The 53,722-nt window shown below is 64.9% G+C and carries 46 protein-coding genes, 1 other RNA gene and 1 riboswitch; of the genes, 38 read left to right on the top strand and 9 right to left on the bottom strand.

Annotation, left to right across the window (positions count from 1 at the left end; all coding sequences use genetic code 11):
- Nucleotides 1–2,024: MurT ligase domain-containing protein (locus U5709_RS01520; RefSeq protein WP_321972608.1), on the bottom strand; the 2,024-nt coding region annotated here is incomplete at its 3' end.
- A 207-nt stretch (nucleotides 2,025–2,231) separates the two neighbouring features.
- On the opposite strand from U5709_RS01520, the gene U5709_RS01515 reads away from it, so the two are divergent.
- From U5709_RS01515 to U5709_RS01500, 4 genes are read left to right on the top strand one after another with little or no spacing between them, the layout of a single operon-like run.
- A complete protein-coding gene (locus U5709_RS01515; protein WP_321972607.1) occupies nucleotides 2,232–3,653 on the top strand; it encodes a hypothetical protein in 1,422 nt (473 codons plus the stop codon).
- Nucleotides 3,653–5,023, top strand: a complete 1,371-nt coding sequence (locus tag U5709_RS01510) for a histidine kinase (RefSeq protein WP_321972378.1) — start codon at nucleotides 3,653–3,655, stop codon at nucleotides 5,021–5,023. The genes U5709_RS01515 and U5709_RS01510 overlap by 1 nt, the downstream gene beginning before the upstream one ends.
- A gap of 59 nt (nucleotides 5,024–5,082) precedes the next feature.
- Nucleotides 5,083–5,811, top strand: a complete 729-nt coding sequence (locus tag U5709_RS01505; protein WP_321972377.1) for a LytTR family DNA-binding domain-containing protein — start codon at nucleotides 5,083–5,085, stop codon at nucleotides 5,809–5,811.
- Between the two features lie 24 nt (nucleotides 5,812–5,835).
- Nucleotides 5,836–6,297 carry a metallophosphoesterase family protein gene (locus tag U5709_RS01500; RefSeq protein WP_321972407.1) on the top strand — a complete coding sequence of 154 codons (462 nt, stop codon included), beginning with the start codon at nucleotides 5,836–5,838 and terminating at the stop codon, nucleotides 6,295–6,297.
- A 204-nt stretch (nucleotides 6,298–6,501) separates the two neighbouring features.
- On the opposite strand, the gene U5709_RS01495 is transcribed toward U5709_RS01500, so the two are convergent.
- Together U5709_RS01495 and trxA are read right to left on the bottom strand one after the other, a co-directional pair.
- Nucleotides 6,502–7,290: a phosphatase PAP2 family protein gene (locus tag U5709_RS01495; protein ID WP_321972376.1), complete on the bottom strand. Its 789-nt coding sequence runs from the start codon at nucleotides 7,288–7,290 to the stop codon at nucleotides 6,502–6,504.
- A 403-nt stretch (nucleotides 7,291–7,693) separates the two neighbouring features.
- Entirely contained in the window at nucleotides 7,694–8,014 is a 321-nt protein-coding gene (gene trxA, locus U5709_RS01490; RefSeq protein WP_321972375.1) for a thioredoxin, read from the bottom strand.
- Nucleotides 8,015–8,126: 112 nt separating this feature from the next.
- On the opposite strand from trxA, the gene U5709_RS01485 reads away from it, so the two are divergent.
- From U5709_RS01485 to U5709_RS01430, 12 genes are all read left to right on the top strand, one after another.
- Complete coding sequence (locus U5709_RS01485) at nucleotides 8,127–8,681, top strand: hypothetical protein (RefSeq protein ID WP_321972374.1); 555 nt, start codon at nucleotides 8,127–8,129, stop codon at nucleotides 8,679–8,681.
- Between the two features lie 142 nt (nucleotides 8,682–8,823).
- Nucleotides 8,824–10,515: a glucose-6-phosphate isomerase gene (gene pgi, locus U5709_RS01480; protein ID WP_321971365.1), complete on the top strand. Its 1,692-nt coding sequence runs from the start codon at nucleotides 8,824–8,826 to the stop codon at nucleotides 10,513–10,515.
- Nucleotides 10,516–10,745: 230 nt separating this feature from the next.
- Complete coding sequence (locus U5709_RS01475) at nucleotides 10,746–11,369, top strand: hypothetical protein (protein ID WP_321971366.1); 624 nt, start codon at nucleotides 10,746–10,748, stop codon at nucleotides 11,367–11,369.
- A 93-nt stretch (nucleotides 11,370–11,462) separates the two neighbouring features.
- Nucleotides 11,463–12,455, top strand: coding sequence for a class B sortase (locus tag U5709_RS01470; RefSeq protein ID WP_321971367.1), 993 nt, complete (start codon nucleotides 11,463–11,465; stop codon nucleotides 12,453–12,455).
- Between the two features lie 307 nt (nucleotides 12,456–12,762).
- On the top strand, nucleotides 12,763–13,860 hold the full coding sequence (locus tag U5709_RS01465; RefSeq protein WP_321972606.1) for an LCP family protein: 1,098 nt from the start codon (nucleotides 12,763–12,765) through the stop codon (nucleotides 13,858–13,860).
- A gap of 142 nt (nucleotides 13,861–14,002) precedes the next feature.
- Nucleotides 14,003–14,665, top strand: a complete 663-nt coding sequence (locus U5709_RS01460; RefSeq protein WP_321972605.1) for a YveK family protein — start codon at nucleotides 14,003–14,005, stop codon at nucleotides 14,663–14,665.
- Nucleotide 14,666: 1 nt separating this feature from the next.
- A complete protein-coding gene (locus U5709_RS01455) occupies nucleotides 14,667–15,656 on the top strand; it encodes a CpsD/CapB family tyrosine-protein kinase (protein WP_321972604.1) in 990 nt (329 codons plus the stop codon).
- A gap of 29 nt (nucleotides 15,657–15,685) precedes the next feature.
- Entirely contained in the window at nucleotides 15,686–16,351 is a 666-nt protein-coding gene (locus tag U5709_RS01450; RefSeq protein WP_321972603.1) for a tyrosine-protein phosphatase, read from the top strand.
- Nucleotides 16,352–16,896: 545 nt separating this feature from the next.
- Complete coding sequence (locus tag U5709_RS01445; protein WP_321972602.1) at nucleotides 16,897–18,747, top strand: magnesium transporter; 1,851 nt, start codon at nucleotides 16,897–16,899, stop codon at nucleotides 18,745–18,747.
- Nucleotides 18,748–18,820: 73 nt separating this feature from the next.
- Nucleotides 18,821–19,999 (top strand): Nramp family divalent metal transporter, encoded by a 1,179-nt coding sequence (locus U5709_RS01440; RefSeq protein WP_321972609.1) that lies wholly within the window; start codon nucleotides 18,821–18,823, stop codon nucleotides 19,997–19,999.
- 58 nt (nucleotides 20,000–20,057) lie between these two features.
- Nucleotides 20,058–20,151: signal recognition particle sRNA small type (gene ffs, locus U5709_RS01435), an RNA gene on the top strand.
- Nucleotides 20,152–20,248: 97 nt separating this feature from the next.
- Nucleotides 20,249–20,896, top strand: a complete 648-nt coding sequence (locus U5709_RS01430) for a VTT domain-containing protein (RefSeq protein WP_321971373.1) — start codon at nucleotides 20,249–20,251, stop codon at nucleotides 20,894–20,896.
- A gap of 245 nt (nucleotides 20,897–21,141) precedes the next feature.
- Here U5709_RS01430 and U5709_RS01425 read toward each other — a convergent pair whose 3' ends face one another.
- Nucleotides 21,142–22,293, bottom strand: a complete 1,152-nt coding sequence (locus U5709_RS01425; protein WP_321972601.1) for a hypothetical protein — start codon at nucleotides 22,291–22,293, stop codon at nucleotides 21,142–21,144.
- Between the two features lie 224 nt (nucleotides 22,294–22,517).
- On the opposite strand from U5709_RS01425, the gene yfcE reads away from it, so the two are divergent.
- The 7 genes from yfcE to U5709_RS01390 all read left to right on the top strand — a co-directional run bounded on the left by yfcE (nucleotide 22,518) and on the right by U5709_RS01390 (nucleotide 32,402).
- Complete coding sequence (gene yfcE / locus U5709_RS01420) at nucleotides 22,518–23,057, top strand: phosphodiesterase (protein WP_321971375.1); 540 nt, start codon at nucleotides 22,518–22,520, stop codon at nucleotides 23,055–23,057.
- Between the two features lie 227 nt (nucleotides 23,058–23,284).
- Nucleotides 23,285–25,180, top strand: coding sequence for a molecular chaperone DnaK (gene dnaK / locus U5709_RS01415; protein ID WP_321971376.1), 1,896 nt, complete (start codon nucleotides 23,285–23,287; stop codon nucleotides 25,178–25,180).
- Between the two features lie 126 nt (nucleotides 25,181–25,306).
- Nucleotides 25,307–26,092: a nucleotide exchange factor GrpE gene (grpE, locus tag U5709_RS01410; RefSeq protein ID WP_321971377.1), complete on the top strand. Its 786-nt coding sequence runs from the start codon at nucleotides 25,307–25,309 to the stop codon at nucleotides 26,090–26,092.
- Between the two features lie 63 nt (nucleotides 26,093–26,155).
- Nucleotides 26,156–27,088, top strand: coding sequence for a J domain-containing protein (locus U5709_RS01405; RefSeq protein ID WP_321971378.1), 933 nt, complete (start codon nucleotides 26,156–26,158; stop codon nucleotides 27,086–27,088).
- Nucleotides 27,078–27,503, top strand: coding sequence for a heat shock protein transcriptional repressor HspR (locus U5709_RS01400; protein ID WP_321971379.1), 426 nt, complete (start codon nucleotides 27,078–27,080; stop codon nucleotides 27,501–27,503). Before U5709_RS01405 ends, U5709_RS01400 begins: the two co-directional genes overlap by 11 nt.
- A 411-nt stretch (nucleotides 27,504–27,914) precedes the next feature.
- A complete protein-coding gene (gene clpB, locus U5709_RS01395) occupies nucleotides 27,915–30,542 on the top strand; it encodes an ATP-dependent chaperone ClpB (RefSeq protein WP_321972600.1) in 2,628 nt (875 codons plus the stop codon).
- Nucleotides 30,543–30,701: 159 nt separating this feature from the next.
- Complete coding sequence (locus tag U5709_RS01390) at nucleotides 30,702–32,402, top strand: PASTA domain-containing protein (protein WP_321972599.1); 1,701 nt, start codon at nucleotides 30,702–30,704, stop codon at nucleotides 32,400–32,402.
- Between the two features lie 269 nt (nucleotides 32,403–32,671).
- Here the strand turns inward: U5709_RS01390 and U5709_RS01385 are convergent, their stop codons facing one another.
- Complete coding sequence (locus tag U5709_RS01385; RefSeq protein WP_321972598.1) at nucleotides 32,672–33,115, bottom strand: hypothetical protein; 444 nt, start codon at nucleotides 33,113–33,115, stop codon at nucleotides 32,672–32,674.
- Between the two features lie 348 nt (nucleotides 33,116–33,463).
- Between U5709_RS01385 and U5709_RS01380 the strand changes: the two genes are divergently transcribed.
- Complete coding sequence (locus U5709_RS01380; RefSeq protein WP_321971383.1) at nucleotides 33,464–33,895, top strand: Hsp20/alpha crystallin family protein; 432 nt, start codon at nucleotides 33,464–33,466, stop codon at nucleotides 33,893–33,895.
- Between the two features lie 321 nt (nucleotides 33,896–34,216).
- Here the strand turns inward: U5709_RS01380 and U5709_RS01375 are convergent, their stop codons facing one another.
- The gene (locus U5709_RS01375) at nucleotides 34,217–35,023 is read right to left on the bottom strand and encodes an MBL fold metallo-hydrolase (RefSeq protein ID WP_321972597.1); all 807 of its coding nucleotides are present in this window, start codon (nucleotides 35,021–35,023) and stop codon (nucleotides 34,217–34,219) included.
- Between the two features lie 129 nt (nucleotides 35,024–35,152).
- On the opposite strand from U5709_RS01375, the gene tilS reads away from it, so the two are divergent.
- The 10 genes from tilS (at nucleotide 35,153) to U5709_RS01325 (ending at nucleotide 47,695) form a co-directional block, all read left to right on the top strand.
- Nucleotides 35,153–36,658 carry a tRNA lysidine(34) synthetase TilS gene (gene tilS / locus U5709_RS01370; protein WP_321972596.1) on the top strand — a complete coding sequence of 502 codons (1,506 nt, stop codon included), beginning with the start codon at nucleotides 35,153–35,155 and terminating at the stop codon, nucleotides 36,656–36,658.
- Between the two features lie 168 nt (nucleotides 36,659–36,826).
- Complete coding sequence (hpt, locus tag U5709_RS01365; RefSeq protein ID WP_321971386.1) at nucleotides 36,827–37,375, top strand: hypoxanthine phosphoribosyltransferase; 549 nt, start codon at nucleotides 36,827–36,829, stop codon at nucleotides 37,373–37,375.
- Nucleotides 37,376–37,530: 155 nt separating this feature from the next.
- The gene (ftsH, locus tag U5709_RS01360; protein ID WP_415860340.1) at nucleotides 37,531–39,471 is read left to right on the top strand and encodes an ATP-dependent zinc metalloprotease FtsH; all 1,941 of its coding nucleotides are present in this window, start codon (nucleotides 37,531–37,533) and stop codon (nucleotides 39,469–39,471) included.
- An 8-nt stretch (nucleotides 39,472–39,479) separates the two neighbouring features.
- Complete coding sequence (locus tag U5709_RS01355; protein WP_321972595.1) at nucleotides 39,480–40,661, top strand: pyridoxal phosphate-dependent aminotransferase; 1,182 nt, start codon at nucleotides 39,480–39,482, stop codon at nucleotides 40,659–40,661.
- Between the two features lie 353 nt (nucleotides 40,662–41,014).
- Nucleotides 41,015–41,130: riboswitch (TPP riboswitch) on the top strand.
- Complete coding sequence (gene thiC, locus U5709_RS01350) at nucleotides 41,120–42,421, top strand: phosphomethylpyrimidine synthase ThiC (RefSeq protein ID WP_321972594.1); 1,302 nt, start codon at nucleotides 41,120–41,122, stop codon at nucleotides 42,419–42,421. (Overlaps the previous riboswitch by 11 nt.)
- On the top strand, nucleotides 42,421–43,257 hold the full coding sequence (gene thiM / locus U5709_RS01345) for a hydroxyethylthiazole kinase (RefSeq protein WP_321972593.1): 837 nt from the start codon (nucleotides 42,421–42,423) through the stop codon (nucleotides 43,255–43,257). The genes thiC and thiM overlap by 1 nt, the downstream gene beginning before the upstream one ends.
- A complete protein-coding gene (gene thiD / locus U5709_RS01340; protein ID WP_321971391.1) occupies nucleotides 43,258–44,772 on the top strand; it encodes a bifunctional hydroxymethylpyrimidine kinase/phosphomethylpyrimidine kinase in 1,515 nt (504 codons plus the stop codon).
- A gap of 777 nt (nucleotides 44,773–45,549) precedes the next feature.
- Complete coding sequence (locus tag U5709_RS01335) at nucleotides 45,550–46,194, top strand: amino acid ABC transporter permease (protein ID WP_321972592.1); 645 nt, start codon at nucleotides 45,550–45,552, stop codon at nucleotides 46,192–46,194.
- Nucleotides 46,175–46,849, top strand: coding sequence for an amino acid ABC transporter permease (locus tag U5709_RS01330; RefSeq protein WP_321971393.1), 675 nt, complete (start codon nucleotides 46,175–46,177; stop codon nucleotides 46,847–46,849). The genes U5709_RS01335 and U5709_RS01330 overlap by 20 nt, the downstream gene beginning before the upstream one ends.
- 3 nt (nucleotides 46,850–46,852) lie before the next feature.
- Nucleotides 46,853–47,695 (top strand): amino acid ABC transporter ATP-binding protein, encoded by an 843-nt coding sequence (locus U5709_RS01325; protein ID WP_321972591.1) that lies wholly within the window; start codon nucleotides 46,853–46,855, stop codon nucleotides 47,693–47,695.
- Between the two features lie 230 nt (nucleotides 47,696–47,925).
- Here the strand turns inward: U5709_RS01325 and U5709_RS01320 are convergent, their stop codons facing one another.
- The 3 genes from U5709_RS01320 to U5709_RS01310 form a co-directional block, all read right to left on the bottom strand.
- Nucleotides 47,926–48,222 (bottom strand): hypothetical protein, encoded by a 297-nt coding sequence (locus U5709_RS01320; RefSeq protein WP_321972590.1) that lies wholly within the window; start codon nucleotides 48,220–48,222, stop codon nucleotides 47,926–47,928.
- Between the two features lie 305 nt (nucleotides 48,223–48,527).
- Nucleotides 48,528–48,971: an SPASM domain-containing protein gene (locus tag U5709_RS01315; protein WP_321971396.1), complete on the bottom strand. Its 444-nt coding sequence runs from the start codon at nucleotides 48,969–48,971 to the stop codon at nucleotides 48,528–48,530.
- Between the two features lie 155 nt (nucleotides 48,972–49,126).
- Nucleotides 49,127–49,558 carry a hypothetical protein gene (locus U5709_RS01310; protein WP_321972589.1) on the bottom strand — a complete coding sequence of 144 codons (432 nt, stop codon included), beginning with the start codon at nucleotides 49,556–49,558 and terminating at the stop codon, nucleotides 49,127–49,129.
- 111 nt (nucleotides 49,559–49,669) lie between these two features.
- Between U5709_RS01310 and U5709_RS01305 the strand changes: the two genes are divergently transcribed.
- The 4 genes from U5709_RS01305 (at nucleotide 49,670) to U5709_RS01290 (ending at nucleotide 53,681) form a co-directional block, all read left to right on the top strand.
- A complete protein-coding gene (locus U5709_RS01305) occupies nucleotides 49,670–50,563 on the top strand; it encodes an ATP-binding cassette domain-containing protein (protein WP_321972588.1) in 894 nt (297 codons plus the stop codon).
- Nucleotides 50,564–51,162: 599 nt separating this feature from the next.
- Nucleotides 51,163–51,414 (top strand): hypothetical protein, encoded by a 252-nt coding sequence (locus U5709_RS01300; protein WP_321972587.1) that lies wholly within the window; start codon nucleotides 51,163–51,165, stop codon nucleotides 51,412–51,414.
- Nucleotides 51,396–52,313: a HAMP domain-containing sensor histidine kinase gene (locus U5709_RS01295; RefSeq protein ID WP_321971400.1), complete on the top strand. Its 918-nt coding sequence runs from the start codon at nucleotides 51,396–51,398 to the stop codon at nucleotides 52,311–52,313. The genes U5709_RS01300 and U5709_RS01295 overlap by 19 nt, the downstream gene beginning before the upstream one ends.
- 468 nt (nucleotides 52,314–52,781) lie before the next feature.
- Entirely contained in the window at nucleotides 52,782–53,681 is a 900-nt protein-coding gene (locus tag U5709_RS01290; RefSeq protein WP_321972586.1) for a substrate-binding domain-containing protein, read from the top strand.
- Nucleotides 53,682–53,722: the final 41 nt, after the last annotated feature.

Here is a 53,722-nt window from a genome sequence, read left to right as displayed (position 1 = left end):
AGCACGCCCTCGCCGACGGCGAACTCGTTGTTGCCGGTGCCGGCCACGAGCGGCGTGCCTAGCGGCGTCTCGCCGTCGTCCAGGTACGTGCGCCCGCCGTGGTTCTCGAAGCCAACGATAGGCGTGCATGCCACGGGCGAGTTGATGGCCACGTTGTGGATCAGGCGCCCCTCGCCGCTGCGGGTCTCGGCGCCGATGACGCCCAGGCCCTCCACCTGCGTATTACCCATCATGTAGAAGCGTCCGAGCAGCTGGTATCCGCCGCAGATGGCAAGAAGCGCGCCGTCGGACTCCACGTATGCCGCGAGCTTTTCTTTTTGCGCCAGCAGCTCTTTGCACACGGCGAGCTGGTCGCGGTCCGCGCCGCCGCCCAAAAGCACCACGTCGGCGTCGCTCAGGTCGAGCTCCTCGCCCATGCGCACCTGGTCCACGACCACGGGAATCCCGCGCCACTCGCAGCGCTGGCGCAGCGACGCGATGTTGCCGCCGTCGCCGTAAAGGTTCAGCGCGTCGGGGTAGAGATGCACGATGCGCAGCGGCCGCGCGATCGCGCCCGCCAGCCCGGCGTCGGCAACGCAGCCCAGCTCAACGCGGGCGCAGCCCGCCGCGACGTCCGCCGACCCAGCCGGCCGCTCGGTCCCGTCGAGACGCTTCAGGTCCGCCGTCACGGTGGGAAAGACGGTGTAGTTGGCAACGGAGTGCAGCTCAAGGGCATCGTCGGCGCCAAAGCACCCGCGCACCGCGTCCTCGATGCCGTCGATGAGCCGCGCGTCGATGCCCGCGTACTTGAGGCGCACCTGCAGGTCATTCTTGCGCGTGCCGCCCACAAAGACCCGCTCGAGGTCCAGCTCACAGAGCTTCTCGAAGTCCACGTCCCAGATCCACGAGATGTCGTGCCCGTCGGCGTCGTTGTCGTTGAGGAAGAAGGCCATGAGGCAGCTATCCGCAGCCTTGACCTCAGAGATCATGCGGTCGAAGCCCGCGGGGTTCTTTGCCAGGTTGCTCACCACGTCGCGGCCGAGCACGTGGTAGGTGTGCATGCGCCCGCCCGCCGGCTCGTAGTCGGCGATGACCTGGTCGAGTTTCTCGGTGTCGGCGCCCGCAAACTGCAGCGCCGCCGCCACGGCCGTCACGTTGAACACCATGTAGAGGCCGTTGTAGCGCGTCTTCACGTGCTGAGAGAAGCCGTCCGCGCCGCAGATGTCCCACGAGTAGCCGCCGTCACGGCCGCACTCCAGCGCCACATTGCGCGCGGCGTACGCGAGCTCCGGGCGCTCCCAGCCGCACTTAGGGCAGCGATACTTGCCGAGCTGCCCGTAGTGGACGTAGTCGTAATCCAGCGGCGCGTTGCACTTGGCGCAGAAGCGAGAGTCGCTGATGCGGTCGGCCTCCAGGCCCGTCGGCTCATCAATACCGAAACCGATGCTTGAGTTGGGCACCCGGTCGGCGATGGCCGCGCATAGGGGGTCGTCGGCGTTGTAGATCAGTGTGGTCGTCGGCGACTTCTCCAGCGCCTGCGCGATGACGTCCTGGGTGTGGTCAATCTCGCCGTAGCGGTCAAGCTGGTCGCGGAACAGGTTCAGAAGCACGAGCGCACGGGGCTTGAGCTGCGGCAATACGCGCACGGTGTAGAGCTCGTCGCACTCGAAGGCGCCGAAGCGCTTCTTGCCGGCGGCGGCCCCGGCACCGGCGGCCCCGGCCCCCGTTCCCCGCGACCCACGCCGCCCGGCCACGATGGCCGCCGCGATGCCCGTCTGCATGTTGTTGCCCGCGCGGTTGCACACCACGTCGTAGCCAGCCGCGGCCAGCCCGTCGGCGATCAATCCGTTCGTGGTCGTCTTGCCGTTCGTGCCGGTGACCACGATGGAGCCTTCGAGCGCCGGCGCCAGGTCGGCGATGATCTGCGGGTCGAGCTTCAGCGCAAGGGTACCCGGCACGTTGCCGCCGCCGCGCTTGAGCACGCTCGTGAGCCCCCAGTGAGCCACGTCCGCGGCCGCGCAAGCCAGCCCTGTCTTTACGCCCATGTGTGCCTCCCGTCCGCCAAACCTGCAAAGGGGACAGTCCCTTTTGCAGGTTGCCACGCCATCCGCGAATGTTGCAATCTGCTAACTATGAATAAATCCGAGGTAGGGCGCGCGCTTCGTCCGCCAAACATGGGGGTAATATTATCACTGAGGCGCCCATTGCCCACGACGCCCGCAACCACCGCTTCAGATTGGCCCGGATCTCGCGTGAACCCGCTTATCGTCATACCTTCCTACTGGACCGACGGCGGCCAGCCCGGGCAAGCCGACGAGCTCGGCGAGCGCGGCGCCTACGACTACGCCACCCCCATCAGTAAGCCCCTGCCCGAGCTGGAGAGCTGTCTCTCGTCGCTCGAGCAGGTGCGCGGCGTGCTGCGCGTGGCCGTGCTCGTGGTGGCGGACCAGTCCTGCTACGAGGCCGCCCGCGCCCGCGTCAACTCCATTTGCCGCTCGCACCCCAACCTAAACCCGCTGGTCGTGGGCCGCGAGGAGGCCAAGCGCATTGTCGACGCCGTGAGCAAGGTCGTGCCGAGTGCCAACGGCGAGGTCGCCGGCCTGCGCGGATACGGCGCTATCAAGAACCTCGGCCTGGCCGTCGCCAGCGTCTTCGGCCACGACGTCGCGGTCTTTATCTACGACGATGAGCTCGTGCTCGACCCCGATTTTCTTACCAGCGCGGTCTTCGGCCTGGGCGCCTACACTCGCCAAGACCTCAAGATCCTGGCCAAATCGGGCTTCTACATCGACGAGAACGACTCGCCCTACGCCAAGACCGCCAAGCGCTGGACCGAGAAGGAATGGACCAAGACGGCCCAGTTCAACAAGGTCATGGAGCGCGCGCAGAAGGCCAAAAACCGCATCACCCGCTCCAACCACATGTGCGGCGGCTGCTGCGCCATCCACGCGGAGGCCTTCACTCGCATTCCGTTCGACCCCTACATCACGCGCGGCGACGACCTCGACTACGTGCTTAACCTGCGCAGCTATGGCGTCGACGCGTGGTTCGACAACCAGTGGTGCGTCCGCCAGGTGGTGCCCGAGGAGACCGCCTCGACCGCATCGGTTTTTATGCAGAACATCTACCGCTGGCTCTACGAGTACCGCAAGCTCGATGTGCTCAACTCCCGTCGCGACCTGCGCACCATTACGCTCGAGTCGCTCATGCCCTACCCGGCGCCGTGGCTTTCCGCGGGCGTCGAGAAGCGCATCTTGCACACCGCGCTGCGCCGCCTCGTGGCAGGGCCGCGCCGCCGCGATTACCTGCGCATCCTTACCAAGGGCCGGCGAGAGGCCGATCAGTTCGCGCGCGAGAACGCCTCGCGCTACCTCAGTTTTTCGATGGCCTGGCCGGGCGTCATCGCCGCCATTTGGGACGACCGCTTCCTGCAGAAGGCCATCCTGCGCACGGGCGAGGTCTGCGGACGCGCCGCCCTTGGCAAGAAGCCCGCTGCGGCCTCCGAGCCGCTTTCGGGCATTGCGCTGAAGGTCGCTGACTTCGACGACACCGGCTCCGCAGGGGCGCTCGCGGCGCAGGCCGCCCCCGCCGACCCCGGCTCCACGGGGGCGCTCGCGGCGCAGGCCGCCCCCGCCGCCGCGCCCGCCGACCCCGGCTCCACGGGGGCAATGTAATGTCCCGCAACGGCTCCTCGGCCCTGACGCTGCGCCGCGCCGACGCCATCATCGGCATTGCCGGTGCCCTCACGATGGTGCTTCTTGCCGTCGGGCTCGCCCTCGAGAGCGCGCTCGTCAGCCTTATCGCCGGCGCCCTCATGGCGGGCGTCATCGTCGTCGCGGGTTCGGTCAACCTCGTGCCTGACGACTCCCGCTCCCAAGCGACCGAGCGCACCCTTCGCGTGGCCGCGAACACCTTGGAGCACCTGCACGGCGGTCTCACGCCCCAGAACGCCCAGGCCATCTGCACGCTGCTCCTCCCCGAGACCAATGCCGTCGGCGTGGCCATCACCGACGCCGAGCGCGTCCTCGCCTACGAGGGCAGTCTCGCCGTGGCCTTCCAGCCCGGCGACGCCAACTCACGCCCCACCATGGAGGTCCTGCGCAGCCGCCGCACCGAGACGTTTTACGCCATGGAACAGGACATGAAGCGCCCCCGCCGCCTCTCCGCGGGTGCCCGCTCCGATGGCGCCTCGTTCGGCGCCGTCGTGCCGCTCGTGGTCCAGGGCGAGTCCGTGGGCACCATCAAGCTCTACTACACGCGCGACCGCGACATGGACCGCACCCAGCTCGCCATCGCACGCGGCTTAGGCCAGCTCCTATCGACCCAGCTCTCGGCCTACAAGCTCGACACGCAGGCCGAGCTCGTCGCACGCGCCGAGGTCAAGGCCCTGCAGGCGCAGATCAACCCGCACTTCCTCTTCAATACGCTCAACACCATCGCGAGCCTGTGCCGCACAGACCCCATGCGTGCTCGCACGGTGCTGCGCGAGTTCTCGGCGTTCTATCGCTACACCCTCGAGAGCTCCGAGAGCGGCCTCATCCCGCTCTCGCGCGAGCTCGAGCAGACCCGCCGCTACCTCGTCATCGAGAAGGCCCGCTTCGGCGAGGACCGCATCATCGAGGTGGAGCACGTTTCCGCCGTGGTCGCGCAGGTCATGGTGCCGTCGTTCGTCGTGCAGCCCATCGTCGAGAACGCGGTGCGCCACGCCATGCGCGACTCCGAGCCGCTCCACATCGACATCCATTCCGGCACCGACGGCGACGACGTGCTTATAGCCGTCACAGACGACGGCCTTGGCATGACGAGCGAGGCCGCGGCGCGCCTTCTTGACAAGGACGACGAGGCCGCGGAGCCCGCGCCGGTGGGTAGCGGACGCAAACGCGGCGCAGGTATGGCGCTCAAAAACGTCATGGAGCGCCTCGAGCGATTCTATGGCCCGGGGTCCGGCGTGGAGGTCGTTTCAAAGCCCGGCGAGGGCACCTGCGTCACCCTACGGTTGAGCGGCGCGGCGAAAAAACTTGCCCAAATCGGCGACGAAGAATAACATTTAAACATTTGCATGGGCCTGTTTTTGCAGACCACTGAATCACAAGGAGTTGCTGCATGCGCGCGATGATCGTTGACGATGAGGCCCCCGCCCGTTCTGAGCTGCGGTTTATTCTTGAGGAGACCGGCCGCATCGAGTCCATCACCGAGGCTACGAGTGCCCGCGAGGCCGTCGAGAAACTCATGGAGGCAAAGGCCGACGTGATGTTCCTCGACATCTCGATGCCCAAGACCAGCGGCATGCAGCTCGCCGAGGCGCTGCACAAGCTCAAGAGCCCGCCCGCTATCGTGTTCGTCACCGCGTACAGCGAGTACGCGCTCGACGCCTTCAACGTGGACGCGGTCGACTACCTCATGAAGCCTGTCGAGTCCGACCGCCTCGTGCAGGCGCTCGACAAGGTGGAGGCCCGCAGCGCCAAGGCCGAGCCCGCCCCGGTCCAGAGCCACGGCAGCGTGGAGCGCATCCCGGTGGTCAAGAGCGGCCGCAAGGTCCTCGTGCCCATCGACCAGATCCGCTACATCGAGGCCAAGGACGACTACTCTTGCATCTATACGGACAACGACCGCTTCCTCTCCACCATCAGCCTGGCCAAGCTCGAGGAGAAGCTCGCCCCGCACGGATTTTTCCGCGTGCACCGCGGCTATATCGTCAACCTGGAGTTTGTTGAGGACGTCGAGGTCATCTCGTCCGGCATCCTGCAGCTCGGCATCAATGGCATCGAGGGCAAGAAGATCTCCGTCTCCCGCCGCCGCGTCGTCGCGCTCAAGCGCGCGCTCGGCCTGTAGGGGGAGGGGGGAGACGTGGCAACCATCCGCTACGACATCATCTCCGACACACACGGGCACCTTTCGCCGGAGCTGCTCGAGGCCTTGGCCGGCGCCGACGTCATCGTGCACGCCGGCGACTGCTGCTCGGTCTCCGACTACAACCGCCTCCAGAACATAGCGCCCGTGCAGATGTGCCTGGGCAACAACGACTGGGCGGGCGACTACGGCCCCACCGTCAAGGCGCGCAAGATCTTCTTCGGCAGCGGTTTGCGCTGGCAGGTCGTGCACTACCGCGAGCGCCTGAACCTGCTCAAGTGCGATATCGCCATCTGCGGCCACACGCACTACCCGTTCGTGACGCGCGACGAGTGGACAAACGCGCTGGTCATGAACCCCGGCAGCCCCACGTGCCCCCGCCGCTCCAAGCCCTCCATGGGCCGCATCATCTGCGATGAGGACGCCGGCAAAGTCATCTCCGCCGAGATCATCACCCTGTCCGAGTAACCCCGCCGCGCCCCGCAGCCCCGCCGCCGCCGCGCTTAAGCGCCGCCCCGCTCAACCTACCCTTCAAAGTTCGGAAGGCTTCCAAACTTCGGAAGCCTTCCGAACTTTAGTTAAGAACTATATAACCGCAGGTAAACGGCTTGGGTAAGAAGCGCCTCTTGCCCGAAATAGTTCGGAAGCCTTCCGAACTTCAGGGGGCGGGCGCTAGTGGGTGGCGGCGCTAGGGGCGGCGGCTCCGGGGGCGTCGCCCTCGCGGCCCGCGTTCTCGTCGGCGTCGCTTGCCTCGCGGAGCTCCTGGACCTCGCGCTTGGCTTCGGCAAGAAACGCCGGCGCGATGACGTGGGTGTAGAACGCGAGCCAGATGACGCTTACGCAGAAGCCCGCGAGCACGTCGCTTGCGTAGTGAACGCCCAGGTAGATGCGGCTTACGCCCACCATCACGATGACGAGCGAGAACGCGACGCACAAGAAGTTGCGCAGGCGCCGGTCGCGCTCGTAGGTCCAGATCATCCACACAATGAGGCCGAAGAACGCCATCGAGATCATCGAGTGGCCGGACGGGAAGCTGTATCCCGTCTCGGAGATGAGGCGAAACCCGTCCGGGCGCGGCCGCTGCACGATCTCCTTGAGCACCACGTTGAGCACGAGCGCGCCCACGAGGTTGACGGCGACGCAGCGGCCCGGCGCGCGGCCGGGCGCGAACGCGGTGATGAGGAGGGTCATCAGGAGCAGGACAGGGATCTCGAGCAGGCCGGTGAAGCCCTCCATGACGGCGGTCACGGAGTCGGAACGGAGCTTCTCGACAAAGAGGCGGTAGGCCAGCGTATCGAGCTTCAAGATCTCGCCCTCGCCGACCTCGCCGAGCAGGTAGATAAAGACGACGGCCGCCACAAGCGCCACGACGAGGCGGGTGTTCTCGCGGGCCAGCTTGACGATGCTGCGCCAAAGGCGCTTGACGGGGCTTGCGGCGGGCGTGCTGTCGGGGGTTGCCAAAACGACTCCTATCGCGAGTTTGCTGCGTGGGTTTAGCCCTATCCTACCAGCGCCAGCTGCGTCGGCGTTCTGCAAGAGGCGCGCGGGGCGCGGGATCCGTTGCCCCGCCGCGAGCCCCGAAAACGCGCCATCCAGCAACGCCGCCCCGCCGCGAGCCCCGAAAACGCGCCATCCAGCAACGCCGCCCCGCCGCGAGCCCCGAAAACGCGCCATCCAGCAACGCCCGGTTACTGGACGGCGCGTTTTCGGGGCGCATCAGCCCTTCTCGTTACTGGATGGCGATAATCCGGGGCTCGGCGAACCCCGCCGTTGCTGGATGGCGCAATTTCAGGGCTCGAAGTGTGTGCGGGGGCTCGAGCGGGGCTTCTTGCCGCCGCCGTTCGCAGCCGCGCCCGCGCCGCCGCTAGATGTGCGCGCGAACCTCGGCCACAAGCGGCTCCTTGGGCATCGCGCCCACCATGCGGTGCACGCACACGCCTCCCTTGAACACCATGAGCGTGGGGATCGACACGATCTTGTTCTGCATGGCGAAGTCGTAGTTGTCGTCGACGTTCATCTTGTAAACGTCCAGCTCAGAGGCCATTTCGCCCGCGACTTCCTCGACGATCGGGCCAAGCGCGCGGCACGGCCCGCACCACGGCGCCCAAAAATCGACGAGCACGGCCTTCGTCGCGTCGGAAAGGATCTGCGAGAGCTCCTCGGCCTCGATCTGCTTGACTGCCATGCATCCTCCTGGGCATAAAACGTGCGGGTGGCCAGCGCCCGCGAGTCTGGGTTACCTTCGACTTATACCCGTTCTAAACTGTGATGTGTCCAACTCAGAGGGAAGAGGCCCCATGCCGACCATAGCCGACGACCGCCGCGAGGCGTGCGCACAAAAGACGACCGCCGAGCTCGACGCGCTCGCAGCGCGCGGGGTGCGCGCCGGGGGCAACGCGTATTCGCCGATTCTGGTGGCAAAAGGCGAGCTCACGACCGAGGAGGCCGGCGGCGTCGAGCCGTTCTCGGGCGCGGACGGAGCCGCCCTGCGCGCGTCGCTGAAGGCGCTCGGCTACGCGCCGGAGCACTGGGAGTGGCTGCTGACCTGCGACAACGCGGGGGCGCCTCTTGCCGCGGGGCTGTTCCGCGAGGCCATGTGCGCGCTGGACCCCGCCACGCTCGTGTGCTGCGACGACGCGGCCGCGGCCGCGGTGCGCGAGGCCTACGCCGACGACCTCACCATCCTCGAGAGCTTCGAGGAGGCCATGCTGGAGCCCGGCTATGTGGTCCAGGTCTGCGGCATCCGCGTCCTTAACCTGGGCGGATTCGCCGCGTCTCTTGCCGACCCGAAGGCCAAGCAGCAGATGTGGGCCCGCCTCAAGCGCCTCCCGCCCCTCGCCGAGCCCTACTAGCCCCGCCAAACGCCCCTGTCAAAAGGGGACAGTCCCCAAACCGCTGCGGAAAGGGGACAGTCCCCAAACGGCGGGGCCACCGGGTCCTCTTCGGGCGTAGAATGACTACGTCCGCGGATTATTCACCCAAGGAGGACCAGGCATGGCTACCATCCCCGCCCCGATCGACGCGACCCAGACCCCCGAGTGGAAGGCCCTTGCCGACCACGCGGCCGACCTCAAGGCCAACTTCACGCTGAAGGAGGCGTTCGCGTCCGACCCCGAGCGCGTCGCCAAGCTCTCCTTCGACATGGACGACCTGCATTTCGATCTCTCCAAGAACCTCATCGACGATAAGACCGTCGGCCTTCTTGCCGACCTGGCCCGCGCCGTCAAGCTCGAGGAACGCCGCGACGCCATGTACGCCGGCGAGCACATCAACACCACCGAGGACCGCGCCGTCCTCCACACCGCGCTGCGCCGCCCCGCCTCCGACGCCGGCAAGTTTATCGTCGACGGCCAGGACACCGTGGCCGACGTCCACGAGGTTCTCGACCGCATGTACGCCTTCGCTGAGCGCGTTCGCTCCGGCGAGTGGAAGGGCGTCTCCGGCAAGAAGATCGAGCACCTCGTTTCCATCGGCATCGGTGGCTCTGACCTGGGCCCGGTTATGGTTTACGAGGCCCTGAAGCCCATGGCCGACGCCGGCATCGACTGCCGCTACATCTCCAACATCGACCCCAACGACGCCGCCGAGAAGCTCTACGGCCTCGACGCCGAGACCACGCTCGTCATCGTCGTCTCCAAGACCTTCACCACGCTCGAGACCCTGACCAACGCGCGCGAGGTCAAGGCCTGGATGCTCGAGCAGCTCACCGCCGCCGGCGCCATCGACGGCTCCAAGGCGCAGGTCGCCGACGCCATCAAGAAGCACTTCGTAGCCGTCTCCACCAACCTCGAGCTCGTCGCCGAGTTCGGCATCGACCCCGCCAACGCCTTCGGCTTCTGGAACTGGGTCGGCGGCCGCTACTCCGTCGACTCCGCCGTGGGCCTCTCGCTCATCGTCGTCTTTGGCCCGAAGGTCTTCCAGCAGTTCCTCGAGGGCTTCCACGACCTCGACATGTACTTCCAGAACACCCCGCTCGAGCAGAACGTCGTCGCCCTTATGGGCCTGCTCAACGTCTGGTACGTCAACTTCTACGGCCTCGGCTCCCACGCCGTGTTGCCCTACAACCAGTACCTACACCGCTTCCCGGCCTATCTGCAGCAGCTGACCATGGAGTCCAACGGCAAGTCTACGCGTTGGGACGGCACCGATGTGACCTGCGGCACCGGCGAGGTCTTCTGGGGCGAGCCGGGCACCAACGGCCAGCACGCCTTCTACCAGCTCATCCACCAGGGCACCAACGTGATCCCGGCCGACTTCATCGCCTTTGTCAACACGCCGAACCCGGCCGTCGACGGCGACCAGGACGTCCACGAGCTCTTCCTCGGCAACTTCCTCGCCCAGACCAAGGCCCTCGCATTTGGCAAGACGGCCGACGAGGTCCGCGCCGAGGGCACCGCGGAGTGGATGATCCCGGCCCGCGTCTTTGAGGGCAACCGCCCGACCACTTCGGTCTTCGGCGTCGAGCTGACCCCGCACGCGCTGGGCGAGCTCATCGCGCTCTACGAGCACATCACCTTCGTCGAGGGCACCGTCTGGGGCCTCGACTCCTACGACCAGTGGGGCGTCGAGCTCGGCAAGCAGCTCGCCAAGCAGATCACCCCGGCCTTCCACGACGACGAGGCCCTGTCCGCCCAGGACGCCAGCACCAAGGCGCTCATCGAGTACTACCGCGCCCACCGCAAGTAGTTAGTTGGCAAGAAGCGCTGACTCGGCGAGAAACCGAGCCGGCTGGCAAGGGGACCGCAGCCAGGGCAAGCGAGCCTCCGTTTCTAAAAATAGTCCAAATGGTGAAAAACCAAAATTTGTACCCCCCCCGTATCGTGAAATTGCGCTATAGTATCCTAAGGTTATAGCTAGTTGCCTGTCTTGGGTGACTAAGCTGGGGCTTTAAAAGAAACCAAGAAAGGAATTAAGTCATGATCAAGAAGAAGCTCATCGCACTGGCTACGGCTCTTGCCGTCGTCGCTGCCCCCGTCAGCGCCTTCGCTGCTCCCAGCCCTAACACTACCTCCGGCAATGCCACCTCCACTTTTGGTTCCGTTAGCGTTGAGGTTTCCGTTAGCGCTAACGGCGGTGGCTCTATCGCGGTTGACGCTGCCGACCCCTCCACTACCGTCGCCTCCAACGTGCCTGACGGCGTCAAGGCCATCGCAAGTTTCGTCATCAGTGCGAATGGCACCACTGGTCCCTACACCTTTACTTACACCCTTGGTTCTGGGTATGCCAACGCCAAACTCGCCGTCTACATCCAGCACGAGGATAACAGCACCGAGACCGTGACGAAGGACGCCGATGCAAGCGGCACCATTACCTTCACCCAGGACAAGCTCAGCATCCACACCATTGCTCTCGCCCCGTCCACTTCCGCCACTGAGGATACTTCCGCGGTTGCCGGCTCGGCCTCTTCCGCCACTAAGGACACTTCCGCGCGCTCCCCTCAGACCGGCGTGAACACCACCGCCATTGCCGGCGTCTCTGCTGCCGCTGTTGTGGCTGCTGCCGCTGTGATCGTCTCCCTTCGCAAGAAGGTCAACGAGTAGGGCTATCTTTGCCTCTCGATCACTCTTTTGAGTAAACAGAGCGGGAGCCGCCTTAAGGGCGCTCCCGCTCATCATGTTGTGGAGGGAATCTGAATGGCTTCTCACTTTGCGTCTGACCCGCAGTGGAACGACGGTAAGCAGGGCGGCGCGGAATCCGCTTCGAAGGCCGACCCGGTCGCGGAGCCGACGACCGATGCGACTTATGTGAAAGGGGCTGCGGGAAACGACGCTTTTGAGCGGCTCGGGGATGATGCTTCTGATACCGTGCCCTCGTTGACGGACCCGGCGCCGTGCGCTACCCCCGAGCCGCCGGCAAAGAAGAAGCGCATCTGGCCGCTCGTCGTGCTGCTCGTCGTGCTCCTGGGCATCGCGACGGCGGGAATTACGTTCCTTGTGCATTACAGCGCCAAGGAGAACGAGGCGGTGGCGGTGTCGACGACCGAGGAGAAGCCCGTCACCCCACAGGAGATCTCCGTGGATGATAGCGCCCAGGTCGTCGAGAATCCCGTCGACTTCGCAACTCTCAAGTCCGAGAATTCCGACATCTTTGCGTGGCTTTACATGCCGGGCTGCGACATCAACACACCAATTTTCCAAAGCCTTACCGACGACCTCTTCTATCTCTGGCGTAACAAAGACAAGGAAGAGGACCTTATCGGGGTGCCCTTTATCCAACTCTGTAACTCAACCGACCTCAACGACCCTGTCACCGTGGTCTACGGCCACAGGAACAAGGGAATCTTCGAGGCGCTGCTGCAGTACCAGGACAGCGACTTCTTTGACGCCAACCTCGAGTTTTACGTGTATACCCCCGGCCATATCTACACGTACACTGTTGTCTCCGCATATATCTACGACACGCGCCACATCATGAATTCGTTCGACTTCTCCAAGCAGAGCGTAGTTGACGAGTACTTCAGCTTCGTTCAGGACCCAGACTCTATCGCGCGGAACGTGAACGCCAACGTCTCGCTCTCGTCGGACTCCAAGCTTCTTCAGCTTTCTACGTGCTCCACGACGCATACGGAGAGTGACGGGCGGTTTATCGTCTCGGCCGTCCGTTCTTCCGACCAGCCGACGAACTAATATTGAGAAGGATCGGGCGTAGATTCCCCAGGCGTTGATCCCATAAGGAGGGTTTGTGAACGATAGCGAAAACGTGGGCATGCACTTCAGGGCTGCGGGTGATGTCTCTCCGATCGATGCCCCTGTTTCTGTTTCGGGCGAGGGCGCTGCAGCCCATGGTCGGGCTACGGATCAGTCGCAAGCCCAAGCCGCGACTCAGCCGCGGCGGACGGCGACCGCGATGCCGGTTTCGGCTCGGCCCCGTCCCGCAGCTTCGTTTAACGAATCCGCCTCGCCATCCCGGGCCGAGGCCCGTGCCGCAGCTTCCGTGGGCAACGCCGAAGAGGAGGAGTGGCCGGAGCTTCCGGAGGTCCACAAGCACTATATGGGCAGGGACGGCCACCGCGCCGACGGCAGGCGCCGCAAGAAAAAGAAGAAGAGCCCAGCCCGCACTGTGCTCACGGTGCTTTGTGTGGTTCTCGCCGTGCTTATCGTGGGTGCCGGCGCTGCCTTCGCCTGGTGGCGCCACTCCGTCGACCAGGGCGAGAAGGCCATGACCGAGGAAGTCGTCAAGCAGGCCTCCACCGAGGACGGCGTCATCGACTACAACGGCAAGAAGTACCGCCTCAACGAGAACGTCGTCACTGTCTGCTTTATCGGCTACGATGATACGGGCGAGGAGAACACACTTAAGGGCGGCCAGTCCGACGCCATCATGGTTCTGGCCTTCGATACCTCCACGGGCAAGGTCAAGGTCATCAGTGTCCCCCGCGACTCGATGGTCACCGTTGACGTCTACGCCGGCGAGTCCTACGGCGGCCAGGTCACCGAGCAGCTTTGCCTTCAGTACTCTTACGGCGACGCGGCGAACCGCAGCTCCGAGCTCACCGCCAACGCGGTCTCCCGCCTCTTCTACAATGTGCCGATCAGCTACTACTACACGCTTAACATCCGCGGGGTCTCCGCGCTCAACGACTCTATTGGCGGCGTGACGCTCACCGCCCTGCAGACACTTCCCAACTCGAACATCGTCGAGGGCCAGCAGATCATGCTGTTGGGCAAGGACGCGCGCACATACGTACAGTACCGCGACACCCAGAGCACCATCTATACTTCCCTCGACCGCCAGGAGCGCCAGAAGCAGTATGTAAAGGCTTTCGTGTCCGAGGTGCTCGAGATCGCGAAGACCGATCCCGGCAAGCTTATTGACCTCTACAACGAGGCTTCTGAGTTCACGTATACGAACCTCGGTTTGAGCGAGTACACCTATCTCGTGGATACGGTGCTCGCAAACGGTATTTCTGAATTCGAGATCACCTCGCTGGACGGCGAGATGCAGCAGGGCGATATCTTCGCGGAGTTTTACCTTGACAAGGACGCGCTGCGCCAGGAGATCATCGACACGTTCTATACCGAGGTTCAGTAGGCACATGCGGGCTCGCGGGCGACGCGCTGTGTACTTTAGGGGATTGCTCGCTAAGGAGTCGGCCGGACCCCCCCCGATACGCTAGAATCAAATATACTGTGTGCAACCAGAGAGTAGAAGCAGAAAGGGAACGAAAAGCCGCATGACACTCCTAGAACTCATTGAACTTTTGAAGAAGCGGCTGGGACTCGTGATCGCCCTGCCGCTTATCTTCGCCCTGGCCATGGGCGCCTACAGCTTCCTGCTGATGAAGAACACCTATACGGCGAGCACGAGCATGTACGTCCTCGTCAAGGGCGGCAGCGAAAGCTCCTCGACGCTCGCCTCGGACCTCTCCGCCTCGCAGATGGTCACGAACGACGTGGCCAATCTGCTCAGCTCCGATCGTGTCACCAACGAGGCCGCTGCGGAGCTCGGGCTCTCTAGTCTCAAAGATTATAAAGTGAGCGTCACCTCTGAGACCACCTCCCGCGTGGTTACGCTGGAGGTTACGTCCACGGACGCCGATGGCGCTGCTCGCGTGGCCAACTCTATCGCAGACAATGTCTCCGCCATCGCGCAGCAGGTCATGAATATCCAGTCCGTCAACGTCATTGACCAAGCGCAGACTCCCACCCAGCCGAGCGGCCCCAACCGCGTGCTTTACGTGGCGGTCGCGTTTTTGGCCGGCCTTTTCGTGGCCGTGGCGCTCGTCGTCCTCGCGGACATGCTCAACACCAAGATCAGGAGCCAGGAGGAGCTCGAGGAGCTTCTGGGCGTCCCTGTCATCGGCCGCATCCCCGTCTCTTCAGGAAGGCGTAACTAACGTGTTTGCTAGCAACAAGAGCCAAAAGATGGGTAAGGGCGACCGCGTTTATCTCCAGAACTCGGTGAAGACCCTCGTGGCGAACATCCGCTTCGCCTCGGTTGACAACCCTGTGCACACGCTTGTCGTCACCTCTGCGGTGCCCAATGAGGGCAAGACCGCGATTTCTGTCGCGCTCGGTCAGGCGATTGCCGCCGGTGGCAAGGACGTAATCATCGTCGATTGCGACCTGCGCCGCCGGTCCATCGCCAACGAGATGGGTATCCACACGCAGCACGGCCTCTATGCCGTTCTTGCCAACCAGGTGACCCTGGAGGAGGCCGTCGTCGAGACCGACACCCCGGGCCTTCACTTCCTTGACGTCGAGCCTCACATTCCCAACCCGGTCGACATCCTCGCCTCCAAGCGCTTCGGCAAACTTGTGGCGCGCCTGCGCAGGGAGTATGCGTTCGTGATCATCGACACGCCGCCCGTGTCCGCCTTCGTCGATGCTGCCATTATCTCGCAGGTCGCGGACGCGACCCTGCTCGTCGTGCGTCAGGGCTTTACCAAGCGGGCCGACATTCTGGCTGCCTACGACCAGCTCAAGAAGGCCGATGCGAACGTGATCGGCACCGTAATGAACTTCTGCGACTCCGAGCGCAGCGAGTACTACTACAACTACTACAACAAGGACGGTAAGCGGGTCCGGCGCAGCGGCGGGTCCGACAGCTCTTCCCCTGCCCCAAAGCTTCCCGACGTGCCTCTTTCCCAGGGTGTGCATACGGCTACCGATGACGTCGCCGATTCCATGGCCAGCGCGGAGGATATTGCGGCCGCGCCTGCCGCCCTCGACGCTGATGCCACGAATGCGGGGACCTCTGCTGTTCAGCAGGGCTCGGTTCCCGGCCCGAAGTCGCTCCCGAACATCAACTTCGATGGCGCCGCGGACAGCACGATGGCGTTTCTTGCCCAGTCGGGGTACAAGCCAAAGACCTCGTTCGACGACTAGCTCGGTCCTGAGCTGAGCGGATTTGTTGTATGCGCGACCTGCACTGCCACATACTGCCCGGCGTCGACGACGGCGCGGCCGACCTTGAGATGAGCCTTCGGATGCTCGAGGCCGCCCGCGCCGTCGGCGTGACCTCTATGGTCTGCACGCCGCACGCACGCAGCCCCTACTTCGATTACGAGAAGATGGTGGCTGCCTTCGGCGTGTTCCGCGACGCTGCCGCCGAGCACGCGCCCGAGGTCCACGTGTCCATGGGTTTTGAGGTCGCTTACCGTAAGCTCGTGCAGCTCGGCGTTGAAGACTGGGCGCCCTACCTGCGCTTTGCCGAGACGCCCGAGTTCCTGCTCGAGCTCGATACCCATTGCGACGCCGCTGACTTCCGCGAGTACGAGCGCACCATCTATACCTTGCAGGGCATGGGCTACACCGTGATCATCGCCCACCCCGAGCGCTATCGTGCCATCCAGAAGGACATCCAGATCGCGCGCGACCTCGTGCGCATGGGGTGTAAGCTGCAGGCATCTGCCGACTTTATCGCCGGCGGTCGCTTCGGGCGCGAGAAGAGGCCTGCCCGCAAGATGTTCGCTGAGGGGCTCTACACCTACATCGCGAGTGACGCCCACAGTCCTGAGCACTATGGCTACCTGGCCCGCGCCTGCCGCGACTACGCCGTGCACAGCCGTCACTTCAAGTAGTCAAGCCGTTAAGGGCGGCACTGCTGTCATGGTCGGCTTGTCGCCAGCTTGTCTTCAGCTTGGAAACCTTAAAATTCTTACGGGATTATCTAGATTTCCAAACCGCTGCGGGGAGAGAATCCCTCTCCTCAAACTAGGTTCACATATAGACGGAGGCCCTGCGGAGCCTTAGCTCCGGGGCCTCCACTTTGGCAGCTGCCAAGCATTGGATCGCTTTACAGCGCGGGGGCACGTGCCTTGCGTTTGTGCTGCGTTGCAACCGTGCCGCCGCTCCCTGCACATCCATAGCATCCCCTCCCGCGGTGTTCGCTATACAGATTCGCGCGTCCTCGCGGGTCTTACATAAACCTTTTGTTAGGCCTGATGCGCCCATACGCATGTCGTGTACAATAACGATTTGATTTGACCAAGTCCAAAGAGAAGGGTCCGCATGAAACCTCGACCTGCTAGTCGATGACCTGCGGCGTGCTCGATCGCGCGCCGTCAAGGCGTGAAGTCCGCAACCGCGCGGCCAAGCACGGCCACGCCAGCGCAAAGGAGCACGAATGATCTACCTGTCCCAGCTCATGGGCAACCCGGTCTATGCCGCCGACGGCGAGAAGATCGGTACCGTTTCCGACCTCGGTATCGCTACGGGCGAGGTCTTTCCCCGCGTCACCGCGCTGGCCTTCAAGGGCCCTGGCCGCACCCCCTTCATGATCAGCTGGCGCAAGTACGTCGACAGCTACGACGAGAGCGAGATCCGCCTCAAGGTAAACTCGACCGACATCCGCTTCTCTTACCTGCAGCCGGACGAGGTCCTCATCGCGCGCGACATCCTGAACAAGCAGATTGTGGACACCCGCGGCATGCGCGTCGTCCGCGTGAACGACCTCAAGCTCTCCGACACCAACTCTACGCAGCTGCGCCTGCTTGGCGCCGAGGTGGGCGCCCGCGGCATCCTGCGCTCGCTGCACCCCGCCCTCGAGCGCGGCGTTATGCGCGTGGCCCGCGCCCTCGGCAAGCAGATTCCCGAGCGCATCATCGCCTGGTCCTACATGGACCTCGTTGAACGCGACCTCTCCAACGTCAAGCTGAGCGTCTCTCACAAGACCCTCGACGACATGCACCCCGCCGACATCGCCGACATCATCGAGCGTCTCGACCCACGCCTGCGCGGGCAGGTCTTCGCGCAGCTCGACGACGAGCAGCGAGCCGGCGCCATGGCCGAGTTCGACGACGACGCGATGGCCGCCGAGCTCATGGGCAACATGAACGAGACCGACGCCTCGCGCATGTTGTCCGAGATGGACCCGGACGACGCCGCCGAGCTCGTTTCCGAGCTGGACTACGACAAGGCCGAGAAGCTCCTGCGCCTCATGGGCGTCCAAGAGCAGCGTGCCGTCCGCCAGCTGCTGGGCTACCGCGAGGACACCGCGGGCCGCATCATGACCTCCGAGTTCGCCTCGATGCCCGAGGAGGGCACCACCGTGGCCGATGCGGTCCAGATGCTGCGTGGTCTCGACGAGGACTTTGAGGCCGTGCGCTACGTCTACCTCATCGACGAGGACAACAAACTCTCCGGCGTCGTCACGCTCAACCAGCTCATCGTGTCAGAGCCCGAGACGCGCCTCAAGGACGTCTGCACCGAAGAACTCATCACCGCGAGCCCGGAGGACGACCAGGAGGACGTGGCCGAGAACATCGCCAAGTACAACCTGCTGGCCATGCCGGTCGTGGCCGACGACGGCCACATGCTGGGCATCGTAACCGTCGACGACGCGCTTGACGTCCTGGAGGAGGAGCATGCCGAGGACCTGCAGATCGCCGGCGGCGCCCCGTCCGACGACGACTCCTCGCACGGCGGCGACCTCGTGTGGATGCTGCGCCGCAACGCGTGGTTCTTCCTGTGGTTCGCAGGTGTGGTGGTGCTCGCCGCCCTGGCCCCGCGCGTGCTCGGCGAGAACAGCCTCATGATGTTTCTGACCTGCGCCGCATTGCCCGCAGCGCTCGTGCTCTCGGACGACGCGCTGAGCTACGTGGCCAACTTCTTCCTGCAAAACGACCCCAATGATGATGGCTCGCCGTCCGCCTTCGGCTTCGCGGTAAAGAGCATCGGTCTCGGCATCGTGCTGGCGGGTGTCGTGTTCCTCGCGAGCCTCGCGCTGCGCAGCGTTCGCTTTGCCGAGCCGTTGCACGCCTACATGCCCGGGCTTGCGCTGGGCCTCGCCGCCGCGTCGGTCGCCGTGCTGCTCACGTTTGTGGCCTGTCCTATCTACCTGGCCATTCTTCGCACGCGCGAAGAGAAGAACCTGGATACCTCGGGCTTCACGATGTCATTGACCGCCATGGTGGTCGCGCTCGCCGTGTTCGTCGCGGCGGTGGCGCTGCTGGCCCCGGCAATGCTGGGGGCGTAGCGTGGTGGGCGAGAAGCAAGTGACGAAGCGCAAGCTCGACCCCAAGCGCGTGCTCGCCGCCCTCGGCCCCGGCATGGTCGCGGCTCTCGCCGGCGCGGACGCCGGCGGCGTAGCCACCTACTCCAGCGCCGGCGCCTCCTTCGGCTTCGGCCAGCTCTGGACCGTCCCCGTCATGTGCGTACTTCTCATCGTCGCGCAAGAAACCGCAGCTCGCATGGGGTGCGTGACGGGCAAAGGCTTCGCGTCGCTCATTCGCGAACAGTTCGGCGTGCGCCTCTCGACGCTCGCCATGCTGGCGCTGCTCGTGTCCAACACGACCGTCACGCTCTCCGAGTTCGCGGGCATCGCGTCGGGCCTCGCGCTTTTCGGCGTGCCCGCCCTGGTCAGTGTGCCCGTCGCCGCGCTCGCCATCTGGCTTCTCACCATGAGCGGCTCTTACCACCGCATCGAGAAGATCCTGCTGGCCATCAGCTGTGTTTTTGTCACGTACGTGGTCGCCGGCGTCATGGTCGGGCCCGACTGGGGCGACGCGCTCAACGCCACTGTGATCCCGCGCTTCTCGACCGACCCGACGTACTTCTCGGTCCTCGTGGCAAACATCGGCACCACCATCGCGCCGTGGATGATCTTCCTCGCGCAGTCCAACGTCGTCGAGAAAAACGCGCGCGCCGAGGACCTGCCCTACCAGCGCATCGATACCGTCACCGGCTCCGTTGTGGCGAGCATCATCAGCTGGTTCATCATCCTTACCACGGGCGCGGTGCTGTTTCCGGCGGGCATTGCGGTCTCCAGCGCCGAGGACGCGGCGCTCGCGCTGCAGCCGCTCGTCGGCGATTACGCCACGCTGCTGTTCGGCGCGGGCCTCGTCGGCGCGTCGTTCCTCGCCGCGTGCGTGCTGCCCGGCATCACGTCGAGCGCCATCTGCGAGGCCTTCGGCTGGGAGCGCGGCAGCGACCGCAACTGGCAAGAAGCGCCTGTGTACCGCGGCATCATCACCGCCGTCATCTTCGTGTCGGCCGTTATCGTGGTGATCCCGAACGTCGACCTCTTTGGCATCATGATGCTCGCGCAGGTCATCAACGGTGTGCTGCTGCCGGTGCTGCTCGTCTTCATGGTGCTTATCGCCAGCGACCGGCACGTGATGGGGGAGAACCGCAACTCGCGCGCGTGGAATGCGTTGACGTGGTTTACCATCGTCGCGGTCGTGATCCTGACGATTGTTATGTTCGTTCTGCAGGCTGTGGGGGTTTAGCGGCACGGTCGCCGCCATCGCGGGCCCGCGCATGGTACAGTTTGTGGCAGAGCGCGTTCGATGGGTGCGGGTGACGCCACACCTCGAACCTGGTCAGGGCCGGGAGGCAGCAGCCATAAGGGGCCTCTGGCGGGCACCCGTTCCCATCGAGCGCACTTGCGCACTTGATCAACCCCGTGACGTTTGCCGCGGGGTTGTGTTGTGTCCAGGCGTGTTTTTGACCCGCGACCAAAAAGGAGTTCTCGACCCATGGGCTTTGTCAACTTCATCGCTGAGCTGCTTAAAGACCCGCGCACGGCCATTGCGGGCTGGATCGCCGCCGGCCCCGTGATGGCGTACGGCTGCGTGTTCCTCATCATCTTCATCGAGACCGGCGTCGTGTTCTTCCCGTTTTTGCCGGGCGACTCGCTGTTGTTTGCGTCGGGCTTCTTTGCGGCGGACGGCGGGTTCAACATCGTGGCGCTGCTTGCCGTGGCGTGGGTCGCGGCCATCCTGGGCGACCAGTGCAACTTCATGATTGGCCACTTCTTTGGGCGCAAGATCATCGATTCCGGCAAGGTCAAGGCCATGACGCCCGAGCGCATGGCCAAGTCCGAGGCGTTTCTCGACAAGTGGGGCCACCTGGCCATCTTCCTGGGGCGCTTCTTCCCGTTCATCCGCACCTTCGTGCCGTTCATTGCCGGCATGGGCGGCATGAAGTGGCACAGCTTCGTGCTGTTCAACGTGCTCGGCGGCATCACGTGGTCCACGGTGTTCACGCTGCTCGGCTACTTCTTCGGCGGGATCCCGTTCGTGCAGGAGCACTTTGAGCTGCTCATCGTCGGCATCGTGCTGGTCAGCATCATCCCGACCGTCGCCGGCCTCATCAAGGCCCGCCTCGCCAAAAAGCAGGCGTAAATTCGCGCCCGGGCGTCGAACGCGGTCGCAGCCGCTATCCGCGCCCGCTTCACTCGCTTAAAAACGGCCCCTCCGGGGCCGATTTTCTTGCCGCGCAATTCAAACTCCGGCTTTTCGCACATTAAACCTGGAATTCTTCGGTGTATCCGATCTAATACCTGCAGCTTTAGGCTGAATCCACCCTTAGATACCGAACGAATCCAGATTTAAACTGCGAAAAGTCAGAGGTAAGCTTCGTGCCGGCCTTAAACGTCGGGAAGCCTAAGCCAGTCGACCTTTAAAACCTCTTTCCATAGGCGATTCGCCGCCGCCTGGGACGTCTTGGTCTTGGCGGGCTGTTTGCGCCCAAGCTTGGAGGTGATAATTCGGACGATTGCGTCGAATTGCCGCGGTGAAGACAGCTGCTCATAGGTAATCGGGAGCACTTCGATGCCCATGAGCTCCAGCGCAGTCTCTCGTGCAAAATCGGACAACTGACTGTCTCGCTCCGCATGCCATGTGATGCTGTGGCATTCGACGTCCAGCCCCTCGTCCCAGTACAAGTCACATGAGCAGCTTCCCCGTTTGGAGAGAAGCGCCGCATCAGGGGTAAGCCAGACTTTATGGTTGAATTTGAAGCCGTCGAGGCCCGCACCGCCGCGTCGTGCCGACAAGCCGAGCAAGATGCCCGCCTGCACCTCAAACGGCGATGCGGCGTCCGGCGTCACAAGGTCAGCGACTAGGGAAAGACGCGCCCTCCCGCGAGACGAGTCGCTTGTCTCCGCCAGGTGCTTCAGATCGCTCGGTGTCGTAAGTGGAGGTCGCTTCCACAGGTCGGTGAGCTTTCCGCTGCCGCTGAGACAAGGCTCCCATCCTCCGATTTTGGGTAAGACTCCCCTGTTGCAGAGACGTTGAATCACGCCCGCGATCTCGGCGGGCGGGCGGAACACAGAGAACCCGCCGCAGAGCTCGCTTGCCAGAAGGAGCGTTCTCTCGAGGCTCGCGCGTGCCGCGAGCTGCTGCAACGTAAACTCTGGCGATGTGACGCCGAACAGCTCGGTGGCCTCACGCGTTCCGCCGACAGGCGCCCCTGCGCTCCAGACCTTGGGTTCAACGAGGCTTGACCTTCGAACGTCGCGGTTGTCTTTACTTAGCAAATCAAAGGGCCCATCTCCGCAAAGGCTCAAAAGGGGGACGGCATCCAGCATTGTTCGATAGAGCTCTCCAGCGTTGCCGCAATGAGGCTTGGCGAACTTCTCGCAGGCCCTAAGTGCTCGGGCGGACAGCAGCTCAAGGTCATTGCCGCTCAAAACCTTGGCCAAGCGGATATCGGCCTCCGGCGCTGCCGCCAGAAGCTGCGCTATGGGAGGGATTCTCCAATAGCGGAAGGCTGTTGAATCGCAGATGAGCACGTCCATAGCCCAACTATAGAGACAACTCTGACATTTCGCATAATAAAAAGCTGCTGAGCGGAGTAAACGGCTCGACAAACGCTGTATTTGGCCTGATAAATCACATTGCGAGACGCCCTGTACTCTGTATTTCACAATTTAAAGTGCGATAAGTCAGAGGTGTTTATTCGAAGGCCCGTCGCGGTACGATTGGAGCGCCAAAAAATCGCCCGAATCGCAGGGGAGAAGCCATGAAACTCGTCATCGCATCCGACATCCACGGCGCGGCCGACTGGTGCGCCAAGCTCATGGGCGCCGTGGAGGACGAGCAGCCCGACCGCGTCGTGCTCCTCGGCGACATGCTCTACCACGGCCCGCGCAACGACCTGCCCGCCGACTACGCGCCTAAGCGAGTGATCGAAATGCTCAACGGTATCGCCGATCGCATCATCGCCGTGCGAGGCAACTGCGAGGCCGAGGTCGACCAGATGGTCCTCGACTTCCCCTGCATGGCCGATCACGACATTCTGCTCGACGGCGGCCGCTCGTTTTTCCTCACGCACGGTCACATCTACGGCCCCGGCCTGCACAATAGCGTCGACAAATGGCCGACCCTGCCCGCCGGCTCCGCCCTCGTCTACGGCCACACCCACAAGAAGGTCCTGCAGCAGGTCGATGGTCACTCCGACATCACCGTGTTCAACCCTGGCTCGGTCGGCATCCCCAAGGACGGCACCCACAGCTTCGGCATCTACGAGGACGGCCGTTTCGAGCACCGGATCCTCGAGTAGGGGGCCGCGCACAATCCGCGACCTGCCAAGAAGCGCCGGGCGTTCACAACCCGCCCGGCGCTTCTTCCCAGCTCAGGCCCTAAATCGCGACCAGCAAAAAATCTAATGTGAAGAGACTTAGATTATGTATAGAATCAATACGCAACGGGCATAAACTCAACCGTACAACGCAGATAAAGGCGCGCGGCCCGAAGGAAAGCCGACGCGCAAACAGAAAGGATCGCACAATGGGCAAGATTCTGGGCATCGACCTTGGCACCACCAACTCCGCCATGGCCGTTCTCGAGGGTGGTCAGCCGACCATCATCGTCAACGCCGAGGGCGAGCGCACCACACCGTCCGTAATCGGCTTCCGCGCCGACGGCGACCGCATCGTCGGCAAGGCGGCCAAGAACCAGGCCGTCACCAACCCGACCAATACCGTTTTCTCCATCAAGCGTTTCATGGGCCGCAAGTACTCCGAGGTTGCCTCCGAGCTCAAGACCGTCCCGTACAAGGTCAAGGAGGGCCAGGGCGGCCGCGCCGTCGTCGAGATCGACGGCCAGGACTACACCCCCGAGCAGATCTCCGCGATGACCCTCTCCAAGATGAAGGCCGACGCCGAGAAGTACCTCGGCGAGCCCGTCACCGACGCCGTCATCACCGTCCCGGCCTACTTCAACGACGCCCAGCGCCAGGCCACCAAGGACGCCGGCAAGATCGCCGGCCTCAACGTCCAGCGCATCGTCAACGAGCCGACCGCCGCGGCCCTCGCCTACGGCCTCGACAAGAAGGACATCGACCAGAAGGTCCTCGTCTTCGACCTCGGCGGCGGCACCTTCGACGTCTCGCTGCTCGACCTCGCCGACGGCGTCGTTGAGGTTCTTGCCACCAACGGCGACAACCACCTGGGCGGCGACGACTGGGACCAGCGCGTCATCGACTGGATGGCCGAGAAGTTCCAGTCCGACAACGGCATCGACCTTCGCAAGGACCCCATGGCCCTGCAGCGCCTGAAGGAGGCCGCCGAGAACGCCAAGAAGGAGCTCTCGAGCGCCCAGCAGACCCAGATCAACCTGCCCTTCATCACTGCCGACGCCTCCGGCCCCAAGCACCTCGACTACACCCTGACCCGCGCTGAGTTCGAGAAGATCACCCGCGACCTGCTCGACCGCTGCAAGACCCCGGTGACCAAGGCCCTCCAGGACGCCGGCCTGCAGATCTCGCAGGTCAACGAGGTCATTCTCGTCGGCGGCTCTACCCGCATGCCCGCTGTCCAGGACCTCGTCAAGTCGATGACCGGCAAGCAGCCCAACATGTCCGTCAACCCGGACGAGGTCGTCGCCGACGGCGCGGCCGTCCAGGGCGGCGTCCTCACCGGCGACGTCTCCGGCATCCTGCTGCTCGACGTCACCCCGCTGTCCCTCGGCGTCGAGACCATGGGCGGCGTCATGACCAAGATGATCGACCGCAACACCACCATCCCGACCTCTAAGACCGAGGTCTACTCCACCGCCGCCGACAACCAGACCTCCGTCGAGATCAACGTCCTGCAGGGCGAGCGCAACATGGCCGCCGACAACAAGTCGCTCGGCAAGTTCCAGCTCACCGGCATCCCGGCCGCCCGCCGCGGCGTCCCGCAGATCGAGGTCACCTTCGACATCGACGCCAACGGCATCGTGAAGGTCACCGCCAAGGACAAGGCCACCGGCAAGTCCCAGCAGATCACCATCTCCGGCTCCACCGCCCTTTCGGACGACGAGGTCGATCGCATGGTCAAGGACGCCGAGGCCCACGCCGAGGAGGACAAGAAGCAGAAGGACGAGATCGAGGTCCGCAACCAGACCGACTCGCTGTGCTACGGCGCCGAGCAGACCCTGAAGGACCTCGGCGACAAGGTTCCCGCCGACCAGAAGACCGAGGTCGAGGCCGCCATCGCCGACGCCAAGAAGGCGCTGGAGGGCACCGACATCGACGCCATCAAGGCCGCCGGCGAGAAACTCACCGAGGCTTCCCAGAAGCTCGCGCAGATTGTCTACTCCACGACCGACGAGGCTTCCGCCGCTCAGCCGGGCGCCGGCGCGGCCGCTGGCTCCGATGACGTGGTCGACGCCGACTACGAGGTCGTCGACGACAACGAATAAGCCGCCCGCGGCGCACGCCGCACGCAGGTTAGCGCGGCGCGGAATTTAAACGCGCCGCAGGTAGACGACGTATGGGAGGCGGCCCAAACCGGCCGCCTCCTTTTCGATTCAAGTGAGGAGGGTGACGTGAAGGTGCCTATCGACTCTGAGGAGACCATGGACGAGGCGGCCGAGAACGCCGCCGAGACCGTAGAGGGCACGGCCGCCGAGGCCGCAGCCGAGCCCGTGATCGAGGACGCCGAGGTGCTCGACCCCGAGGAGGAGCGCGCCCGCGTCGAGGAGGCCATTCGCCGCGGCGAGGAGGCCGCCGAGAAGGAGCTCGCCGCCGATGCGGGCAAGCTCCGCGAGGAGCGCGACGACCTGGCCAAGCAGCTGGCCGGCGTCCAGGACCAGATCGATGCCGCGCAGGTCAAGGCCAACGAGGCCAACGAGCGCTATATGCGCCTGCAGGCCGACTGGGACAACTTCCGCCGCCGCACCGCCGCCGAGCGCCTGGCCGAGAAGGAGCGCGCCGCCGAGAAGCTTGTCGTCTCGCTGCTCCCCGTGCTTGACGACATGGAGCGCGCCATCGAGCACGCCGGCGACACCGAGAACAACGAGCAGCTCAAGCAGTTCGTCGACGGCATCGGCGCCGTGCACCAGAAGATGCTGGGGGCGCTGCAGAAGGAGGGCGTCGAGGTCATCGACCCCGCCGGCGAGCCGTTCGAGCCTCTTGCCCACCAAGCCGTGGGCCGCGTCGAGGACGCCGAGGCTTACGACGAGACCGTGGCCCAGGTGTATCAGAAGGGCTACAAGATGGGCGACAAGGTCATCCGCAACGCGATGGTCACGGTAACCTTCGGCGGGCCGAAGCGCCCGGCGCCCGAGCCGGCCGACGCGGACGCGGCGCCCGAGGGCGACGGCAACAACTAACGGATTCTCCGCGCCCGGGCATCCGTGCCCGGGCGGTTTTTTAGAGAGGGGGCTCGTGCAGCCATGGCAGACAGAAACTACTACGACATCCTGGGCGTCAAGCGCGACGCCACCGACGACGATATCAAGAAGGCCTTCCGCAGGTTGGCCGCCAAGTACCACCCGGATGCGGGCGGCGACGAGGCCAAGTTCAAGGAGGTCAGCGAGGCGTACACCACGCTTTCCGACAAGCAGAAGCGCAAGGAGTATGACCAACTCTTGATGTTCGGCGGCATACCGGGCGCCGGCGGCTACGGCGGTTATTCCACCAACGTCGGTGGCAACTGGCAAGACATCTTCAGCGGCATGGGCGGCGGAGCCGCGGGCGAGGGCTTCGGCGGGTTCGACTTCTCGTCGATCTTCGGCGGCGGCCGCGCGAACCGTCCGGCCAAGGGCACCGACCTCACCATCTCCATCGATGTCACGTTCGACGAGGCCTTTAGCGGCGGCACGCGCAAGGTGAGCTACCGCGTCCCGTCCACCGGCGCCGAGCAGGGCCTTACGGTAAAGATCCCAGCGGGCGCCATCGACGGCGGCAAGCTGCGCTATCGCGGCCGCGGCGAGGCCGGCGTCAACGGCGGCCCGGCCGGCGACCTGGTCATCACCACGCACGTGGCCGAGCACCCGCTCTTTAAGCGCGACGGCGCCGACGTGACCATGGACCTGCCGCTCTCCATCTACGAGGCGGCGCTGGGCGCCACGGTCGACGTCCCCACGCCCTCCGGCAAGACGGTGCGTCTCAAGGTCCCCGCCGGCACACAGTCTGGCAAGAAGTTCCGATTCAAGGACCTGGGCGCCCCCAACGTTAAGCGCAAGGGCGTGACCGGCGCGCTCTACGTAACGGTGCAGGTCCAGGTCCCGACACTTCTTTCCGACAAGGAGCGCAAGGCGCTCGAGGCGCTGCGTGATGCCGACGAGCGCGGCTATCGCGAGGAGGTCGAGCGCTATGGCGCGTAACAACGCGGACGGGCGCAACAAGCCGCTCTACATGATTAGCGTGGCGGCCGAGCTCACCGGCATGCACCCGCAGACCCTGCGCGTCTACGAGCAGAAAGGCCTGGTCAATCCGGGCCGTTCTCGCGGCAATACGCGCCTGTACTCGCAGGCCGACATCGACCGGCTGAACCTTATCTCCAAGCTTACCGACGAGGGCATCAACCTGGCCGGCGTCGTGCGCATCATCGACATGCGCGAGCGCGAGCTCGAGCTGCAAGACGAGGTCGAGCAGCTCCGCGAGAAGGTCCGAAAGATGGAGGACGAGCTTCGCGAGTATCGCGTGCAGGAGCGCATCACGTCGCTGACACGCTATGAGAGCGCGAATCCCGAACAGGTCATGCGCAAGCTACTGGGAGGCGGCACAAGCGGCGAATAGGCGCTTTGCGCGATGTGTCGCCGCCGGTTGTGCAAGGTTTGGCCGCTCGTGTGACGTAAAACGAAATCGCTGCAAGGTTTGGCCGCTCGTGCGACCTAAAACGAAATCGCTGCAAGGTTTTGCCGCTCGTGCGACGTGATTTGGCCCTCAACCCCCGGTTTGCCTTTGACAAACCGGGGGTTTTGCTATTCTAGACGCCCTTTTGGCCCTCTTTTACGTCGCACGAGCGGCAAAACCTTGCAACGGTATGTCCCCAACGTCGCACGAGCGGCTAAACCTTGCAATTTCGGCGCAGCGCTGTGATGCAGCTTTGCAGAATCTAATATATAGACACTTAGATTATGTATAGCGTCCACCATCACAGGGAAGACTGTAGGCGATAAATACGAGAGCCCAGAAAGGGTGAGCACTATGCGATTTGAAAAATGGGCCGTTACGGCACAAGAGGCGCTCCAGGCCGCAATCGGCATCGCCACGGACGCCAACGCAGGACAGGTGGAGCCCATCCACCTGCTCAAGGCCCTCTTGAGTTCCGGCGAGCACAACCTTTCCGCTATCATCGAGCGCGTCGGCGCCGACCCGAAGTCCATTGAGGCGCAGGTAGATGATGTAATCGCTCGCCAGCCGCGCGTGTCCGGCTCCAACTCGCAGCTCGGCTGCGGCGACGCCCTCGTGCGCGTGGCCAATGCCGCCGAGAAGCTCGCGTCCAAGCTGGGCGACGCCTACGTGACGACCGAGCACCTGCTCTGCGCCCTCGCCGACGACAAGACCGACGCTGGCAGCATCCTCAAGTCCGCCGGCGTCACTGGCAAGCGCGTCGAGTCCGCCTACGCCGACCTGCGCGGCGACAACCGCGTGACCAGCCAAGACGCGAAGGCAGAGCTCGAGGCCCTCTCCAAGTACGGCCGCAACGTCTGCGATCTCGCGCGCCAGGGCAAGCTCGATCCCGTCATCGGCCGCACCGAGGAGATCCGCCGTACCATCCAGGTCCTCAGCCGCCGCACTAAGAACAACCCGGTGCTCATCGGCGAGCCGGGCGTCGGCAAGACCGCCATCGTCGAGGGGCTGGCACAGCGCATCGTCAACGGCGACGTGCCCTCCACCCTTCGCGACAAGGACCTCGTCGAGCTCGACATGTCCGCGCTGGTCGCGGGCGCAAAGTACCGCGGCGAGTTCGAGGAGCGCCTCAAGTCCGTGCTCAAGGAGGTCGAGAAGGCCGACGGCCGCATCATCCTCTTTATCGACGAGCTCCACACCATCGTGGGCGCGGGCGCGACCGAGGGCTCCATGGACGCCGGCAACATCCTGAAGCCGGCCCTCGCCCGCGGTGAGCTGCACGCCATTGGCGCGACCACCCTCGACGAGTACCGCAAGTACATCGAGAAGGACCAGGCGCTGGCCCGCCGCTTCCAGACCGTTATGGTGGGGGAGCCCACGGTTGAGGACACCATCAGCATCCTGCGCGGCCTCAAGGATCGCTATGAGCAGCACCACCGCGTGCGCATCACCGATGCGGCGCTGGTCTCCGCGGCCGATCTCTCCAACCGCTACATCTCCGACCGCTTCCTGCCCGACAAGGCCATCGACCTGGTGGACGAGGCCGCGAGCCGCCTGCGTATGGAGCTTGACTCGATGCCCTCCGACATCGACGCCGTCGATCGCCAGCTCACCCAGATGCAGATTGAGGAGCAGGCGCTTCTTAAGGAAGAGGACGCCGCCAGCAAGGAGCGCCTCGAGACCCTGCGCGCGGAGATCGCCGTTACCCGCGAGAAACTCGACGGCATGAAGGCCGACTGGCAAAACGAGAAGGGCGCCATCGATCGTGTCCAGGACCTCAAGGGGCAGATCGAGGACGCGAAGACCGAGATGGAGCGCGCCACCCGCGAGGGCGACCTGGCCCGCGCCTCGGAGCTGCGCTACTCAACGATCCCCTCGCTGCAGGCCGACTACGATGCCGCTGAGCAGGCGCTTATTGCCAAGCAGGAGTCCGGCGGCCTGCTCAAGGAGGAGGTCACGAGCGAGGAGATCGCCGAGGTCGTGTCCGCTTGGACCGGCGTGCCCGTGTCCAAGATGATGCAGGGCGAGATGGACAAGCTGAAGAACCTCGAGGCCGAGCTGCACCGCCGCGTCATCGGCCAGGACGAGGCCGTCAGCGCCGTGGCCGCGGCCGTGCGCCGCAGCCGCGCCGGGCTCTCCGACCCCGACCGCCCGCTCGGCAGCTTCTTCTTCCTCGGGCCCACCGGCGTCGGCAAGACCGAGCTCGCCAAGGCGCTCGCCGAGTGTCTGTTCGACGACGAGCGCTCCCTTGTGCGCATCGACATGTCCGAGTACATGGAGAAGTTCAGCGTGCAGCGCCTCATCGGCGCCCCTCCGGGATACGTGGGCTACGAGGAGGGCGGCCAGCTCACCGAGGCCGTCCGTCGCCACCCGTACAGCGTCATCCTGCTGGACGAGATGGAGAAGGCGCACCCCGACGTCTTCAACGTGCTGCTGCAGGTGCTCGACGACGGTCGCCTGACCGACGGCCAGGGGCGCCAGGTGAGTTTTAAGAACACGATCATCATCATGACGTCAAACGTGGGCAGCCAGTTCATCGCGGGCGCCGAGGCCGCGGGCGATGCCTGCCGGGGCCGCGAGCAGGCCATGGAGGCCCTGCGCGAGCACTTCCGGCCCGAGTTCCTCAACCGCATCGACGACATCGTGGTCTTCCAGCCGCTCGGCCTCGAGGACATCGAGAAGATCGTGGACATTCAGCTCAGGGACGTGCGCGAGCGCCTGGAGCGCGACCGCATCAAGCTCGAGCTCACGCCGGCCGCGGTGCAGTCGCTGGCCATCGACGGCCTCGACCCGGTCTACGGCGCGCGCCCGCTGAAGCGCCTCGTCCAGCGCCAGGTCGTGGACAACATCGCGAACCTGATTATCGCCGGCGAGCTGCGCGAGGGCGACACGGTGAAGGTCGATTGCGGCGACGACCAGCGCCTCTTTGCCGCCCGCGCCGCCGTCGCGGGCGACGCCGTGGAACCCGACGCCGTCGAGTAGCGCGCCCCTGCAGTTTGGGGACAGTCCCCTTTCTGCAGCGGTTTGGGGACAGACTTTCCGGTTGATTGCGCGGCCGGGCCGGCCTTCCGCGTGCGGAGGGGCGGCCCGGCTGCTTTATTATGAGAGGAGCCTAGACGAACCCGCGACCAGGAGGCCGTCATGGATACGCAAGACCCGATAAATAACGCCGATGCCACGCAGCTGATGGGTGCCGCCGACGCCGAGCCCGCTGAGCCCGCCGACGCCACGCAGCTGATGGGCGCCGAGCCCGCTGAGCCCGACTTCGACGTCACCCAGCTCGTCGGCGCCGCCCCCACGACCGTCCTGCCTGTCGACGGCGCCGAGCAGGCCGCCGACGGCATCGACGCCCTCGACGACCCCCTTGCCACCCCCATCGACCTCGAGGGCCTCGCCACGGTCCACACCCCGGTCAGCGTGCAGTCCCCGGTCAAGAGCACAAAGAAGAAGGGACTGCCCGTCTGGGGCGTCGCCCTTATCGTCGTGCTCGTGCTCGGGGCCCTCGGCGGCGCCGGCTGGTACACCTACAAGACCGAGCTCTGGGGCGGTCGCACCGTCCCGCTCGTCGTCGGCCTCGACCAGGCTACCGCGACGACCCAGCTCGACGCCGCCGGCTTCAAGGTGACGGTCGAGCAGACCTTTGCTGATGACGGCATCGGCACCGTCATCTCCTGCTCGCCCGAGCCCGGCTCGCGTGCCGAGGCCTCTGCCGGCGCGACCATCACCGTGGCCGTCGCGCGCACGATTCCGCAGGTCACCGGCCAGCAGATGGACGCAGCGCAGGAAGCGCTCTACGGCATGGGCGCCACGAACATTCGCATCCAGCCTGTGAGCTCCGACTCTGCGAGCGGCACCGTCCTGAGAGTTTCTCCCAGCGAGGGTTCCACCTTCAAGGCCGCCGACGAGGTCGTTCTCTCCGTCGCCACGCCCTACGTCGTGCCCGCCGTCAATGGCCTCGCGGTTGACGCCGCCAAGACCGCTATACAGAAGGCCGGCCTCCAGGCGAAGGTCGAGTACATCAAGTCCGACAAGGCTAGGAACACCGTGGTCGAGTCTAGCCCCGCCGCCGGCACCCAGGCCAAGGAAGGCGACACCGTGACCCTCAAGGTGTCGAGCCCCTTCCCCGATAAGGTCACCTCGCTCATGAGCTACTTCGACTGCACCTCGCAGGAGATCGCCACCTACATGACGCAGGAGAAGTACACGATCACCTACGGCTCGACCTTGACCAACGGCGACGCGCATGCGGTCTACATGGGCACCGACGGCGACACGATCGCCTTCACCGCGTATCCCGAGTCGCCGACCGCCGAGGGCAACGCGCGCGACGACGTGCTCGCCAACGGCGCGCCCGTCGGCGGCGTCTGCTACACCTTCTCGTCGACAAACGTGGTCGTCGGCTCCGAGTACGAGACGACCGACGGCGTCCGCGCCGTTATGGATGAGTGCGGCTTAAGCGGCTATACGAGCAGCTGCACCGCCGCTGACCTCGAGGAACTCGGCTTCAAGGCCGAGGACCGTAGCTTTATTTGCGGCTACGGGCAGATGTCGGACTACTACTGGGCGGTCATCATCGGCAGCGCCGAGGACATCCATGAGGTGAGCGCGATGGTCGTCCCCAAGAGCCACTTCACCTCGATAGACCTGACGCCGTACGGCGGCAGCATCGAGAAGTACATCGCCTATGTATACCTTTACGACGATTCGTCGGTGCTCAAGGCGGGGTTCCCGGCGACCGACACGCCGACCACGGAGCAGAAGGAGGGGGAGTCGAGTGAGCAACAGCCCCAGTCCGGCGACAACTCCGGCAGCCAGTCTGGCGACAAGATCGAGCAGCAGTAGCGCCGAGACCCGCGCGGCCGAGGAAGAGCGCCGCGAGTTTTTGCGCGCCGAGAACGAAGACGACGACGGGTACGATCCGTATTCCGACCGCCGCCCGGTGCCCGAGCCGCTCTTCGAGCGCGACCCCTGGAACTAGCGCGGATGACCCGGCGCCGAGCGCGTCGCGCCCGCCGGCGCCGCCCCTTCGCAACAAATTAGCGCCGCCGCCGAAAACCGATTCGGCGGCGGCGCTTTTCTTGCTGTCTGAGTTGCGCTTAGCTCGTGGCGTCTCAGTTAATCTGTATGTAACTCGACATAAAGCGGAAGGCGAGCGCCAATATGGCGACCACGACCACAATCGCGAGGAAGGCCTTGATGCGCGCGACGCGCTCGTGTTTGACGAAGATGTCGCGGCGGCCCTTGGGGATCTCGAGGTACTGGCCGTAGTGGAGGTCGCGGCGGAGCTTCTGCGCGTCCGCGCGGGAGCGGCGATACGAGTCGCCGCTCATCAGCGAGCCGCGGTTGGTGTAGCCGGAGTCGTGCGTGGTGTTCGCGGAGGTGATCTCGCCCGCGTCGTCGTAGTCGCTTACGGTACCGACATTGCGGTGGGCCGGGCGCCGGCGCACGTAGGGATAGGGCTGTGCGGCCCTTGCGTCAGCTGCGGGGGCGGCCTCAGACACGGCGTCGATTTCGGGCGCGCTTCGTGCGATGTTGGGTTCGAGCTGGTCGTCCATGTCTGGCTCCAGGTTCGTCTACACAGCAATGTTGAAGATTCTAGCGCAGGCACGCGCCGCGGCTGCCTACAACCGCAATTTGGGGACAGTCCCCTTTTTGCACACGAACCGCTGTTTCAAGTGATTTGCCCAACGACTCGACGACGAGCCCGCAACTACGACTCGCGTGCAAAAAGGGGAATGTCTCCAAATTGCGGTTGTCAAACCTAAGTCGGCCACACTTAGATATGGTGAGTATATGACGCGCAGAAAACCTTCGAATCTCGGTTTAGAAGTTGCGCCTTCGGGCATAACTACCACTGTTCAGACACGGTGCCCCACGGCACTACAACCAAAGGAGTGGTACATATGGCAAGCATGGTTCCTTACGTTTCTCGCGGCCTCCGCAACTGGTCCGACCCGTTCGATTACTTCTTCGGCTCCCCGGTTTCTTCGCTGGCAAAGAGCGCCGAGACCGTCGGCGCGTTCAAGATGAACGTCGAGGACGCCGGCGAGAAGTACGTTGTCACCGCCGAGCTGGCCGGCGTTAAGCGCGAGGACATCGACGTCGAGCTCAACGAGGGTCGCCTCTCCATCTCCGTGGACCACAAGGAGCCCGAGGAGGAGAAGGGCAAGAACTATCTGTACAAGGAGACCGGCGAGTGGAGCGCCACGCGCGGCGTCTACCTGAAGGATGCGGCCACCGCGGGCCTTTCGGCCAAGTTCGAGGGCGGTGTCCTCACCATCAACGTCCCCAAGCAGGTCGAGCAGAACAACGTGACCAAGATCACCATCGACTAGCGGTCCGAAACCGGGGCTGCGCTCTCAAAAATCCGAGCAATCCCACGGCTGGGCAACCGGATTGTGGGATTGCTCGATTTTTTGGGAGCGCGGTCGTCGCGGGGAGCGTTTCGCGCGTCGTCGGGGGTCTCGGCGCCGCTTTTTTGCGCCGCGCGTTCGCAAATCGCGAGCAATACCAAAGACGCGGCGCCGAGCGTTGGTATTGCTCGCGATTTGCGAACATTTTGGCCGGAATGTTCGCAAAAATCGAGCAATACCAATCCGCATGCGCGTGGCGTTGGTATTGCTCGCGATTTGCGAACGGGGCGCGGCTCGGGGCGCCTACCAGACCGTTACCGGCCAGTCCTGGCCGGCGGCGCAGATGCTCAGAAGCCCGTCGGGCGTGCGGGCCTCGCTCCAGGCGTCGTTTACGGCCTCGGCGCCGACCGCCGCCGCGAGCGCGCGGACGCAGACGCTCGGTCGGTTGTTCTCTTGCGAGAGGTGCATGGCCACGACGGTCTCGGTGTCCTCGTCCACGAGGTCGCGAAGCGCCTCGGCGGCCTGCTCGTTGGAAAGGTGGCCGCGCTCGCTCGCGACGCGTTCCTTGAGGTAGGCGGGGTAGGGGCCGCTCGCCAGCATGCGCGGGTCGTGGTTGGACTCGATGGCGAGCACGCGCACGCCGAAGAGCAGCGCCATCGCCTCGTCGGTAAGGACGCCCGAGTCGGTGCAGTAGCCCACGGCGTCGTCGTCGGTCTCGAAGCGAAAGCACATCGGGTCGGCCACGTCGTGGCTCGTGGGGAAGCAGCGCACGCGCATGCCTGCGAGGTCCAGCTCACACGAGTGGTCTACCAGCGTAAACGGCAGCCCGACGAGGTCTTTGCGCGCGCCCACGGTGCCGGCCGTCGCGTACATCGGCCCCGAGAAGCGCCGCGACAGCACGGGCAGGCCCTTGGTGTGGTCGCCGTGCTCGTGCGTGACCAGCACGGCGCGCAGCCGGCCGAGGTCGAGCCCGAGCTCCTCGGCGCGCTCGCGCAGCGCCTTGTGAGATATGCCGCAATCCACGAGCACGAAGCCGTCCGGCCCTTCTACCAGGGTCGCGTTTCCCTTCGAGCCGCTGGCGAGCACGTGGAGATGAATCTGCGGGTACATTCGGGTCCTTTCGGCCGCCGGGGCGCCGCCGCGGGGCGTCGGGTGCGCCAGCGACCCGCGGCCATGCCGCGGCGCAGGCGCGTTGTAAACTGGTTCGGTCAAACAGCGTACTCGATGGGGGAGACAAGAATGCCGAGCGTTTCTCGCCGATATGCCGGCTCGGGCCCGCGCTTCGACCGCCCGAGCGGCCGCGACGACGCCGAGCTCTCGGCGCCGGTCGTGCTCATGGTGTCGGGCGGCGCGGACTCCACGGCGCTGCTCGTTCTTGCCGCGACCTCCGCGCTCGACATCGACGACGGCCGCGGAGAGGCTCGCATCGCCCGCGAGCGGCTGCACGTTCTGCATGTGAATCACCAGCTCAGGGGTATCGATGCCGAGGAGGACGAGGAAGCGGTCCGCGAGCTTTGCGACCGCTATGGCATCCCCTGCACCGTGCGCCGCGTCGACGTGGCCGAGCTCGCCGCGCGAACCGACGGCAACGTCGAGAACGCCGGCCGTGTGGCCCGCTACTCGGCCGCCGTCGAGCTGGCCAACGACCTCTGCGCCGAGGTGGGCTGCCCGCGCTCGGCCGCGCGCATCCTCACCGCGCACACCGCCGACGACCGCGCCGAGACCTTCTTTATGAACGCGATCCGCGGCACCGGCGCCGCCGGGCTCTCGTCCATCCCGCGCCGCCGCAACCGCATCGTGCGCCCGCTGCTCGACCGCACCCACGACGAGCTTTGCGAGCTTCTGCGCATGCGCGGCATCGTCTGGCGAGAGGACGCGACCAACGCCGACACCCGCTACCTGCGCGCCTTTGTTCGCCACGAGGTCCTGCCGGTTGCCAAGAAGCGCAACGAGCGCCTGGCCGCGAGCATCGCGAACACCTGCGACATCCTCTCGGACGAGGACGCCTACCTCACCGCCGTGGCCGCCCGCGCCCGCCGCGACCTCACGCGCCGCGAGGACAAGGGGCTCATCGCGCTCGACGCCGCGCGCCTGGCGGCGACCGAGGTGGCCATCGCCCGTCGCGTCGTGCGCGCGGCGATTCTCTCCGTGTGCCCCGAGGCCCGGCTCGAGGCGCGGCACGTGGCCTCTGTCCTGCGGATCGTTGCTGCGCAGGAGGGTTCGGCGACCATCCCGATGGGCGTCGACGCGCGCGTCGCGCACGGCCTGCTCGTGCTGCGGGCAAGAACCGCCGATGCGGAGGCGCCGGCCGCCTGGTTGGAGGTCCCCGGAAAGCTCGAGCTGCCCGGCGGCTGCGTGCTCGCCGCGCGCCTGCGCCCGGTCGACGCGGCAACCGACGTGTGCGCCCTTGCGCGCGCCCACGGCCTCGAGTGGGCTGGCGAGTCGGTGCTTCTTGACGCCGCTGCCTGCGGAATCGATGCCACGAACGGCGGTCAGCTCTGGGTCGACGGGCCCCGCGCGGGCGATGTCTTGTGCCCGCTCGGCATGCACGGCCAGTCCAAGAAGCTCTCCGACCTGCTCGGCGAGGCGCGCGTCCCCGTGCCCGAGCGCCCGGCCGTGCCGGTGGCCCGCACGGCCCCCTCGGGCGCCATCGTGTGGGTCGCGGGCGTCCGCGCCGACGAGCGTTGCCGCTGCGAGCCCTCCACGCGCCTGCTTTTGGAGCTCCGGATGGAGCAGGCGCGCTAAGCCGGCGAGCGGTCACGTCCCGGCGAACCCGCGCAAAACCGTTTCGCGCTCGTCAAAACTAGCCTCTCTGCGTGCGGCAACGCCTCCGCGGTGTATCCTTATGACCTGTATCGGCGCGCCGCCCAAGGCCCGCGCCACCTGTGCAAACATTCCCAGGAAGGGGAACCCATGGAGGCACTGCACCCGGACGTCTCGGAAGTCGTGCTCAGCGAAGAGGACATCAAGGGCATCATCTCGCGCATGGGCGCCGAGATCACCCGCGACTACAAAGACAAGAACCCGCTGGTAGTCGCCGTGCTCAAGGGCGCCGTCGTCTTTACCGCCGACATCATGCGCGCCATCGAGTGCCCCATCGCTGTCGACTTCATGGCCGTCTCCAGCTATGGCGACGGCGTCAAGAGCTCCGGCGTCGTGCGCATCGTCAAGGACCTCGACACAAAGATTGAGGGCCGCGACGTCCTCATCGTCGAGGACATCCTCGACTCCGGCCTCACCCTCTCGTACCTGATCCGCATGCTCGAGGCCCGCAGCGCCAAGTCCGTTAAGGTCGCCGCGTTCCTGGTCAAGGATGTCGAGGGCAAGAAACCCGCCGTCGAGCCCGAGTACGTGGGCGCGCACGTCCCCGACGAGTTCATCGTCGGCTACGGCCTCGACTTCGCCGAGCGCTACCGCAACCTGCCCTACATCGGCATCCTCAAGCCCGAGGTTTATTCCTAAGAAGTAAGTCCGGCAAGAAGGGCGGCCGCGAGCTGCCCTTCTTGCCTCATGTGTTTTAGCAAGGAGCACCGCCATTGTCTGACAAGCCACAAAAGCCCGAAGCGCCCGAGGACCGCAAGGGCGGCCAGAAGCGCGACCGCCTCGACCAGTTGCCCCTGCCCGGCGGCGACGGCGGCAAGAATCCCTACGGTGCCGCCCTGCTCATCGTGCTCGCCGTGGCCATTTACCTCATCGTTTCCATGGGCGGCAACCCGTTTACGTCGCAGTCCGAGACCGAGACCATCGCCACCAACGAGTTCGTGACCGCCGTCAACGAGGACCGCGTCCACGATGTGACGTACAAGACCTCCGACGGCTCCGCGAGCGGCGAGTATTGGCACGGCGACTCCAAAAACGAGTCCGACCTGGTCAAATACAAGACCTACTACATCGGCTCCGACTCGCTGCAGGAGCTCATGGCGGCGCACCCCGGCGTCAAGTTCACCATCGACACCACCGACGGCTCGATGCTCGAGACCCTGCTGCTCAGCGTGCTGCCCACGGTGGTCACCGTCGGCGTCTTCATCTACTTCATGCGCCGCATCGGCGACCAGAACGGCCGCGCCATGCAGTTCGGCAAGACGAAGGCCAAGACGGCCCCCGAGGAGCGCCCGCGCGTCAAGTTCGCCGACGTGGCCGGCATCGATGAGGCCGTCGAGGAGCTGCAGGAGGTCCGCGACTTCCTCTCCGAGCCCGAGCGCTATCGCCGCATGGGTGCCAAGATCCCGCGCGGCGTGCTGCTCGTCGGCCCCCCGGGCACGGGCAAGACGCTCTTGGCCAAGGCCGTCGCCGGCGAGGCGGGCGTGCCGTTCTTCTCCATCTCGGGCTCCGACTTCGTCGAGATGTTCGTCGGCGTGGGTGCCTCCCGCGTGCGTGACCTCTTTAAGCAGGCCAAGGCCGCGGCGCCCTGCATCATCTTCATCGACGAGATCGACGCCGTCGGCCGCCAGCGCGGCGCCGGCCTGGGCGGCGGCCACGACGAGCGCGAGCAGACCCTGAACCAGCTGCTCGTCGAGATGGACGGCTTCGAGGAGAACTCCGCCGTCATCCTAATCGCCGCCACCAACCGCCCGGACATCCTCGACCCCGCCCTGCTGCGCCCCGGCCGCTTCGACCGCCGCGTCACGGTGGACCGCCCCGACGTCAAGGGCCGCGAGCAGATCCTGCGCGTCCACGCCGCCAACAAGCCCTTCTCCGAGTCCGTCGACTTCGAGCGCCTGGCCAAGCTGACGCCGGGCTTTACCGGCGCCGACCTGGCCAACCTGTGCAACGAGGCCGCGCTTCTCGCCGCCCGCCGCCGCCGCGCATCTATTGGCGCCAACGAGGTCGAGGAGGCCATGGAGCGCGTCATGGCCGGCCCCGAGCGCAAGAGCCGCGTCATCACCGAGAAGGAGCGCGCGACCATCGCCTACCACGAGAGCGGCCACGCCCTCGTCGGGCACATCCTCGAGAACTCCGACCCGGTCCACAAGATCTCGATCATCGCGCGCGGCCAGGCGCTCGGCTACACCATGCAGGTGCCCGAGGAGGACCACTTCCTCCAGACCCGCGAGGGCATGCTCGACCAGATCGCCGTGCTGCTCGGCGGGCGCACCGCCGAGGAGATGTTCTGCGACGACATCACCACCGGCGCGAGCAACGACCTCGAGCGCGCGACCAAGATCGCGCACGAGATGGTTACCCGCTACGGTATGAGCGACGACCTCGGCGCGCAGGTCTTCGGCGAGGCGCAGCACGAGGTCTTCCTCGGCCGCGACTATGGCCAGAAGAACGACTTGTCGGCCGAGACCGCCAAGCGCATCGACGACGAGGTCGAGCGCATCATGCGCGAGGCGCACGACCGCGCCCGCGAGGTGCTGGCCGACCGCATGGACCTGATGGACACCATGGCGCGCGTCCTGCTGGAGCGCGAGACCGTCGAGGGCGCGGCCGTCGACGCGCTGCTGAGCGGCACGTGGGACGAGTACGTGGCCGCCGAGCAGGGCGGCGTTGCCGCCGCGCCCGCCGCCACCCCGGCCGCCGAGCCCGCCGCCGAACAAACCAACCCCGAGGAATAGGAGACCCCATGAGCATCAACGAGACGAGCTACGCCTACGGCGCGTCGAAGTCCTCCATCCGCGAGATCGCCGCGTACGGCGGCGCCCGCAAGGCCCAGATCGGCGCCGAGAACGTCTTTGACTTCAGCCTCGGTAACCCGTCGATCCCCGCGCCCGAGGCCGTGCGCGCCTCCATCGAGCGCTCGCTTGAGCTGCCCCCGACCGAGCTCCACGGCTACACCGCCGGCGCCGGCTCCATGGCCGCGCGCGAGGCCGTGGCCGCGAGCCTTAACCGCCGATTCGGCACCGAGTACGCCGGCGGCGACGTGTACATGACCTGCGGCGCCGCGGCGTCTCTTTCCATCACGTTCCACGCGGTGGTCAACGAGGGCGACGAGATCATCGTCATCGCGCCGTACTTTCCGGAGTACCGCGTCTGGATCGAGACCTCGGGCGCCAAGCGCGTCGAGGTCATGGCCGATGCCGAGACCTTCCAGGTCGACGTCGAGGCCGTGGCCGCCGCCATCAACGAGCGCACCAAGGCTGTTATCATCAACTCGCCGAACAACCCGGTCGGCTCCGTTTACTCCGAGCAGAACCTGCGCGACCTTGCCCGTGCGCTCAAGGCCGCCGAGGAGCGCCTGGGCACCCAGATCTACCTCGTGGCCGACGAGCCCTACCGCGAGATCACCTATGGCGCCGACGTGCCTTGGGTCCCGGCCATCTACGACCGCACCATCGTGTGCTACTCCTACTCCAAGAGTCTCTCCCTGCCGGGCGAGCGCATCGGCTGGATCCTTGTGCCGAACACGAACCCCGACCACGATCGCCTGGTCTTCGCCATCGCCGGTGCGGGCCGCAAGCTGGGCTTCGTTTGCGCCCCGGCCCTCTTCCAGCGCGTCGTCGTCGACTGCATCGACGAGCCGTCCGACGTGGAGGCCTACGCCAGGAACCGCGAGGCGCTGACCCGCGGACTCTCCGAGCTGGGTTATGAGTACATCGAGCCCGAGGGCGCCTTCTACCTGTGGGTCAAGGCCCTCGAGCCCGACGCCAACGCGTTCTTCGAGCGCGCCAAGGCCCTCGAGCTGCTGCCCGTTCCGTCCGACAGCTTCGGCTGCCCCGGCTGGGTCCGCGTCGGTTACTGCGTGAGCTACGACACCATCGTGAACTCCATGCCCGCGTGGAAAAAGCTCGCCGAGAGCTACAAGTAGGGCTTAGGCGACCCTCTGACCTCAAAGCGGCCGGCGCGGCTTCACCGCGCCGGCCGCTTTTTGCAAGGTTTGGCCGCTCGTGCGACGTTTCCCCGCACCCGCTGCAAGGTTTGGCCGCTCGTGCGACGTGATTTCGGCTGAAACCGCGGCTTTTCAGAAACCTTACCTGCGGTTTTGTCCGCCCGCTGCGCCTCGCGGCCCAAAACTACGTCGCACGAGCGGCAAAACCTTGCACGGAACCTCGCCGAACGTCGCACGAGCGGCAAAACCTTGCATCGGCGCGACCCTCGCGGCCGGTTCGATGCTGCGTCAGCCTCGCCGCGCGCCCGTGGTATAGTCTTTCCCGACAACTGCATATCGTCCAGGGGAGCTGGGATACATGGCCCGGCTGAGAGGAGCGACCCGTAGCCGCTCGACCCTTGAACCTGATGCGGGTAATTCCGACGAAGGGAGTGCGTATGACGCAGATCGAGGCCGCGCGTCGCGGTGAGATCACCCCACAGATCGAGCAAGTCGCCAAAGACGAGTTCCGTGATCCGGAGTTCGTCCGGGAGCGTGTGGCCGACGGCCGAATCGCCATCCCGGCGAACATCAACCACGCGAACCTGCACGCCCACGGCGTGGGCGAGGGCCTTCGCACGAAGGTCAACGTCAACCTGGGCATCTCGGGCGACATCCAGGACGCGCCGCAGGAGTGGGAGAAGGTGGCCATCGCGCAGAAGTACGGCGCCGATGCCATCATGGACCTCTCCAACTCCGGCAAGACGCGCGTATTCCGCCGCCAGCTCATCGAGAAGACGCCGCTCATGGTCGGGACCGTGCCCATGTACGACGCCATCGGCTATCTCGAGACCCCGCTCGTCCAACTCACGGGCGATGACCTGCTGAGCGTTGTCCAGGCGCACGCCGAGGACGGCGTCGATTTCATGACGATCCACGCCGGCTTCAACCGTCGCGTGCTCGACACCTTCATGGAGACGGGCCGCTTGACGAACATCGTCTCGCGCGGCGGCAGCCTGCTCTTTGGCTGGATGATGACCACCGGCAAAGAGAACCCCTTCTACGAGCGCTTCGACGATCTGCTCGAGATTTGCCGCAAGTACGACGTGACCATCAGCCTGGGCGACGCCTGCCGCGGCGGCTCTACCTACGACGCCACGGACGCCTCCGAGGTCGCCGAGCTCATCGAGCTGGGCAAGCTGACCAAACGCGCGTGGGACGCCGGTGTGCAGGTAGTCGTCGAGGGCCCCGGCCACATGGCGCTCGACGAGGTCGCCGCCAACATGAAGCTCCAGAAGCGCCTGTGCCACGGCGCCCCGTTCTACGTGCTCGGGCCCCTCGTGACCGACATCGCGCCCGGCTACGACCACATCACCGCGGCCATCGGCGGCGCCGTCGCGGCGAGCTCTGGGGCCGACTGGCTCTGCTACGTGACGCCGGCCGAGCACCTCAAGCTGCCGGACGCCAACGACGTGCGCGAGGGGCTTATCGCCACGCGCATCGCCGCGCACGCCGCCGACATCGCCAAGGGCGTGCCGTACGCCCGCGACGTCGACAACAAGATGAGCGACGCCCGCCGCCGCGTCGATTGGGACGGCATGTGGGAGTGTGCCCTGGACCCGGAGCGCGCGCAGGAGATCTTGGCCGAGGCGCCGCCCTCGGAGGAGGGGACCTGCACGATGTGCGGCAAGATGTGCGCCGCCCGAACCGTAAACCGCATCATGGAAGGCTTGACCATCGACCTCGGCGAGGAGAAATAATGAAGAACTTTGATTTTGTTGGCGTTGCACTCGATGAGCTCCGCGCGGCCTGCCCACTCGTGCACTGCATTACCAACTACGTGACGGTCAACGACTGCGCCAACGCGCTTCTTGCCATCGGCGGCAGCCCCATCATGGCCGACGAGCCGGCCGACGCCGCGCAGATCACGCGTATCTGCGGCGGCCTCGACCTGAACATCGGCACCCTGAACTCCCGCTCCATCGAGGGGATGCACGCCGCGGGCAAGGTCGCGGGGGAGCTCGGGCACAAGATCCTGCTCGACCCGGTGGGCGCCGGTGCGTCCGACCTGCGCACGAGCACCGCGAGCGCGCTTCTCGACGAGCTGCCCATCACCGTCGTGCGCGGCAACATGAGCGAGATCCGCGCCGTCGCCGGTGCCGCCGCCGCCACGCGCGGCGTGGATGCCAACCCCGACGACGCCGTTACGGACGCCAACCTCGCCGAGTCCGCGGCCTTCGTGCGCGCGCTTGCCGAGAAGGCCGGCTGCGTCGTTGCCGTTACAGGCGCGATCGACCTTATCGCCGACGCGAGCGCGGCCTACGCCGTGCGCAACGGCCTGCCCGTCATGGGTAAGGTCACGGGCACCGGCTGCATGCTCTCGGCCATTATGCCGGCGTTTCTCGTTGCGCACGACGACGCGCTGGAGGCCGCGGTCGCGGCGGTCGCGGCGATGGGCCTCGCCGGCCAGGTCGCCGGCGCGCGCATGGGCGAGCTCGACGGCAACGCGAGCTTCCGCACGTACCTGATTGACGCGCTCTACAACATGACGGGCGAGCAGCTCGCCGCCGGCGCCCTCGTCGAGAAGGTGGCGTAGATGGGCGCCGGAAGCGTCCCGTGCGGCCGAGGTCGCTGGTCTGCCGAGGATATCCGCAGGTCGATGCTGGTATATGCTGTGACCGACCGCGCTTGGCTGCACGGCCGCTCGCTTGCCGATTGCGTCCGCGAGGCTATTGCCGGTGGCGCGACCTTCGTCCAGCTGCGCGAGAAGAGCGCGGCCCACGACGAGGCCCTTACGCTGGCTCGCGAGCTCAAGGCCGTGTGCGGCGAGGCCGGCGTACCCTTCGTGATCGATGACGACGTGGCCCTTGCCGCCGAGGTCGGCGCCGACGGCGTGCACGTGGGACAGTCCGACATGGCCTGCGTCGAGGCGCGGCGGATTCTGGGCGACGACGCCATCGTCGGCGTGAGCGCCCAAACGGTCGAGGCGGCCCTCGCCGCCGAGGCTGCGGGTGCCGACTACCTCGGCGTGGGCGCGCTGCACCCGACGCCGACCAAGCCCGATGCGGTCGACGTTACCATGGATGAGCTGCGGCGCATTTGCGATGCGGTCTCTATTCCGGTCGTCGGGATCGGCGGCGTGGACGCCCGAACCGCCCACGAGCTCGCGGGGACGGGCGTCGACGGCGGCGCGGTTGTTTCGGCGATCTTTGCGGCTGACGACTGCCGCGAGGCCGCGCGCGAGCTCGCCGGCGCGCTCGGTCGAGCTGTGGGGCGCCGCACCCGCCTGCGCTCCGTTATCAGCATCGCCGGCTCCGACTCGTCCGGCGGCGCGGGCATCCAGGCCGACATCAAGACCATCGAGGCCATGGGCCTCTTTGCCCAAACTGCCGTGACGGCGCTTACCGCCCAGAACACGACCGGCGTCTTTGCCGTCGCGCCGACCGAGCCGCAGATGGTGTCCGCGCAGATAGACGCCGTGTTCGACGACATTACGCCCGACGCCGTGAAGATCGGCATGGTCCCTTCCGGCGACGTTGCCCGCGCAATCGCCGAGCGCCTGCGCGCGCACGGGGCACGCAACATCGTCGTCGACCCCGTGATGGTCGCCACGAGCGGAGCCGCGCTCTCGGACGACGATGCCGTCGGCGTCGAGGCGGCCGAGCTCTTCGGCGCGGCCGCCGTCGTGACGCCGAACATCCCCGAGACCGAGGCGCTCCTCGGGCTTCTCGCCACGCGCGGCGACCTCCCGGCAAAAATCGTTTCCGAGGAAGACACGGCATCGGCAGCCAGCGCACTGGCCGCGCACTTTGGCTGCGCGTTTCTCGTCAAGGGCGGCCACGGCACGCACGACGCAAACGACGTGCTCGCCACGCCTGGCGCCGACGGTGTCGTTGAGCTGCGGTGGTTCCGCTCCGAGCGCATCGACAACCCGAACACGCACGGGACGGGATGTACGCTCTCGTCCGCCATTGCCTCAGGGCTCGCGCTTGGGCTCGACGTTCCCGGTGCCGTCGCCGCGGCGAAGGAATACCTGTGCGGTTGTCTGCGCGCTGGCCTCGACCTTGGTCGCGGGTCCGGACCCCTCGAGCACATGTGGGCCTTCCGCTAAGCAACGCGGCCGGCGCGGCTTCACCGCGCCGGCCGCTTTTTGCAAGGTTTCGCCGCCCGTGCGACGTTTCCCCGCACCCGCTGCAAGGTTTCGCCGCCCGTGCGACGTTTCCCCGCACCCGCTGCAAGGTTTCGCCGCCCGTGCGACGTTTCCCCGCACCCGCTGCAAGGTTTCGCCGCCCGTGCGACGTTTCCCCGCACCCGCTGCAAGGTTTCGCCGCCCGTGCGACGTGATTTCGGCTGAAACCGCGGCTTTTCAGAAACCTTACCTGCGGTTTTGTCCGCCCGCTGCGCCTCGCGGCCCAGAACTACGTCGCACGAGCGGCGAAACCTTGCACGGAACCTCGCCGAACGTCGCACGAGCGGCAAAACCTTGCATTGGCGCGACCCTCGCGACCGGTCTTTTGCATCGAACTGCACCCCGTGCGACTTAGAGGCCTTTTGCTGCGGCCAACTGCGCTCCGTGCGACGTTAAATTGCGTCCAAAAGGCCAAATTGCAAAGGTCTCAGAAACCTTACCTGCGATTTTGTCCGTTCGCCGCGCCTCGCGGGCCAAAATCATGTCGCATGAAATGAGGTTCGATGCACGAAATTCGCTTTATGTCGTACGGAAGGCAGTTCGATGCAAAGGTGACGCCGTGTCGGCCATAAAGCGTTGCCGACGCCGTCGCTTATCAACTCTGTTACATCCCCTCGGTTGTTCAATTCCCACCCCGGCACTAGTATTATTCTGCGCTGGGAACCAACCGAGGGGATTTTTGTTTTGGATTTTGAGGCAATGGCGGAGTACCTTCCGCTGTACAAAGACGCCGCGCTGCTCACGCTGGGCATCGGCTGGGCGGGCATCGCGGGGGCCGTCGTCATCGGCTTGGCCGTGGCGCTTATCGTTCACTTCCGCATCCCGGTCGCGCGCCAGATCTGCCGCGCCTACGTGGAGCTCTTCCGCAATACGCCGCTGCTCATCCAGCTGTTCTTCTTCTACTTTGGCCTGCCGCGCTTCGGCTTCAGCATCTCGCCGGAGTTCTGCGGCGCCTTCGGCCTGGCGCTTCACGGCGGCGCGTACATGGCCGAGTCGTTCCGCTCCGGCTTCGAGTCCGTCGACCGCATCCAGCGCGAGACGTCGCTCGCCTTAGGCCTCACCCCCATGCAGGCGGTCCGCTACGTCATCCTTCCGCAGGCCGTCACGCTCGCCTTCCCGTCCCTCGTGGCCAACGTCATCTTCCTGCTCAAAGAAACGAGCGTCTTTTCGGCCATCTCGCTCATGGACCTCATGTTCGTCACCAAGGACCTCATGGGCCTCTACTACCGCACTACGGAGTGCCTGGTCATGCTCGTCCTGTTCTATCTGGTCATCCTTGTGCCTGTGAGCCTCGCGGGATCTGCCATCGAGAGGAGGCTGCGCTATGGAAGCTTTGGGAATTGATGTTCTCTTCAAGGGCACGAACGCCCTGCGCCTGCTGCAGGGCCTCTGGATCGCCGCGCAGATCAGCGGCATCTCCGTGGCGCTCTCCATCGTCCTCGGCGTGCTTCTGGGCATCTTTATGATGTGGAAGAACCCCGTGGCGCGCGTGATCAGCCGCCTCTACCTCGAGATCGTTCGCATCATGCCGCAGCTCGCGCTGCTCTACATCGTGTTCTTCGGCGCCACCCGCGTGCTGGGCATCAACCTCTCCGCCGAGTTCTCGGCCATCATCGTCTTTACCTTCTGGGGTACCGGCGAGATGGGCGACCTCGTGCGCGGCGCGCTGGTGAGCACCCCGCGCCACCAGTACGAATCCGCCGCCGCGCTCGGCCTCACGCGCGCCCAGACCTACGTCCACGTCATCATCCCGCAGGCGGTTCGGCGCCTCGTGCCCGCCGCCATCAACCTGATCACCCGTATGGTCAAGACCACGTCGCTGCTGCTCATGATCGGCATCATCGAGATGATGAAGGTCGGCCAGCAGATCATCGAGGCCAACCGCATGACCTCGCCCAACGCCGTCTTTGGCATCTACGGCACCATCATGCTCCTGTACTTTGCCGTGTGCTGGCCCATCAGCCTGCTCGCGAATCGCCTTTCGAAGAAGTGGAACTAACAAATGGCAGATACGAACACCGCCGCCACGCCCGCCGCCCCGGCCCAGACGACCGACACGCCTGCCGACGCGCCCGCCGCGAACTCCGGCGAGGCCCTCCTCGAGGTCGACCACCTGCGCAAAGCCTACGGCGACCACGTCGTTCTCGAGGACATCTCGCTTGCCGTCAAGCGCGGCGAGGTCATCGTCATCATCGGCCCCTCCGGCTGCGGCAAGTCGACGTTCCTGCGCTGCCTGAACGGCCTCGAGCCCATCCAGGGCGGCAGCGTCCGCGTGGCCGGCGTCGAGGTCGGCGCCGATAAGCGCCAGCTCGTGGCCTTGCGCCAGAAGGTCGGTATGGTCTTCCAGAGCTATGACCTCTTCCCGCACATGACGGTGCTCGACAACATTACCCTCGCGCCGATGAAGGCCCGCGGCGTTTCTCGCGAGGACGCCGAGTCCCAGGCCCGCGCGCTGCTTGAGCGCGTCGGGCTCTCCGACAAGGCCGGCAGCTTCCCGCGCCAGCTCTCCGGCGGCCAGAAGCAGCGCGTGGCCATCGCCCGCGCGCTCGCCATGGAGCCCGAGCTGCTGCTGCTCGACGAGGTCACCGCCGCGCTCGACCCCGAGATGGTCCGCGAGGTCCTCGACGTCATTCTCGACCTGGCCCGCGAGGGCAAGACCATGGTCATCGTCACGCACGAGATGCAGTTCGCGCGCGCCGTGGCCGACCGCGTGCTCTTCTTCGACGGCGGCGGCATCGTCGAGCAGGATATTCCGGAGCGCTTCTTCGACCACCCGCAGACCGAGCGCGCGCAGCGGTTCCTCCACACCTTCGAGTTCGACGCGGTGCGCACGCACGAGGCGTAAGGCGGGCCGCGACCCCGTCCCGCCCGCTCATCACCTGCGCGAACTAACCTGTCCCCAAAATGCAGCTCCCTGCTGTTTGGGGACAGGTTATTTCCTGCAGCGGTTTGGGGACGCACCTGCCAAAGAGGCCCCGTCAACTGTTCAGATAACTGGTTATCGGATTCGCGAGTACGGGCGCTTCTCGGCTTGCCAAAACGTCGAGAGGGTTGGAGAAGAACGGCGCGGTCTGTTCAGGCGACCAGCCTCGACAGCGCGATGACGAGCGCCAGCATCACAATGCCGCGCGCGCACTCCTGCGCAGCACGTCGCCTCTCGCTCAAAGCGGGGGTGTGCCATTCGAGAAGAGCCGCTAGGGCTTGATAACCGTCGCCCTTCATGATCGGGACTAAGTTCAGCAACATCATCCATGCGATCGCGGCGTTGGCGGTGGATGCGCTCGGAATGAGGAGATTCCCGATAACCATGCTCAATGCGTTTGCGAAGATGCCGGTGAGATGAACCGTCGCCCGCTTTCCTTTTGGCAGCAAATAGGATGCCGTTGCCTTGTCTCAGGACAAGCAACTGCCCCGCAAGGCTTGCCGCTATGGTCAAGCCCATCGCCAGGGGCATAACCGCCGAGTCCTCCACCGTTCGCATCTTTAGTTCCGGACCAAGTTTCTGCTTAACTATTTCATATAAAGCCTCATCGGGCTCGTAGCAGCTGTGGCTGGTCATCACAAGTCTGCGGCCCTCATCGAATTCCGCAAGAAGCACTCCAGGGGCGCTACTGATTCTCATGCTCGAGCGCTTCATGGATTCTCTCTAAGTAACGGCCGCCGGCGAAGAGAAGCTCTCATGCCTCGCAGGGCACCGACAACCTCTTCGGGCATTCTTCGGTGATGCCCGCCGCATCAAGAAAGCCGTCGAGGCCTTCCGTAAAGAGCTTCGCGAGCAGCTTGTTGTGTTCCATATCCTTAACGAGCTCAGCCAACGGATTATCGCGCAGGTTTCCGATCCGCAGGATCGTGTTCTGGGCCACTTGTGAGCAGCAGGGATACAGGTCGAGACGCGACGTGATTAACAGCGATCCTTTGCGAGGGGCGGGGCAGAAGAGCCGGTCCTTTCCGACTTCATAGAGGCGAACGAACCGTTCCTCGCTAAAATCCGAAGCAAGGCCTGTTCGAAACACGGGCTGATAAACGAACCTCGTCTTGTACGCGTACTCGCCGAGCTCGTTGAGGATGTCGCCAGGCTGGATGGAGTCGGCAAAGAAGCACCCGACGATGTCCGTCGTCACAGAGTACGCCTGGGCAATATTCGCGCACCTGGTCAAGGACCAGATCTATGTCGCCGGGCGTTAGGGTTACGGCGCGCTCGCGAGCGTCTTTTCGGCCGGAGCAGCACATCTCGCACCGGGCATTGCAGCAATCCGTGATAACGAGCCCGACGTTGTTAAATACCATTGCGCAGAAACCTCCTTTTTGCGGCGAGAGAGATGAGCGCGCCGACGGCGAGCAGGGTTGCCGCATATGCAAAGCACCCGGCGATTGCTTGTCCCTGGTCAGCCAAGAACGACTCCGAGCCCTGCATGTGGAGAATGGTCTCGGCATACAGGCCGCCGTTCTGGTCAAAGCGCTGGATAAGGGGCGCCAGGCCCGAATCGCCTGCCACGGCGACCGAGGCGCCAAGCCACCAAACGAGATAGACGAAGTAGGCGTTCACGAACTTGCCGATAAGCAGGGCAACGCAGCAGAACACGGAAAGATACGAAACGATTAGCGCGCTTACCTGCAGCAACATGCCGGCCCAGATCGAGAAGTCGCCGTACAAAACACATGCGACGAACGAGCAGAGTGCGTAAGCGACGATGAGGCTGGCCGCCATGACGCCGACTTTTGACGCTGCGCGCCAAATTGAGGCCGACGGGCACCGACGGCTACTTGAAGACGGTGTGGGGCGTCGGGTTCAAACTCGTGCCGCAGGGCGGTGCATAGGATGCCCGCCCTTGAGCTGAGGAATATCAAGGTCGGTTTCCATGGGAGAGAGGTGTTGGCGGGCGCGAGCCTCTCGATCGAGACCGGCGACGTCTACCTTCTTGTGGGAAAACCCGGCTCTGGCAAGACGAGCCTGCTGGGTGTCGCGTCTGGTCAGACGGCGCCTCGCTCCGGAACCGTCCGACTCTTCGGCGCCAAGTATGCCCGGTACGGTCGTCGCGTCGGGGCCGTCGTGGGTCATCCAGCCCTCTTTGTCAGCTTGAGCGTGAAAGACAACCTCATGGTTCGCGCAATCTCGCTCGGGGTGCCGCGGCCCGACGTCGTCGTCGGGGGGCTGCTGGCGCGCTTCGCGCTCGACGCGGACGCCGAGACAAAGATCGGTGTGCTCCCCGCTGGGGCAAAAGCCTGGGCAAGCTTGGCCTGGGGTCTAGTCGGATCTCCCGACCTGCTCATTCTTGACGACATTCTTCTGGGCCTCGATCCGATCGACCGCTCGAGAATGGTCGCTGTGCTTCGACGCCTGGCATCCGAGAACGGCCTTACCTTGCTTATCGCCGTGAGGGAGGCCGGCTCCTTGATGCCGCTCGCAACTCGAATCGGCATACTCGCTGAGGGGCGAGTTCGTCATGAATACACTCCGGATGAGCTTCGCCGCATTTTGAAGCGGCGGGTCCGCGTAAGGACGTCCAATATAGAGACGACCCTTGTTCGCCTGGAAAACGCACTCCCGGACGCCGACATTGCGCTCACCGAACGCGGTTTGCTGGAAGTTGCCGGCAGCAATCTGGATGAGGTCTCCAGGCTGCTCGACCGCTTCCCGGAGCGCATCGTCGAGCTTACGGAGACGAGCGCGCTCGCACCCGATGCTTTGGGAGAGGAGGGGCCAGGATGCTGATTTCGATGCTCTCCGCCGATTTCCTCCGAGCAAGAAGGGCTCCCGAGCTCCTTCTTGCGCCGCTCGTTGTGCTGCTGGCGTCAATATACGGCGGTTTTTCTCTTTATGCGTCGATTTCGGGAAACTCGGCACCTGCCTTCGTTCTGCTTACGCCTGGGTCTGGAATCGTCTCGCTGAGCTCCGCTCCATCCATAACGGCCGCCATCGGCGCGACCTGCCTGTCTGGCGGGCTTGTGCCCGTGGTCAGCTCCGTCGCAGTCGCATACTTCCTGCATCGGGGGATCGCCTCGGGTCATGCGGGAGGGCTTGTCGCTTCCGGCGTCGGTAGACGATAGATTCTCGCCGAGGCTTTCGTCATAAGCGCGCTGACGAGCCTAGCCCTTCTTGCTGTCGGTTCAGCGCCCTATTTGGCCTGCTATGCGTTCGGGTGGATCCATACGTCGCTTCCAACGGGGGCGGATGTCGGGGCGATATGGTTTTCGCTGGCCCTGCTTCATTCGACCTTCTATTTGTTTATGGCAGGGTGCCTCGTCCTGCTTGCACGAAGGCTCTGGGCCGGAGTCGTATCGGCTGCGCTGCTCTCTTCCGGTGCGGCTGACATGCTCGTCTCGGCTGCGCTCGGCGTCGCGGGCCCGGGGTTCTCGGTTGCGGGGACGATCAGGCTGCTGCTTCCCGACTCCATCATGGAGGCCCTATGCGCCGACGTGCTTGACCTGACGGCTAAATACGTCGGGGGCGCGAGCCTGCTCGTGTCGGCCGCCCTTACGTACCTGGTCCTTATCGCCATTGTCGTTGCGGCCGGTATCGCGCCGGTCGGGAGGTGCGGCTTGTTATGTCGGTGCTCGTCGTAATACTCGCGTTTCTCATCGGTTTTGCGCTTGCCTTGGCTTTGATTGCGCGCGAGGCGAGAAGGGCCGCATCCGTGCTCGAGCGGCGCGTGCCCGGAAGCTCCGAAAAACTTGCAATTTACCTGCCGTTTTGCTATTTCAAGCGTCTCGCAACCGCCTTTAATTCGGCCCTTGACGAAGAACGAGGCCTTGCGCTTAAGGAGCGAAAGCGAAGCTCCGATCTCCTCAGGATGCTCTCCGACCTTTCCCACGACATTCGGACCCCTCTTGCTGCGGCTAGAGGCCACCTTCAGCTTGCCGTGCTTGAGGATGGGGCCGGCGAATCCGGCGGGGTCGTCGGCGCGGTCGATCATATCAACGCGGCCCTGGGCCGTATCGGCGCCACCTCAGCGATCCTCGACCAGATGCTCGACCTTACGCGCGCCTCGGACCCGGATAAGACCTACGACCTTGCGCCGACTCCTCTCCTGCCTGCGCTTCTTGGCGTGTTGGACAATCATGAGGCGGAGCTCTTGTCCTTGGAGCCGGCGGTTTCCTTCGAGGATGAAGCCGTTCAGGTCGAAGCGGACGCCTCCGCTCTTGAGCGAATCCTCGAGAACCTGGTCACCAATGCGATTCGGCATGGTCGATCGGCCTTGAGGTGCGTCGAGCGGTGGGAGGGTGCCAAAGTTCTTCTGGCCATGTCGAACGAGGTCGCCGATCCCCGGTCAATCGATCCTTCGGCGCTGTTCGACCGATTCTATCGGGCGGACTCTTCGCGTTCCGGTAACGGAACGGGCTTGGGCCTGGCGATAGCCAAAGCTCTTGCCGATGGAATGGGGATGGAGCTTACCACCGACCTGCAAGGGAACGTCATCACTTTTACGCTGGCCATGAATGCAACCCGCACGCACGAGGCGTAAGGCAGGCCGCGGCGGCGCTTCGGGCGGGGCTAAGGGCATAAACTCTGACCTTTTACACTTTAAAATCAAGCTTGGCGAGTAGCCGAGAGATTTGCGGCGGCGTTTGCCCAGTTGGCAAGCGCTGTCGTTTCCAGGTCTACTCGCCGGGCTCAATTTTATAGTGCAAAAAGTCAGAGTTTGTGCTTTGGGGCGCCTTGCCGGCTGCGGGACGCTCGGTCCCGTGGGTCGCCTAGGCCCTCCGATTGCCTGCTGTCGGGCCCTGCTCCGTTCAGATAACTGGTTATCGGAATTGCGAGCAATGGGTGCATATTGTCCGTTTGTGCAGGTAAGCGGCATAATCCGACCTGTGTCGTTGATTCGTAACAATAAATCCTATTGTTCAGCTAGGAATTAAGTGCTTTACTCGTCCCTGCCATTACAGGAGCCCTTCAGGTAGGGCCAATCGAACGAATCATAGGAGAGAACATCATGGCATCCAGCATTTCCCGCAGGAACTTCCTCTTCGGCGCCTTTACCACGGCCGCCCTCACCGCCTCCGTCGCGCTCGGCGGCTGCAGCATCAGCGCCACCTCCAACGGCGGCTCCAGCTCCAGCGGCGACTCCTCCGCCAGCACCTCCGGCTACCGTACTCTCGACGAGATCAAGGAGTCCGGCAAGATCGTCATCGGCGTCTTCTCCGACAAGAGCCCCTTCGGCTACGTCGACGAGAACGGCGAGTACCAGGGCTACGACGTCGAGCTTGCCCGCCAGATCGGCACCGACCTGGGCGTCGAGGTCGAGTTCGTCTCCACCGAGGCCGCCAACCGCGTCGAGTACCTCGAGACCAACAAGGTTGACCTGATCCTGGCCAACTTCACCGTGACCGAGGAGCGCGCCGAGAAGGTCGACTTCGCCGAGGCCTACATGAACGTCGCGCTCGGCGTCGTCTCGCACAAGGACAACGTCGTCACCGACCTCTCCCAGGTGGGCGACCGCACCGTCATCGTGATCTCCGGCACCACCGCCGAGACCTACCTCACCGAGCACAACCCCGACCTCAAGCTCGAGAAGTACGACACCTACGCCGCCGCCAAGACCGCCTTCGAGAACAACAAGGACGCCGTCTGGGCCAACGACAACACCGAGGTCATTGCCTTCGCCAAGTCTTCCGGCACCGACGAGTACGTCGTGGGCATCGAGGAGCTCGGCGACAAGGACACCATCGCTCCGGCCGTGGCCAAGGGCAACGACGAGCTGCTCGCCTGGGTCAACGACGAGCTCTACACTCTCGGCGGCAAGAAGTTCTTCCACACCGACTACGAGAAGACCCTGCTCTCCACCTACGGCGCCGACTACGAGGACACCCTTGTCGTGGAGCCCACCAAGTAATAACCCCCTACCATTTGGGGACAGTCCCCAAACCGCTGCGG

Origin of the sequence: Paratractidigestivibacter sp. (assembly GCF_963660155.1) — a bacterium.
Classification (GTDB): Bacteria; Actinomycetota; Coriobacteriia; order Coriobacteriales; family Atopobiaceae; genus Paratractidigestivibacter.
The sequence above is the reverse complement of the archived record's forward strand: the minus strand, read 5'-3'. Positions and strand labels throughout refer to the sequence as shown.

What these genes read in the sequence shown, in the direction of transcription:
- U5709_RS01425 (WP_321972601.1), bottom strand. Translation starts at nt 22,293, where the DNA reads ATGGACGTGCTCATCTGCGATTCAACAGCCTTCCGCTATTGGAGAATC.
- U5709_RS01390 (WP_321972599.1), top strand. Translation starts at nt 30,702, where the DNA reads ATGGATACGCAAGACCCGATAAATAACGCCGATGCCACGCAGCTGATG.
- U5709_RS01310 (WP_321972589.1), bottom strand. Translation starts at nt 49,558, where the DNA reads ATGGCGGCCAGCCTCATCGTCGCTTACGCACTCTGCTCGTTCGTCGCA.
- U5709_RS01375 (WP_321972597.1), bottom strand. Translation starts at nt 35,023, where the DNA reads ATGTACCCGCAGATTCATCTCCACGTGCTCGCCAGCGGCTCGAAGGGA.
- U5709_RS01445 (WP_321972602.1), top strand. Translation starts at nt 16,897, where the DNA reads ATGATCTACCTGTCCCAGCTCATGGGCAACCCGGTCTATGCCGCCGAC.
- U5709_RS01305 (WP_321972588.1), top strand. Translation starts at nt 49,670, where the DNA reads ATGCCCGCCCTTGAGCTGAGGAATATCAAGGTCGGTTTCCATGGGAGA.
- thiD (WP_321971391.1), top strand. Translation starts at nt 43,258, where the DNA reads ATGGGCGCCGGAAGCGTCCCGTGCGGCCGAGGTCGCTGGTCTGCCGAG.
- pgi (WP_321971365.1), top strand. Translation starts at nt 8,824, where the DNA reads ATGGCTACCATCCCCGCCCCGATCGACGCGACCCAGACCCCCGAGTGG.
- thiM (WP_321972593.1), top strand. Translation starts at nt 42,421, where the DNA reads ATGAAGAACTTTGATTTTGTTGGCGTTGCACTCGATGAGCTCCGCGCG.
- U5709_RS01300 (WP_321972587.1), top strand. Translation starts at nt 51,163, where the DNA reads ATGCTCGTCTCGGCTGCGCTCGGCGTCGCGGGCCCGGGGTTCTCGGTT.
- U5709_RS01400 (WP_321971379.1), top strand. Translation starts at nt 27,078, where the DNA reads ATGGCGCGTAACAACGCGGACGGGCGCAACAAGCCGCTCTACATGATT.
- U5709_RS01325 (WP_321972591.1), top strand. Translation starts at nt 46,853, where the DNA reads ATGGCAGATACGAACACCGCCGCCACGCCCGCCGCCCCGGCCCAGACG.
- U5709_RS01510 (WP_321972378.1), top strand. Translation starts at nt 3,653, where the DNA reads ATGTCCCGCAACGGCTCCTCGGCCCTGACGCTGCGCCGCGCCGACGCC.
- trxA (WP_321972375.1), bottom strand. Translation starts at nt 8,014, where the DNA reads ATGGCAGTCAAGCAGATCGAGGCCGAGGAGCTCTCGCAGATCCTTTCC.
- thiC (WP_321972594.1), top strand. Translation starts at nt 41,120, where the DNA reads ATGACGCAGATCGAGGCCGCGCGTCGCGGTGAGATCACCCCACAGATC.
- dnaK (WP_321971376.1), top strand. Translation starts at nt 23,285, where the DNA reads ATGGGCAAGATTCTGGGCATCGACCTTGGCACCACCAACTCCGCCATG.
- U5709_RS01475 (WP_321971366.1), top strand. Translation starts at nt 10,746, where the DNA reads ATGATCAAGAAGAAGCTCATCGCACTGGCTACGGCTCTTGCCGTCGTC.
- U5709_RS01430 (WP_321971373.1), top strand. Translation starts at nt 20,249, where the DNA reads ATGGGCTTTGTCAACTTCATCGCTGAGCTGCTTAAAGACCCGCGCACG.
- U5709_RS01335 (WP_321972592.1), top strand. Translation starts at nt 45,550, where the DNA reads ATGGCGGAGTACCTTCCGCTGTACAAAGACGCCGCGCTGCTCACGCTG.
- yfcE (WP_321971375.1), top strand. Translation starts at nt 22,518, where the DNA reads ATGAAACTCGTCATCGCATCCGACATCCACGGCGCGGCCGACTGGTGC.
- U5709_RS01380 (WP_321971383.1), top strand. Translation starts at nt 33,464, where the DNA reads ATGGCAAGCATGGTTCCTTACGTTTCTCGCGGCCTCCGCAACTGGTCC.
- U5709_RS01440 (WP_321972609.1), top strand. Translation starts at nt 18,821, where the DNA reads ATGGTCGCGGCTCTCGCCGGCGCGGACGCCGGCGGCGTAGCCACCTAC.
- U5709_RS01470 (WP_321971367.1), top strand. Translation starts at nt 11,463, where the DNA reads ATGGCTTCTCACTTTGCGTCTGACCCGCAGTGGAACGACGGTAAGCAG.
- U5709_RS01505 (WP_321972377.1), top strand. Translation starts at nt 5,083, where the DNA reads ATGCGCGCGATGATCGTTGACGATGAGGCCCCCGCCCGTTCTGAGCTG.
- U5709_RS01405 (WP_321971378.1), top strand. Translation starts at nt 26,156, where the DNA reads ATGGCAGACAGAAACTACTACGACATCCTGGGCGTCAAGCGCGACGCC.
- U5709_RS01295 (WP_321971400.1), top strand. Translation starts at nt 51,396, where the DNA reads ATGTCGGTGCTCGTCGTAATACTCGCGTTTCTCATCGGTTTTGCGCTT.
- U5709_RS01460 (WP_321972605.1), top strand. Translation starts at nt 14,003, where the DNA reads ATGACACTCCTAGAACTCATTGAACTTTTGAAGAAGCGGCTGGGACTC.
- hpt (WP_321971386.1), top strand. Translation starts at nt 36,827, where the DNA reads ATGGAGGCACTGCACCCGGACGTCTCGGAAGTCGTGCTCAGCGAAGAG.
- U5709_RS01450 (WP_321972603.1), top strand. Translation starts at nt 15,686, where the DNA reads ATGCGCGACCTGCACTGCCACATACTGCCCGGCGTCGACGACGGCGCG.
- U5709_RS01355 (WP_321972595.1), top strand. Translation starts at nt 39,480, where the DNA reads ATGAGCATCAACGAGACGAGCTACGCCTACGGCGCGTCGAAGTCCTCC.
- tilS (WP_321972596.1), top strand. Translation starts at nt 35,153, where the DNA reads ATGCCGAGCGTTTCTCGCCGATATGCCGGCTCGGGCCCGCGCTTCGAC.
- U5709_RS01385 (WP_321972598.1), bottom strand. Translation starts at nt 33,115, where the DNA reads ATGGACGACCAGCTCGAACCCAACATCGCACGAAGCGCGCCCGAAATC.
- clpB (WP_321972600.1), top strand. Translation starts at nt 27,915, where the DNA reads ATGCGATTTGAAAAATGGGCCGTTACGGCACAAGAGGCGCTCCAGGCC.
- U5709_RS01330 (WP_321971393.1), top strand. Translation starts at nt 46,175, where the DNA reads ATGGAAGCTTTGGGAATTGATGTTCTCTTCAAGGGCACGAACGCCCTG.
- U5709_RS01485 (WP_321972374.1), top strand. Translation starts at nt 8,127, where the DNA reads ATGCCGACCATAGCCGACGACCGCCGCGAGGCGTGCGCACAAAAGACG.
- U5709_RS01290 (WP_321972586.1), top strand. Translation starts at nt 52,782, where the DNA reads ATGGCATCCAGCATTTCCCGCAGGAACTTCCTCTTCGGCGCCTTTACC.